The 44,147-nt window shown below is 48.7% G+C and carries 43 protein-coding genes and 2 tRNA genes; 24 read left to right on the top strand and 21 right to left on the bottom strand.

All coding sequences use genetic code 11. From position 1 onward, the window contains the following. The 11 genes from ACSHWX_RS14110 to ACSHWX_RS14160 form a co-directional block, all read left to right on the top strand. Positions 1 to 326: hypothetical protein (locus tag ACSHWX_RS14110; RefSeq protein WP_435668868.1), on the top strand; the 326-nt coding region annotated here is incomplete at its 5' end. Beyond that, the gene (locus ACSHWX_RS14115; RefSeq protein WP_435668869.1) at positions 326 to 448 is read left to right on the top strand and encodes a hypothetical protein; all 123 of its coding nucleotides are present in this window, start codon (positions 326 to 328) and stop codon (positions 446 to 448) included. The genes ACSHWX_RS14110 and ACSHWX_RS14115, both read left to right, overlap by 1 nt. Beyond that, on the top strand, positions 445 to 702 hold the full coding sequence (locus tag ACSHWX_RS14120) for a hypothetical protein (RefSeq protein ID WP_435668870.1): 258 nt from the start codon (positions 445 to 447) through the stop codon (positions 700 to 702). The genes ACSHWX_RS14115 and ACSHWX_RS14120 overlap by 4 nt, the downstream gene beginning before the upstream one ends. Before the next feature lie 197 nt (positions 703 to 899). Beyond that, positions 900 to 1,112 (top strand): hypothetical protein, encoded by a 213-nt coding sequence (locus ACSHWX_RS14125; protein WP_435668871.1) that lies wholly within the window; start codon positions 900 to 902, stop codon positions 1,110 to 1,112. Beyond that, positions 1,112 to 2,272, top strand: coding sequence for a hypothetical protein (locus ACSHWX_RS14130; RefSeq protein WP_435668872.1), 1,161 nt, complete (start codon positions 1,112 to 1,114; stop codon positions 2,270 to 2,272). The genes ACSHWX_RS14125 and ACSHWX_RS14130 overlap by 1 nt, the downstream gene beginning before the upstream one ends. 4 nt (positions 2,273 to 2,276) lie before the next feature. After that, positions 2,277 to 2,834: a hypothetical protein gene (locus ACSHWX_RS14135; protein WP_435668873.1), complete on the top strand. Its 558-nt coding sequence runs from the start codon at positions 2,277 to 2,279 to the stop codon at positions 2,832 to 2,834. After that, positions 2,831 to 3,271: a hypothetical protein gene (locus tag ACSHWX_RS14140; protein ID WP_435668874.1), complete on the top strand. Its 441-nt coding sequence runs from the start codon at positions 2,831 to 2,833 to the stop codon at positions 3,269 to 3,271. Before ACSHWX_RS14135 ends, ACSHWX_RS14140 begins: the two co-directional genes overlap by 4 nt. 28 nt (positions 3,272 to 3,299) lie before the next feature. Further along, positions 3,300 to 4,286, top strand: coding sequence for a DUF2303 family protein (locus ACSHWX_RS14145; RefSeq protein WP_435668875.1), 987 nt, complete (start codon positions 3,300 to 3,302; stop codon positions 4,284 to 4,286). A 69-nt stretch (positions 4,287 to 4,355) separates the two neighbouring features. Continuing rightward, positions 4,356 to 4,568 (top strand): hypothetical protein, encoded by a 213-nt coding sequence (locus ACSHWX_RS14150; RefSeq protein ID WP_435668876.1) that lies wholly within the window; start codon positions 4,356 to 4,358, stop codon positions 4,566 to 4,568. Continuing rightward, on the top strand, positions 4,561 to 4,788 hold the full coding sequence (locus ACSHWX_RS14155; RefSeq protein WP_435668877.1) for a hypothetical protein: 228 nt from the start codon (positions 4,561 to 4,563) through the stop codon (positions 4,786 to 4,788). The genes ACSHWX_RS14150 and ACSHWX_RS14155 overlap by 8 nt, the downstream gene beginning before the upstream one ends. After that, complete coding sequence (locus tag ACSHWX_RS14160; RefSeq protein ID WP_435668878.1) at positions 4,763 to 5,794, top strand: tyrosine-type recombinase/integrase; 1,032 nt, start codon at positions 4,763 to 4,765, stop codon at positions 5,792 to 5,794. The genes ACSHWX_RS14155 and ACSHWX_RS14160 overlap by 26 nt, the downstream gene beginning before the upstream one ends. Before the next feature lie 78 nt (positions 5,795 to 5,872). Here ACSHWX_RS14160 and ACSHWX_RS14165 read toward each other — a convergent pair. Together ACSHWX_RS14165 and ACSHWX_RS14170 are read right to left on the bottom strand one after the other, a co-directional pair. Further along, positions 5,873 to 5,963: transfer RNA gene (locus tag ACSHWX_RS14165), tRNA-Ser, on the bottom strand. A 162-nt stretch (positions 5,964 to 6,125) separates the two neighbouring features. Next, positions 6,126 to 6,857 (bottom strand): TerC family protein, encoded by a 732-nt coding sequence (locus tag ACSHWX_RS14170; RefSeq protein WP_435668879.1) that lies wholly within the window; start codon positions 6,855 to 6,857, stop codon positions 6,126 to 6,128. Positions 6,858 to 7,048: 191 nt separating this feature from the next. Here ACSHWX_RS14170 and ACSHWX_RS14175 point away from each other — a divergent pair, with 191 nt between their 5' ends. Beyond that, the gene (locus tag ACSHWX_RS14175; protein ID WP_435668880.1) at positions 7,049 to 8,194 is read left to right on the top strand and encodes an FAD-dependent monooxygenase; all 1,146 of its coding nucleotides are present in this window, start codon (positions 7,049 to 7,051) and stop codon (positions 8,192 to 8,194) included. Between the two features lie 47 nt (positions 8,195 to 8,241). On the opposite strand, the gene ACSHWX_RS14180 is transcribed toward ACSHWX_RS14175, so the two are convergent. The 3 genes from ACSHWX_RS14180 to ACSHWX_RS14190 form a co-directional block, all read right to left on the bottom strand. Next, entirely contained in the window at positions 8,242 to 8,889 is a 648-nt protein-coding gene (locus ACSHWX_RS14180; protein WP_435668881.1) for an invasion associated locus B family protein, read from the bottom strand. A gap of 163 nt (positions 8,890 to 9,052) precedes the next feature. After that, positions 9,053 to 12,484, bottom strand: a complete 3,432-nt coding sequence (gene mfd, locus ACSHWX_RS14185) for a transcription-repair coupling factor (protein WP_435668910.1) — start codon at positions 12,482 to 12,484, stop codon at positions 9,053 to 9,055. Between the two features lie 95 nt (positions 12,485 to 12,579). After that, on the bottom strand, positions 12,580 to 12,867 hold the full coding sequence (locus ACSHWX_RS14190; RefSeq protein WP_435668882.1) for a succinate dehydrogenase assembly factor 2: 288 nt from the start codon (positions 12,865 to 12,867) through the stop codon (positions 12,580 to 12,582). Positions 12,868 to 12,992: 125 nt separating this feature from the next. Between ACSHWX_RS14190 and recG the strand changes: the two genes are divergently transcribed. Next, complete coding sequence (gene recG, locus ACSHWX_RS14195) at positions 12,993 to 15,101, top strand: ATP-dependent DNA helicase RecG (protein WP_435668883.1); 2,109 nt, start codon at positions 12,993 to 12,995, stop codon at positions 15,099 to 15,101. On the opposite strand, the gene ACSHWX_RS14200 is transcribed toward recG, so the two are convergent. The 3 genes from ACSHWX_RS14200 to glmU form a co-directional block, all read right to left on the bottom strand. Beyond that, a complete protein-coding gene (locus tag ACSHWX_RS14200) occupies positions 15,102 to 15,821 on the bottom strand; it encodes a DUF502 domain-containing protein (RefSeq protein WP_435668884.1) in 720 nt (239 codons plus the stop codon). It lies immediately after the preceding gene. 100 nt (positions 15,822 to 15,921) lie between these two features. Further along, positions 15,922 to 17,748 (bottom strand): glutamine--fructose-6-phosphate transaminase (isomerizing), encoded by a 1,827-nt coding sequence (gene glmS, locus ACSHWX_RS14205; protein ID WP_435668885.1) that lies wholly within the window; start codon positions 17,746 to 17,748, stop codon positions 15,922 to 15,924. Positions 17,749 to 17,757: 9 nt separating this feature from the next. Next, on the bottom strand, positions 17,758 to 19,098 hold the full coding sequence (gene glmU, locus ACSHWX_RS14210; RefSeq protein ID WP_435668886.1) for a bifunctional UDP-N-acetylglucosamine diphosphorylase/glucosamine-1-phosphate N-acetyltransferase GlmU: 1,341 nt from the start codon (positions 19,096 to 19,098) through the stop codon (positions 17,758 to 17,760). 168 nt (positions 19,099 to 19,266) lie between these two features. Between glmU and ACSHWX_RS14215 the strand changes: the two genes are divergently transcribed. Together ACSHWX_RS14215 and ACSHWX_RS14220 are read left to right on the top strand one after the other, a co-directional pair. Beyond that, positions 19,267 to 20,100 (top strand): hypothetical protein, encoded by an 834-nt coding sequence (locus tag ACSHWX_RS14215; RefSeq protein ID WP_435668887.1) that lies wholly within the window; start codon positions 19,267 to 19,269, stop codon positions 20,098 to 20,100. A gap of 98 nt (positions 20,101 to 20,198) precedes the next feature. Next, positions 20,199 to 20,274 (top strand) — tRNA-Lys (locus ACSHWX_RS14220). 77 nt (positions 20,275 to 20,351) lie between these two features. On the opposite strand, the gene ACSHWX_RS14225 is transcribed toward ACSHWX_RS14220, so the two are convergent. Together ACSHWX_RS14225 and ACSHWX_RS14230 are read right to left on the bottom strand one after the other, a co-directional pair. Further along, a complete protein-coding gene (locus ACSHWX_RS14225; protein ID WP_435668888.1) occupies positions 20,352 to 20,855 on the bottom strand; it encodes a 5'-methylthioadenosine/S-adenosylhomocysteine nucleosidase in 504 nt (167 codons plus the stop codon). A 147-nt stretch (positions 20,856 to 21,002) separates the two neighbouring features. Next, positions 21,003 to 21,962, bottom strand: a complete 960-nt coding sequence (locus tag ACSHWX_RS14230; protein ID WP_435668889.1) for a pyridoxal-phosphate dependent enzyme — start codon at positions 21,960 to 21,962, stop codon at positions 21,003 to 21,005. Between the two features lie 134 nt (positions 21,963 to 22,096). Here ACSHWX_RS14230 and ACSHWX_RS14235 point away from each other — a divergent pair, with 134 nt between their 5' ends. Together ACSHWX_RS14235 and ACSHWX_RS14240 are read left to right on the top strand one after the other, a co-directional pair. Further along, positions 22,097 to 23,212 carry an aminotransferase class I/II-fold pyridoxal phosphate-dependent enzyme gene (locus tag ACSHWX_RS14235; RefSeq protein WP_435668890.1) on the top strand — a complete coding sequence of 372 codons (1,116 nt, stop codon included), beginning with the start codon at positions 22,097 to 22,099 and terminating at the stop codon, positions 23,210 to 23,212. Beyond that, positions 23,209 to 23,817 (top strand): helix-turn-helix transcriptional regulator, encoded by a 609-nt coding sequence (locus tag ACSHWX_RS14240; RefSeq protein WP_435668891.1) that lies wholly within the window; start codon positions 23,209 to 23,211, stop codon positions 23,815 to 23,817. Before ACSHWX_RS14235 ends, ACSHWX_RS14240 begins: the two co-directional genes overlap by 4 nt. A gap of 8 nt (positions 23,818 to 23,825) precedes the next feature. Here ACSHWX_RS14240 and ACSHWX_RS14245 read toward each other — a convergent pair whose 3' ends face one another. Both ACSHWX_RS14245 and ACSHWX_RS14250 read right to left on the bottom strand, forming a co-directional pair. Then, entirely contained in the window at positions 23,826 to 24,782 is a 957-nt protein-coding gene (locus ACSHWX_RS14245; RefSeq protein WP_435668892.1) for an ornithine cyclodeaminase family protein, read from the bottom strand. 109 nt (positions 24,783 to 24,891) lie between these two features. Further along, a complete protein-coding gene (locus tag ACSHWX_RS14250; RefSeq protein ID WP_435668893.1) occupies positions 24,892 to 25,776 on the bottom strand; it encodes a DMT family transporter in 885 nt (294 codons plus the stop codon). Between the two features lie 109 nt (positions 25,777 to 25,885). On the opposite strand from ACSHWX_RS14250, the gene ACSHWX_RS14255 reads away from it, so the two are divergent. Continuing rightward, positions 25,886 to 27,196, top strand: a complete 1,311-nt coding sequence (locus tag ACSHWX_RS14255; protein ID WP_435668894.1) for a di-heme oxidoredictase family protein — start codon at positions 25,886 to 25,888, stop codon at positions 27,194 to 27,196. Here the strand turns inward: ACSHWX_RS14255 and pgi are convergent. The 8 genes from pgi to gyrA all read right to left on the bottom strand — a co-directional run bounded on the left by pgi (position 27,193) and on the right by gyrA (position 36,225). Then, a complete protein-coding gene (gene pgi, locus ACSHWX_RS14260; RefSeq protein ID WP_435668895.1) occupies positions 27,193 to 28,830 on the bottom strand; it encodes a glucose-6-phosphate isomerase in 1,638 nt (545 codons plus the stop codon). The two genes, ACSHWX_RS14255 and pgi, sit on opposite strands and share 4 nt — an antisense overlap. A 7-nt stretch (positions 28,831 to 28,837) precedes the next feature. Continuing rightward, entirely contained in the window at positions 28,838 to 29,974 is a 1,137-nt protein-coding gene (tgt, locus tag ACSHWX_RS14265; protein ID WP_435668896.1) for a tRNA guanosine(34) transglycosylase Tgt, read from the bottom strand. Continuing rightward, positions 29,971 to 31,047 carry a tRNA preQ1(34) S-adenosylmethionine ribosyltransferase-isomerase QueA gene (queA, locus tag ACSHWX_RS14270; RefSeq protein ID WP_435668897.1) on the bottom strand — a complete coding sequence of 359 codons (1,077 nt, stop codon included), beginning with the start codon at positions 31,045 to 31,047 and terminating at the stop codon, positions 29,971 to 29,973. The genes tgt and queA overlap by 4 nt, the downstream gene beginning before the upstream one ends. Positions 31,048 to 31,082: 35 nt before the next feature. Then, positions 31,083 to 31,553, bottom strand: a complete 471-nt coding sequence (locus ACSHWX_RS14275; protein ID WP_435668898.1) for a peptidylprolyl isomerase — start codon at positions 31,551 to 31,553, stop codon at positions 31,083 to 31,085. A 93-nt stretch (positions 31,554 to 31,646) separates the two neighbouring features. Further along, entirely contained in the window at positions 31,647 to 32,297 is a 651-nt protein-coding gene (locus ACSHWX_RS14280) for a peptidylprolyl isomerase (protein WP_435668899.1), read from the bottom strand. Next, on the bottom strand, positions 32,294 to 32,785 hold the full coding sequence (gene coaD, locus ACSHWX_RS14285; protein ID WP_435668900.1) for a pantetheine-phosphate adenylyltransferase: 492 nt from the start codon (positions 32,783 to 32,785) through the stop codon (positions 32,294 to 32,296). Before coaD ends, ACSHWX_RS14280 begins: the two co-directional genes overlap by 4 nt. A 15-nt stretch (positions 32,786 to 32,800) precedes the next feature. Next, positions 32,801 to 33,421, bottom strand: coding sequence for a LysE family translocator (locus ACSHWX_RS14290; RefSeq protein ID WP_435668901.1), 621 nt, complete (start codon positions 33,419 to 33,421; stop codon positions 32,801 to 32,803). Positions 33,422 to 33,453: 32 nt separating this feature from the next. Further along, positions 33,454 to 36,225 carry a DNA gyrase subunit A gene (gene gyrA, locus ACSHWX_RS14295; protein ID WP_435668902.1) on the bottom strand — a complete coding sequence of 924 codons (2,772 nt, stop codon included), beginning with the start codon at positions 36,223 to 36,225 and terminating at the stop codon, positions 33,454 to 33,456. 293 nt (positions 36,226 to 36,518) lie between these two features. Here gyrA and ACSHWX_RS14300 point away from each other — a divergent pair, with 293 nt between their 5' ends. Then, a complete protein-coding gene (locus tag ACSHWX_RS14300) occupies positions 36,519 to 38,717 on the top strand; it encodes an efflux RND transporter permease subunit (RefSeq protein ID WP_435668903.1) in 2,199 nt (732 codons plus the stop codon). A gap of 5 nt (positions 38,718 to 38,722) precedes the next feature. After that, positions 38,723 to 39,259, top strand: a complete 537-nt coding sequence (locus tag ACSHWX_RS14305; RefSeq protein ID WP_435668904.1) for a hypothetical protein — start codon at positions 38,723 to 38,725, stop codon at positions 39,257 to 39,259. A 72-nt stretch (positions 39,260 to 39,331) separates the two neighbouring features. Here ACSHWX_RS14305 and ACSHWX_RS14310 read toward each other — a convergent pair whose 3' ends face one another. Next, a complete protein-coding gene (locus ACSHWX_RS14310; protein ID WP_435668905.1) occupies positions 39,332 to 39,823 on the bottom strand; it encodes a single-stranded DNA-binding protein in 492 nt (163 codons plus the stop codon). A 254-nt stretch (positions 39,824 to 40,077) separates the two neighbouring features. Between ACSHWX_RS14310 and uvrA the strand changes: the two genes are divergently transcribed. The 4 genes from uvrA to ACSHWX_RS14330 all read left to right on the top strand — a co-directional run bounded on the left by uvrA (position 40,078) and on the right by ACSHWX_RS14330 (position 43,896). Continuing rightward, positions 40,078 to 42,960: an excinuclease ABC subunit UvrA gene (gene uvrA / locus ACSHWX_RS14315; protein ID WP_435668906.1), complete on the top strand. Its 2,883-nt coding sequence runs from the start codon at positions 40,078 to 40,080 to the stop codon at positions 42,958 to 42,960. A 131-nt stretch (positions 42,961 to 43,091) separates the two neighbouring features. Next, positions 43,092 to 43,259: a hypothetical protein gene (locus tag ACSHWX_RS14320; protein ID WP_435668907.1), complete on the top strand. Its 168-nt coding sequence runs from the start codon at positions 43,092 to 43,094 to the stop codon at positions 43,257 to 43,259. Between the two features lie 123 nt (positions 43,260 to 43,382). Then, positions 43,383 to 43,532 (top strand): DUF1127 domain-containing protein, encoded by a 150-nt coding sequence (locus ACSHWX_RS14325; protein ID WP_435668908.1) that lies wholly within the window; start codon positions 43,383 to 43,385, stop codon positions 43,530 to 43,532. A gap of 214 nt (positions 43,533 to 43,746) precedes the next feature. Continuing rightward, on the top strand, positions 43,747 to 43,896 hold the full coding sequence (locus ACSHWX_RS14330; protein ID WP_435668909.1) for a DUF1127 domain-containing protein: 150 nt from the start codon (positions 43,747 to 43,749) through the stop codon (positions 43,894 to 43,896). The last annotated feature ends 251 nt before the right edge of the window (positions 43,897 to 44,147 follow it).

Genomic DNA, 44,147 nt, shown 5'->3' on the forward strand with positions numbered 1-44,147 from the left:
ATATGAAACCGAACCTTTTTCAATCATTCGACCCGTTCAAAAAGCCCTATCCCGGCATGGATATTGCCGATTTGGATATGGATCAATCTTGCCAAAACGAGATTGAAGAACGCGACCCGCCACACATTGCAGATAAGGACGTGATCGAAACAGGCCGCAAAGCAATTGCCCATTTCGAGCATCCGACTGAGTTGGGCGTGTACCAACAACTTGGCCAATCAGGCCTCACCAAAATCCAGATCGAACAAAATCTTGGCGCCATCCTCATGGCAGCAGGTCCGCGCTTCATGGGCATCTACCACGCCATGCGGTTGGAACTGAACTAATGCGCGGCGCTTTTTTTGGCGAGGTGGCATTGGGCACATTCACTGCGGCCGTTGTTGCGCTCGTCTATTTCACAACAACCAGCCCCACCTATTGGGCATTCATGAATTGGATATTCTCTTGAACATCGAACAAATCAAATTTGGCCACACGTACAAAGATAAGGTCACCGGCTTCAAAGGCTATTGCACCGCTAAAGCGCTCTACGCCACAGGTTGCAATCAGATCGCTCTACAGCCTGCGACCAAAAAGGGCTCATTTCAAGAAGCGCATTGGTTTGACATCGAGCGGGTTGAAAGTGCCAAAGGCAACCCCATCGATATCACCACTTCACCCACAGGTGGTGATCGCGGTGCAGACCAAGCGCCAATACGGTGATGTGATGCCAGAAAGAACACTAATTGTTGCATTGCCCGTTGGCCCACTCAATCTGCAAGTCAAGTGTGACCGTTGCGGAAGCAACGTGGTAATTAAGACTTTGTTCCCGCCCATTTCAAACGACTTTCCTGACGGCGTAATTCTAATGCGCGGTCACGCTTGTAAGGAATGCGCCTCAGAAAAAAAGGGCGAAGCAAATGAACATTGACCCCGTAGAAATCCAAACACACCGCTTGGCGCAACAAATCCAAATGCACCCAAAAGACCGGGCAACACGCGCCAAGTTCCACCAAATGCCAGCCGAGTATCGGGCAAAATACACCCTACCCCAATCCGCGTCCGGCCTTTCAACAACAGACAGCTTTGCCCAAATGGCCAAGCAAACCGCCAACGCAATGGGATGGAATTGATGACGTACTTTGAGGTCAGCACACGCCAACTGCGAAAGTGCCTAGAACTGCTCAATCGCAACGCCAACACTTGGGATGAAAGCAACGCGGTACAACTTGCGATGAAAAACAACCAGCTTGTGTTGTTCACAATTCAAAATGACGTGCAAACTTTCCATCATCTCGATTTAGTAAGCTCCAGTAGGGAATTTCCCACTATATGCATTGGGATCAATCAAATCTGGCGTTTCGTTCGGATGGTGAGGGATGAAACCGTTCGATTTAAACTCGATCAAAAGCATGACGACATACATATTGCTGTCAAAGACTACGCAAGGCTAAAAGCGGTTCACATCAAATCAGACAGCACACCGATGCTGAGAAATAAAGCGATAGTCACCAAACTATTTTCTGCATCCGAATATCGTAAGTTTTGCCAACAATTGTTGCCATTCACATCAACTGAATTGTTTCGGTACTATTTGCACGGGGTGCTGTGGGATTTGTCCGGATCGCCAGAGGCAAGTTTCGTCGCAACAGACGGTCATAGACTTGTTAAAATCGACCACAAAACGCAGGAAAAGTTGGAAGCAAACGTTAGTCCAATCATACCCCGTGAGCTTTTACATCAAGCACGATTGGCATGTGGAAATAATGACGTAACGCTTGAATTTGACGGTAAGCTGATAACGCTCACAACTGGCGATTGCAGCTACAGTGCAATGCCTATTGATGGCACGTACCCAACATACAAAAAGATCCTACCGACGAATGAAGAGCGGCCATTTTCGCTTCACATCAATCGCGCAGAACTTCTCAGAGCATCAGAACTTTGTCTCGGCTTACACTCGGCAACAGTTTCAATCTTTAGCTACCCGAATGGGAAAGTGGGTTGTGAAGTCCTTGAGTTTGACGACATTGGTCACGCGTACGGACAAAAGAAGTGCCAGCTTTTTCTTGAACTGACAGCCAAGTGGCCGGAATCGGCAACATTGGATTGCATCAAACTTAACCCACGATACTTGCACGAATTTGCAAGCACCCTCGAAGGGCAAACGGTCGAGCTACGTTTCTGCGAACAATCAGCTCCGCGTGACCGCCTTCCATCATCTGGTGGCTCGTTGCTCGTGCTTGATACAAACACGAATATCAGCCGCGTTTTAATGCCGAAGCGAGGGTGACGCCATGAACCACATCGTCACCACCGCAGCCGGGAAATCATTCGACTATGATGACCCAAAACTTGATGCCATCGACATCAACGCCATCATGTATCAGCTTTCAAACGAATGCCGATGGGCTGGCAATGTTCACAATTTCTATTCGGTGTTGCAGCATTCTTGTTTGGTTGCGCAGAACATCAACATTCCAGCACTGCGCATTTATGGCTTTGTGCATGATTTTGGCGAAGCGTTTGTTCGTGATTTGCCTACACCGTTTAAGCATTGGCTGCTGTTTGAAGGCGCAGACGTGGTGGCGCTCGAACGGCAAATCCTAAAGCTGGTCTATAAAAGACTTGGCATTGCGCAGCCCCAAGCACCCATCAGCAAAATGATTGATGAGGCTGACAAACGCGCCATGATCACTGAAATCCGCGACGTGGTGAAACAACCACCAAAACTTGCCGGACCCCAGCCAAAACCCTTCCCCCAAATCATCCGCCCCCAACCACCCATCATGGCTTTGGAAAAGGCGGTCCCCATTTTTCAGGCGTGCTTGAAGGCACATAAGGAGGCAATGTGACATCTTCACCAAAATCTGCAGCAACAAACGATAAACAGTTATCGCCGCCAACAGAGACACACGATCCATACAAAATGCGCTCGCTAGAGCAAATTCTGTCTCTCTTTGATGGCGGTGAGTTTCTTGGCGATTTACTTGCCGGTCATAGGCAACTTCAACACGACTTGTTGGATCATAGAGCCGAGCATGGCGCGAAAGATTGCAAGGGCACCATGACAATCAAAGTTGACTATGCACTTGGAAAATCCGGCGATGTGGCTATGGGCGCACGCGTTGAATTTAAGTCGCCCAAAAAGCCACCTGCCAATGCAGCCGCCTACATCAATGATGATGGCGAACTAACGCTCTACAGCCCACTACTCACGCGCATGCAACAGCCTGTTCGTGATGTGCCTAATCACGATCCAGAAACCGGCGAAATTCGCGACGCCGACTAACCCACATTTCACCCCGAAAGGAAAGACAATGGAACTAGAAACCAGTACAGCCGCAAACGTTGCCGAAACAATACGCGACGTGATGGAAAAGCACGGACACCATGATCAGATCGAGCAACCAAAGGCTTTTGATTTTACTAAAGCCCAACTCATTACACTTCCAGCACATCGTGATGTGAGGGAAGTAACGGGTAATTATCGATCCGCGCTTGAATACCTCAAGCCAGCAAGACGCAAAGGCACTGCTCATTTTTACGATCTGCAAAGTCTTATCGCTTGGTCAAATCGATTTAAAGGCGAAAGCTCAGCCCTTTTTGCATTGCCGAACATGAAGGCACCGACCCTCACTTGCGTGGCTGATTATCACCAAGAGGGCCCAATTGATCCAAGTGATCCAAAAGGCGACAAAACAGCCCGGCACTGCCACCACCGCGCCGTGTACGACTTTCCACTATCTGAGGAATGGAAAGCATGGATGGCGATTTCTGGCGAACTGCTAGAAAAAGATGACTTGGGCGATTTCATTGAAGCAAATGCTAAAGACATCATGGAACCAACACCCGCCGTTCTTGCTGGCATCGAAAAGGACAGCAACAAGCCCTGGGAAAACCGGCTAATTGAAACCGCCCGGCAAATTGAAGGACGCTATGGGCAACTTACCCAACTACTGGCCATGTCAAAACAGTTCCAAGTGTATGAAACAAGCGACTTAAAGGTCAGCACAAATCGCGACACCGGAGAACCTGAAATCCAGTTCTTAAATGAACACAAGGACGCAGAAGGCAAACCGCTCAACATTCCCAATCTGATCATCATCGCCATTCCAGTGTTCATGGGCGGTGCCCCCTATCGCATGCCGGTGCGGTTCCGCTATCGCAAAGTTGGCGGCTCAGTTCGCTTTATCTTGTCGATTTATAATCCTGAAAAGGCATTTGAAGCGGCATTCAAAGAAGCCATTGACGAAGCTACCACCGCAACGGAACTGCCTACATTTCTTGGTAAACCCGAAGCATAAACCGCAAATCATCAAGCACTTGTCCTGCGCCGATTATGGCGCAGGGTAGTTTCAACAAGAGGTGCCAGCATGATCCACTTTAAAATCCTGCAAAACTTCAAACAAATAGACATGGGTAAAGCCCCAGTAGCACCAAGGGTTAACGACATCATTGTCACGGACAACGGCACATACAAAGTTAAACAACGTGCATTTGATTTGCGTGGTGAAAATGGGTCTGGTTTTTGTGTGGAAGTTGACGTGTTGGCTCATACAGCAACATCTGGAGAAACACATGGGTAACACACCGAGCGTTTCAAAATCCAATATCGAAGCCGCTGTGGAGACGGCAATTAAATCAGCGAAGCAGTATGATGTTGCGATTAGTCAGGTCATCATCCGCCCAAAAGAAGTCCGCATATTGTTCGGAACCGCCCCCGTTGATGTGCTTTCAGATATAGGTCACACTGCGAACGAATGGGATGAGGTTTTGATAAATGGTCAAAAAACGCCTACCAACTAACGTCTCTGAGTTTAAAGATCGCCATGACAAATGGCGTATGCGCTTCCGCAAAAAGGGTTTTGCAACCTATTACTTTAAATCAAAGTACGGTACAAAAGCGTGGGAAAAGGAATATCAGGCCTGCAGAGATGGACAGACGCCCAGGACAAAAAAGACACATCGCGTCCCCGCTGGAAGTTTCGCAGCACTTGTTGCCCTATATTACCAATCACCAGAGTTTCGCGGCCTGCGCATAACCACACAAGCGACTTATCGCGGCACCCTCAGACGCTTCTTGGATGAGCATGGCACGAAGCGTGTCGATAGGATTCAACGCATCCATATCAAAGCTATTCTTGGCAAAATGGAAGCTAAGCCAAGTGCGGCCAATAATTTGCTGGACCGGTTGCGCCCACTTATGACCCTTGCGCTCGACATTGGCTGGATAACAGTTGATCCAACCCTACGCGTAAAGGGCTACAAAATCCGCTCAAGCGGCTTTCCACCCTGGTCTGAGGAAGAAGTCCAAAAGTTTGAACAATTCTATCCTGTCGGCACGAAACCGCGCCTCGCGCTCGATCTGTTGCTTTACACCGGACAACGAAGGGGTGATATTGTTCAAATGGGCAAGCAGCATATTAAAAATGGCGCTATTTGCATCAGACAACAAAAAACTGGGGCACCAGTGGAAGTGCCGATTTCACATCAGCTCGCACTAAGCATCGCCACACTAAAACACAATCATCTTACATTTCTGGTCACTGAATATGAGCAACCTTACTCCAGCAATGGCTTTGGAAATTGGTTTCGTAAAAAGGTGCGTGCGGCAGGTATTGAAGGGCGCTCAGCACACGGACTGCGCAAGGTCGCGTCAAGAAGATTGGCTGAAGCCGGTTCCACCAATTCAGAGATCAAATCCGTGACGGGACATCGAACCGATAAAGAAGTCCAGCGTTACACAGAATCTGCCAACAAATTAACGCTTGCAACGTCAGCGATAAACAAGACTTACGGGAACAAAAAGTGACCCAAAATTGGCTAACCTATGAAAAAGGTAGCCAATTTCATCAATAACACATTGGTTTTATTGAATGAATTTTCATCATGGCGGGTGGGGAGGGATTCGAACCCCCGGAACGCTTGCACGCTCGCCGGTTTTCAAGACCGGTGCATTCAACCAGCTCTGCCACCCACCCGCAATGATGGAGCGTGATCTAACGCAAGGGGCAGCAAGTTGCAAGAGGAATTGTCACAAAAATTTCAAATGCTTGCTTTGATTATCAAAATAGCGCCGGAATGCTTTAAATACGGGTTGAGTTGAGGGTATAACGCTCCCTGCCCTTCTATGCCTGTTCTGACTATTGCTCGACTTTTTTACCGTTCTTCTTCCGGAGCGAAATCAGGACATTGATCGATTCGACCCCGGTGGCGAATGCCATTGCGAAATAGATGTAGCCTTTGGGAATATGGAAGCCGATTCCATCAGCGACCAGTGACATGCCGATGAGCATCAAAAAGGCCAGTGCCAGCATTTTGGTTGTCGGATGTTCGGCGATAAATTTGGAAATGGGGATTGACCCGATATACATTACCACCATGGCGATTGTTACCGCAGCTACCATAACGGGGACATGTTGGGCCATACCGATTGCAGTGACGATGGAATCAACAGAAAATACAATATCAATGATGATAATTTGGCCGATGATGGCCATGAACGTGACACCCGCCTTGGATGTTTGATCCTTCGTGTGGGGGTCTTCGACCGCTTGGTGAATTTCATGGGTCGCTTTGTATAACAAGAACAACCCGCCTGCGATCAGAATGACATCGCGCCATGCAAAGTCGTGTCCGAAGGCACTAAATAGCGGCTGTGTAAGACCGATTATCCACGTCAGCACCAATAGCATCAAAATTCGAGCGACGAGCGCCAGAGCAAGCCCAATTTTGCGCGCCTTGTCAGCTTCCTTTTCAGGCAACCTGGAAACCAAAACGGAAATAAACACGATATTGTCTATGCCCAGAATAATTTCCATCGCTGTAAGCGTTGCCAAACTGGCCCAAATGGCCGGGTCCGAAATCCATCCCATGTCGCGAATCCCTCGTGTACTGCGATTTGATGTACAGCATAGTTCAATTCAACTTGATGTGAAGTCGATTTTGTTTGCTGAAAAACCTCTCTAATTGCCGGAAGATTTTTGGGGCGCGACATTACATCAATTGGAACTTTTTGATCTTTGGGGCATAGTTGTTCGACATGCGAAAAGAAAGTTTCACCTAAATGCAATTTGATATCGCAATTATTGGCGGCGGTTTAACCGGCGTCGCAGCAGCCAGATTGGCGGCAAAACGCGGATTTCGTGTTGTCCATTTTGCGCCCGAAATGGCAAAAGACCATCGCACCTCGGCGCTGATGATGCCCACGGTTGAGTTTATGGTTCAGTCTGGCCTTTTGCCGGTCGGCCATGACGTTGGCACACGATTGCGCAATATCAGGATTATTGACGCCACAAATCGTTTGGTCCGCGCGCCTGAGGCGCTGTTTAAAAGCGAAGAAATCGACTTGGACGCATTTGGCTATAATTATGCGAACGCGAAATTGTTGGATGCCTTTTCATCTCTCGAAGCAGAGTTAGAAACTATCCACCAAACCGTCAAAACAATAGAACAAAGTGAAAGCGGCTATCTGCTGACGTCAGCAAATGGCGAACAGCACCAAGCAACGCTTTTGGTTGGGGCAGACGGCAAAAAATCAAAGGTCCGCGAACAACTCGGTTTTCAATCAAAATATACGGCGTTTCGTCAATCCGCGCTTGTTGCTGACATAGAATTTGACCGGGTTGAAAGTGAAACATCCGTTGAGTTTCACTATCCGAATGGCCCGTTCACGCTGGTGCCTGCCGGCGGCAACAAGATCAACCTGGTGTGGCTGGATCGTCACGATGTACTGGAAGATGCTGCAAAACTCTCGCCAGAAGCATTTGCAACAAAAGTGGAAGAAATGTCTTTTAGATTATTCGGTCACGCAAAACCAATATCGAAAGCTTTTGTGTTTCCATTGAGCAATTTGACGGTGCCGGTAGTGGGCAAAGACGGGGCTATGTTAATTGGTGAGGCTGCGCACGCATTTCCGCCGATTGGCGCTCAGGGACTAAATCTGGGGTTACGCGATGTTGAAGATTTCCTTGAGGCAATTGCCAATCTTAAGACGGGCTTTAGTGCCCAACAGGCCATAGAAGCCTCTAACATTTATGCGAAGCAACGCAGCAGTGATTTACAACGCACTGGCGGCTTTGTTGACGGGTTGTTCAAATCACTATTATCAGATTTTTTACCCGCCCAGTGTCTACGTATGGGCGGATTGTGGGCACTCAAGAGCATAAAGCCATTGCGCAAATTCGCATTTGAAATTGGCATGGGCAAATAAAAAGGGCCGCAACTGCGACCCTTCTTAATTCATCAATGCGCTGAAAACTAGTTGTCGTTGCTTTCAGCAGGTGCTGCTTCGCTGCCTTGTTTTTCCTTACGGATTTTTTCGGCCGCGTCTTGCAACTGTTGTTCAAGTGCATTCTGGCCTGAAACTTGGCTTTGGAATTGCGCTGGCGTCATCGCCTTGTCGCCATCATAAACTGATGTGAAACCATTTAGATCAATTGATATTTTTAGATCTTTGTTCGCACGGTTTTTCGCAAGCAACGTTAATTTAGCACCACGTTTCAACGCAGCAACAAAAGCTTCGTTGACCACAAGCTGACCAGTACATTTGGTTGGATCGCACGTTACAAACGGCATTCTGATTGGTTTGGTATTATCAATCTGCCAAGTAAGGCCGAACGGCAAAAGTACCGCCAGCGGCATTTCTGCCTGAGCGAAATACCGGTTTTCTGCTGATGGATCATCACGCAAAGTGAATGCACCCATTTTTGTACTACCTGCATAAACAACCTGACGGACAATGCATGCCTTTTCGCCGGACGAAAGTGTGTCACAAACTTTAAGCCAATTATCTTCAGGATTACGTTCTGGCGTCGCAGCAGCTTCTTGAGCGAAGCTTGCGCCCGCAGAAAAAATCATTGCGCCAGCCAACGCGATTGTTGCAAACATGTTTTTGTTTTTAAGCATTGTTTTCCCTGATTGCATCGCAAAACTTGGCAAATTGCCAAATCAGTTGCGGTGAAAATTTGTCCCTTTTGACCCCTCAATTCGGGCAATAACATGACGGCTTCGTCAATCCAAGATTTTTTATCTCAAATGGTTGATGCATTTGAACAAACGCGAGTAGCCATCAAGCATCAGTTTGGGCGAGTTTTGCCAATTGAGATAAAATTCTAGCCGCCCCCATAAGCTTCTTATTTGCATCTGGCCAATTGCGAGAAAATACCAGCTTTTGGTCCGGGCGCACCTTAGCGCGTTCACCAGGATCTGCAATCATTTGAACAAGTGCATGTGGGTTGGGGAACACGCCATTCCTAAGCGTTATGACCGCACCTTTGGGGCCTGCATCAACCTTCTCGACATTTGCCGTACGGCAGAGTGATTTAACCAAAACAATTTTCAGCAAATGCTGAACTTCTTCGGGCAGCGGCCCAAATCGGTCAATCAGTTCGGCACCGAAAGCGTTTATTTCTTCAGATTCGGTCAAATCTCCCAACCGGCGATAAAGCTGCATACGTACTTGTAAATCAGGAACGTAAGCCTCCGGAATCATAACGGGCATACCGAGTGAGATTTGAGGCGACCATTGCCCGTCTTCTTCATCAAGGTTGCCGCCAGATTTCAATGTTGCGACCGCTTCTTCCAACATTGCTTGATAAAGCTCATACCCAACTTCTCGAATATGGCCTGATTGTTCTTCACCCAAAATGTTACCCGCACCACGTATGTCCAAATCGTGGCTGGCCAATTGGAACCCTGCTCCAAGGCTATCCAGTGATTGTAAAACGGTCAGGCGACGGGTGGCCATGTCGGTCAGCTTTTGATGGGTCGGGGTTGTGAATAACGCGTATGCGCGAACTTTTGAACGGCCAATCCGCCCTCGGATTTGGTGCAATTGCGAAAGTCCAAAATTATCCGCGCGATGAACAACAAGCGTGTTCGCTGTTGGAATATCCAACCCAGATTCGACAATAGTGGTGGCGATCAGCACGTCAAACTTGCCATCATAGAACGCGTTCATAATGTCATCGAGTTCGCCAGGTGCCATTTGTCCGTTTGCCACGACGAACGAAACTTCAGGCACTTGTTCTTGCAAGAACTGGACGATTCCGCCCTGATCTTTGATGCGTGGCACAACATAAAAGGACTGGCCGCCACGATACTTCTCCCGCAAAAGTGCTTCACGCACAACAAGCGGGTCAAATGGCAGCACGAAGCTGCGCACCGATAAGCGATCAACCGGCGCTGTGGCGAGCAGTGAAAGATCACGCACCCCGGTCAGCGCCATTTGCAGAGTTCTTGGGATTGGCGTCGCTGATAAGGTCAGCACATGCACATTTGCTTTCAGCTCTTTAAGCCGTTCTTTGTGCCCAACCCCGAAATGTTGTTCTTCGTCGACAACCAACAATCCCAAATCTTTGAATTTGATGGTTTTTGCCAAAAGCGCGTGAGTGCCGATAACAATATCGACATTGCCGCTGGTGAGGCCCTCTTTGGTTAGTTTTAGTTCTTTCGCTGTCACCAAGCGCGAGGCTTGGCGCACATTTACCGGCAGGTCAGCAAAGCGTTCTGAGAAGGTTTTGAAGTGCTGGCGTGCCAACAAAGTGGTGGGCACCACAATGGCGACCTGTTTGCCGGAAAGCGCAACCGCAAATGCAGCGCGAAGGGCAACTTCGGTTTTGCCAAACCCAACATCACCGCAAACCAGTCGGTCCATAACTTTGCCTGCTGCCAAGTCATCAAAGATCGCTTCAATCGCAGTGAGTTGATCTTCAGTCTCCTCATAAGGAAAGCGAGCGCAGAACTCCTCATAAAGTCCCATTTGAGGCTCAACAACTTCGCCTTTTGACATGGCCCTTGCGGCAGCAATTTGAATGAGCTGCTCGGCCATCTCTCGGATGCGCTGTTTAAGTTTGGCCTTCTTAGCTTGCCAAGCGACACCGCCAAGCTTGTCCAAAATGCCGTCGCCCGCGTCGGACCCATATCGAGATAAAAGCTCGATGTTTTCAACTGGAAGATAAAGCCGATCATTCTTGGCGTAAGCGATTTCCACACAGTCGTGAGGTGCGCCCATCACATCAATCGCCTTAAGGCCAACAAACCGACCAATACCGTGGTCGACATGCACAACCAAATCACCCGAGGCTAAGCCTGTAGCCTCCGTGAGTGCTTCGGCGCCTTTACGGCGGCGGGTGGATCGAATGATCCGCTCACCTAAAATGTCTTGTTCAGAGATAACAAGTAAGTCTTTGGTTTCGAACCCGCTTTCAAGCCCAAGAACGATAAGTCCAACTTCACCAAGATTGAGGTTCTTCACCTGCCCCCAGTGTTCGAGCAACCGGGTAGCTGTTATCTCATGATCTTTGAGCACTTGCGCCATTCGATCGCGAGTACCCTCGGTCCAGCAGGCGATTGTCACCAGCTTTTTGTTTTTTGCGCGGTCTTTGGCCGTTTCAATAACCGCTTCAAACAAGTTGATGTTTTCAGCCTGTCGTTCTTTTCTAAAGTTGGGCGCTAATTGTCCATCGCGGTTTTCATTAGACAAAAGGCCGTGGTCCAAAGTGGAAAATGGCGTAATTTGAACCACATCCGCACTTTGAGACAAGGCGAGTTCATCGCCCAGAAAATACAAGTGTTCGGCTGGAAGTGGTTTATAGACCGCCCCGGCTTCGCCTTCTTCGTAAGCTTCTTTACGGGCGGCATAATAGTCTTGAATTTGGGTCAACCGCTCTGCAATGGCTTGATTGACTTGTTCGTCTAAAACAAGCGGCGCACCATCCAAGAAGTCTGGCAGCCCGCCCATCTCGTTGTTATAGAAAAGCGGCAACCAATGTTCCATGCCAGCAAAGCGTTGGCCCGCGCTGATTGCAGCATAGAGTGGATCGTTCGCCGTGTTACCGCCAAAACTGGCAGTATATCCACGTCGGAATTGTGAAATGGTATCGTCCTGCAAGACGATTTCCCCCATCGGGACCATAGATGCTGATTTTTGTTGAGAGATTGTTCGCTGGGTTTCGGGATCAAATGTGCGGATGCTCTCCAGACTGGAGCCAAAGAAATCAAACCGCAATGGGTTGTCGAACCCGGCTGGAAATAGGTCGATTAAGCCACCACGAACCGCAAACTCGCCCGGTTCGCGAACGGTAGGCACACGCATGTATCCGTTTACATTTGCCCAGTTGGTGATCCGATCAGTCTCAACACTCTGTCCTGAAGTAACACTGAAAGAAAACTGATCAACAAATTGAGTTGAAACTGTTTTTTGAATAATGGCATTGACCGTCGTGATGACGATAGCACCCGTATTGCTGGGATCGCGCAGGGCCGCCAATGTTGTCATGCGTTCGGCTAGAACGCTCGCATTGGGGGAAACCCGGTCGTATGGCAAACAATCCCAAGCTGGAAATGTCAGCACTTTATGGGAAGGCATTAGCCGCTTGAGCAGCTCGGACATTTTTTGCATCCGACGCCCGTCGCGCGCCACAAAACACAAGGACACCCGGCGTTTTGGATTGGCTTCATCTTGAGCTTGAATTTGTTCAGCAAGTTCAACAGGCTGCATGCCGTCCGGCACACCCGTCACAAATTTGTTTGGTGTTAGTGCGTTTATGTCCAGCTTTTGGTCATGCACCAGCGTTTCATCGTCAATGGCAGGCATTACGTATTATCTACCCGTTCTTGCTGATGTTTTGTGATTGCACGCAATAGGTCAGGAAATGGTGCATCGTCGAGCGGTGTTTTGCCAATGATCCAATTGTACAAATCCGCATCGGTCTCGCTCATCAATGTTTCCAGATCATCAAGCTCACCGTCGTTCAAGCTGGAAACCACGTCATCAACATACCCACCAAGAATGATATCCATTTCTTGGGTGCCGCGATGATGGGCGCGATAGCAGATTTTTTTTAGTCGATCAGGTAGATTTTCACGTTTTGTACTAGTCACAGTTTGCCGCCGCGTGCAATTAAGAGGTAAGCGTCTTCATTACGCGTATTATCTTGGCTTGTCAGCCTTTCATGGCAATCAATTTAGGGATAAATTGCGCAAAATTATCGATTTGGGAAGTTTCATTGGCTCGTCCAGACATATTAAATCCGTTGTTTGCCTCTGTAAGCACAATCAAAGGTATTGGTCCGCAGTTAAGTAGCTTGATGGCGGGTTTTTTCGGTGCGCCAGAGAATCAGGATGCCATTTTACTCGACATTTTGATGCATATGCCTTCCGGCATCATCGATCGTCGCCAGCAACCCGGCGTGCAATTTGCGCAACCCGGGACGATTTCTACATTTCTGCTACATGTCGATAAGCATTTCCCGCCGCCACGTCACAACAATCGCATTCCCTATCGTATCGAAGCACATGATGAGAGCGGTGAGATCACAATCTCATATTTCGCCGGTCGCGCTTCTTGGCTGGAGAAAACGCTGCCGGTCGGCGAAAAAAGGTATGTTTCTGGTCTTGTTACATTTTATCAGGGCAACCCGCAGCTCAGTCATCCAGACTACATTGTCGAAGAGGACAAGTTTGATGATCTGCCGTTGGTTGAACCTGTCTATCCGCTAACGCACGGCCTGACGTCAAAAAAGCTGCAATTGGCGACCCAAGGGGCGTTGGAAAAATTACCACAAATTGGGGAGTGGATACCGCAGGCGCGATTGGACATTAACGGCTGGCCAAACTTCAACAGTGCGATGCACATGATGCACAGTCCCCAAAAGCCTCAGGATGCTTCCATTGAAGGCGCTGCACGGGCTCGACTTGCTTATGACGAGTATTTTGCCAGCCAACTCACCTTGCAGCTTGTACGTGCAACCATGACACGAGAAAGCGGTTTGGCGCGGCGGTTGAATGGCACAAAAACAAAACTCATCAACGACGCCCTGCCCTTTGAATTAACGGACGGCCAAAAAACCGCTGTAAACGAAATATACGAGGACTTGATGTCCCCGCGAAAAATGGCGCGTTTGGTGCAAGGAGATGTGGGATCAGGCAAGACCGTCGTTGCACTGCTTGCGATGGCCGCAATGGCCGAGGCCGGACATCAAAGCGCACTGATGGCACCGACAGAGATTTTGTCTACCCAACATTATGCAACCCTAGCACCCTTGGCTGAAAAAGCAGGACTACGAGTAGCCCTTTTGACTGGCAAAATACCAGCGGGGGAACGGCGCGAAATTCAGGCGCAAATTGAGGCGGGCGAAATCGATATTGTTGTGGGCACCCATGCCTTGTTCCAGTCTAGCGTGGTGTTTGCTTCGCTTGGGCTAACGGTCGTTGATGAGCAACACCGTTTTGGTGTTCATCAAAGGTTGGCGCTTTCCGACAAGGGCCGCAAAACCGAATTGCTGGTGATGACAGCAACGCCCATACCACGCACGCTGGTGCTAACTCATTTTGGCGATATGGATGTAAGTCTTTTGAAAGAAAAGCCTGCAGGACGTCAACCAATCGACACGGCCATTTTGCCAGCTGCAGAATATGATCGCGTGATTTCGCGCCTAAAAGCCAAGGTTGGTGAAGGCGCACAGGCATTTTGGGTTTGTCCACTTGTCGAAGAATCTGAAAACTTAGACGTGATTTCGGCAGAAGACCGCCACAAATCCCTGCAAAAAGTCTTTGGCGACCGTGTTGGCATGGTGCATGGGCGAATGAAAGCGCAGGAAAAACAAGAGGTAATGGAGAAGTTTCAGCGAAACGAACTCTCTATTCTGGTGGCGACGACCGTAATTGAAGTTGGTGTTGATGTACCAAACGCCACAATCATGATTATTGAGCACGCCGAGCGGTTCGGGCTTTCCCAGCTTCATCAATTGCGCGGGCGGGTTGGTCGTGGCGACAAACGTTCCGCTTGTTTGTTGCTTCACGGAGATAAGCTTTCAGAAATGGCGCAGGAGCGACTAAAGACCATTCGTTCAACCGAAGATGGATTTGAGATTGCAGAGCGCGATTTGGAATTGCGTGGACAAGGCGACTTATTGGGAACGCGGCAATCAGGTATGCCCGGTTTCAGAATTGCCATCCCGGATTTTCACAAAGACTTGCTGGAAGTTGCCCATGAAGATGCAATCGATTTGCTTGAACGCAACCCGGGCCTTCAAGGCGCTGATGGCGATGCGGCGCGAACACTATTGTATTTGTTCCGCAAGGACTTAGCCATTCCACTCATCCGTGCCGGATAGCTAACTTTTGCTAGACTTGATATTGGCTTCAGCAGCGAGTTCAGCGGTTTTCTTTTGATGGTTTGGTGAAACCAGTCCTGCAGAAATCACCAGTTTTGCGCCATCTTCAACGGACATATCCAAAATATGTACTTCGCTGCGCGGCAAAAATAACAAAAACCCTGACGTGGGATTTGGTGTTGTTGGCAAAAAGACGCTTGTTATATCGTCGCCAGCAACCCGTTCGGCGACTTCACCTTTTGCATCCGTTGAAATGAAAACCAGTGCCCATAGTCCTTGGCGAGGATATTCAATAAGGCCAACTTGCTTAAAGTTGGAATGGCTTTGGCTGACAACAGTTTCGAATATTTGTTTCAGCCCGCGATACAGCACCGACACGAACGGCATCCGGTGCAAAATGCTCTCACCGAACTGCACAAGTGTGCGTCCGACCAAGTTTGCTGTCAAAAAGCCCAATAGAATCAAAGAGACTGCTGCAATAACAAGCCCAAAGCCCGGAATATCAATCGGCAAGTAATTGTCAGGATTATATTGCGGCGGAATAAGTGGCTTTACGAAATCATCGACAAACCGAATGATCGACCATGTGATGTAGAGCGTAAGCCCCACTGGCGCCGCGATAACCAACCCGGTCAGAAAATAGTTCGTCAGGCGACGGCCTGCTGTCACCTGATTGGTTGGTTGTTCGTCATTTTGGTTTTGATCGGGTTTTTCGCTCATAGTCTGATCTATATAGATACGGCCCTTGAATGTGCAATGCCTGATTATGCGATTTACGCTCAGACATTGCAGTTATTCCATTAAAACAATTTCTATCGCTTTATTCAACGGTCACCGACTTGGCCAAGTTTCTTGGTTGATCCACATCTGTGCCCATGAAAACAGCAGTGTGATAGGCAAGTAATTGTACCGGAACTGTGGCCACAATGGGTTGCACAAGTTCATGGACGCTTGGCATCAAAATAACCTCGCTAATGTCCGTACCTGCATGTTTTGCACCTTCTTCATCGGTAATGAGGATGATGTTGCCACCACGCGCTGCGACTTCATGCATGTTTGACAATGTTTTTTCCAACAATGGGTCCGATGGCGCGACGACAACTACCGGTACCTTTTCGTCAATCAACGCGATGGGTCCGTGTTTGAGTTCACCAGCGGCATAGCCCTCAGCGTGGATATACGTGATCTCTTTGAACTTTAAGGCCCCCTCAAGGGCGACTGGATACAGCGCACCACGTCCCAAATAGAATACGTCTTTTGCCTTTGATAACGCCTTATCCAAGCTTGCAATTTTTGGCTCTGAGGCGATTGCGCGCGACATTGCACCTGGCAGCTTGGCGAGTGCATCAACAAGTTCCTGCTCGTCCTCAGCACTCAACACGCCGCGTTGACGACCCGCCGCGATGGCGAGCGTGGCCAAAACGGCTTGTTGTGAGGTTGTCGCTTTGGTCGATGCAACACAAATTTCTGGGCCACAAAGGGTTGGGAATACAATATCCGATTCGCGTGCAATGGTGCTTTCGGCAACATTCACGATGGACGCGATATGTTGGTCTTGCGATGCGCAATAACGCAGTGCTGCCAATGTGTCGGCAGTTTCGCCAGATTGAGAAACAAACAGCGCCAACCCGCCTTTTTCCAACGGCGGCTCGCGATATCTGAACTCAGACGCGATATCCACTTCGACAGGCAAACGCGCGTATTTTTCAAACCAATATTTTGCTATAAGCGCAGCATAATATGACCCGCCACAACTAGAGATCGTTATGCGAGATAGCTTTGCGAAATCAAATGGCAATGTCTGAGGTAGCTGAACTCGACCTTGGGCAAAATTCACATAGTGGGATAATGTGTGGGAAATCGTGTCTGGCTGCTCGTAAATTTCCTTGGACATGAAATGCCGGTGATTGCCTTTGCTCACCATTTCAGCGCCCGTGTTGGCAATTGTTATCGCACGTTGGACAGATGTCCCGTCATGGTCGAAAATTTGCACCCCTGTTCTTGTGACAGCGACCCAATCGCCCTCTTCCAAATAGGTAACGCGGTTGGTGAACGGGGCTAGAGCAATAGCATCTGACCCCAAGATCATTTCACCGTCGCCATGGCCAACAGCAAGCGGCGCACCTTGGCGCGCACCAATGATCAGGTTATCTTCACCCTTAAACATCATCGCTAGAGCAAACGCGCCATCTAATCGCTTAATCGTATTTGCCGCGGCGTCGAACGGCGCAAGGCCTTTGTCCAGTTCTCTTGTGACAAGCAGCACAACAATTTCTGTGTCCGTATCAGAAACAGGTTTATAGCCATCAATTTGCAGCTCATCACGAAGTTCTTTGAAGTTTTCGATGATGCCATTGTGGACAATTGCCACCTTGTCGGTCATGTGCGGGTGAGCATTTTCTGTCGTTGGCGCACCGTGTGTAGCCCAACGCGTATGGCCGATGCCGATATTGCCTGACAGTGGTGCTTTTTCAAGCTCAGCTTTTAGATTGGTCAGTTTGCCAGGCGCGCGTCTGCGATCAATTTCTCCACCAGCAAATGTGGCTACACCGGCGCTATCATAACCGCGATATTCAAGTCGTTTGAGCGCATCTACAACTCGGTCAGCAACAGGTTTATCGCTAACTATCCCTACAATTCCGCACATATAATTCCCTTAGCTCTCGTCTTTAGTCCAGCGGCGACGAATTTCTATCGCATAGCCAGCCTTGTTTGTCTGTCTGGAGCGGCCAATGGCCAAGGCATCTTTTTCTACATCGTGAGTAACAACACTTCCCGAAGCTACATATGCGCCATCAGCAATCGTAACAGGTGCCACAAGGGCACTGTTCGAACCGATGAAACTATTTGCTCCGATGGTTGTTTTATATTTGTTTTTTCCATCATAATTACAGGTAATGGTGCCTGCCCCTATATTGGTTCCAGCACCAACTTGTGCGTCCCCGATATAGGAAAGATGATTGATTTTAGCGCCTTCGCCAATATCCGACTTTTTCACTTCGACGAAATTGCCAGCTTTGCTTTTGGCTGCCATGTTTGTGCCAGGGCGTAAGCGAGCATATGGCCCAATCTGCGCGCCCTCACCAACCGTCGCACCTTCCAAATGGCTAAACGCATGGATGACTGCACCAGTTTTCACAACCACACCAGGTCCAAACACAACATTTTGTTCAACCAAAACGTCATTCTCAATAATCGTGTCATAGGCGAAAAATACTGTTTCCGGCGCAACTAGCGTTACGCCTTTCAACATGGCATTTTTACGCATGCGGGATTGGAAACATTGTTCGGCCTGTGCCAACTGCACACGATCATTCACGCCAAGCACCTCGTCTTCGGGGCTTTTGGAGGTTTTAACGGACCAGCCTTGCGCTCGGGCAATTGCTGCTGCGTCGGTCAAATAGAACTCGCTCTGTGCGTTCTGATTTTCGATTTTGTTGATCACCGCACGCAGACAGTCCGCTTTGAAACCCATTATGCCGGAATTGCAAAATCCAATTTTTTGTTGCTCAGCGGTGCAATCTTTATCTTCTACAATTTCAAGCAGCTCATCGCCTTGCATAATGAGACGACCATAGCCTTTGGGCGAAACGGGTTCATAGCCAACAACCACTAGGTCAGCACCTTTATCCAAAACCTGTTTGGCGTTTTCAATCGTTTCTGGCTGGATCATCGGGTTGTCAGCAAAAAGGACAAATACATATCCCTCAAAATTTTCCCAGTAAGGACGAGCTTGCTTGGCCGCATGCCCGGTGCCCAATTGTTCGGTTTGTGTGACCACACCGATATTGGCATCTACAGTATGCAGCAATTCTTCGATTTGTTGGTGTTTTGGCCCAACGACCACAGCAATTTTGTCCGCACCGGACGATTTGCAGGTTTTAACCGTGTGGCCAATCATTGGAAGGCCACCAATTTTATGAAGCACCTTGGGCGTTGAGGACTTCATTCGTTTGCCCTCGCCAGCGGCGAGCACGATTGTCAAAATTGCAGTCATTGACGGAATCCGCTCCAATTTAAGTGTTTATCAGCCTGTTATTGCAAGAATGTGTTGGCAAAATGGAAACATATAATGTCCGCATGAACCATTTTTTCAACTTATGCAATAATCATATGGACTACAGGACGATTCGCAGAACTGCTGATCGGATTATAGGAGACCAGCTTGGCCGTAGTTGAAATCAACCGTTTTGAACAAGAAGATGTCAAGATTTGGGGCTTTATCGCTGTGTGTTCGCTCACCACGATGATCGTATTGTCTAGCGTTGCCAGCTTTTTACCTTCCGGGTTTCTCAACGGCTTACGCGAAACACGCCAAAACTCTGGCACCATCAACCAGTTGCAATCTGAACTGACAGCTGTTCGACTGGAATTTGCGACCATGAGGCGCGAATCCCAAATCACCGGCACGCGAATTACATTGGGCGAAGAGTCTGGCACGAAATTCTCGCGCAGGGTTCGCGCATTGGAATCAAGCATTCCGATGCTGCTGGAGGCATTGCCAGCGGATGCAAATATTGACCGCTCTCTCATCACTGCCTCAATCAACGAAGCCAATGGCGAAGAAATCATTCATATGGCCGAGAACGTAAAAGTTTCTCGTTCCGACCTGTTTGATGGCCGCCCCTTGGTAGAAGAGGCACCGGCAACGTTTCAGCAACAAGCTCTACCTGAGCCTATTGATGATGAAATGGACGTTCCGGTTCAAGACACCCCTCCCAAGCTCCAGTTGAGTTCCACCGAATTTGGATTGCTTATCGGGCGGGACATAAACCCCGACAACGCATCTCTTGTTTGGGAGCAGTACAAAACAAAAATTGGAACATTGCTGCTTGGATTGACGCCCAGAGCATTGTCGCTGACCAGTGATTCTGAGAAAGCGCGGATAATTGCTGGCCCAATTTCAAATATGTCAGAAGCAATTTCTCTTTGTTTACAGATTTCTAAAGCCGGCATAAGCTGTGAAACAAGCGGTTTTGGTGGCATTGAACTCAACTGATAATCACCACTAAAAGAAAAATTACGAAAGTTGGATTTTTCTTATTGACTTAGCAGCCAATAAAACTATTGTCCGCGCTGTTCACGAATGAACATTATGTGCCCGTAGCTCAGCTGGTAGAGCATCCGACTTTTAATCGGACGGTCGTCAGTTCGAATCTGACCGGGCACACCATTCCTCTCAGTGCGCAATCCTCAGACTTCGCAAAGACTTAGGGCTTTTGCAGACTAGAAGGAATTGTACCGATCAAATCATTTTTCGAGATGTGAAATTGCTTTACGCAACGCCAATGCGAGGTTCGCGTCGACAATTGGCAATAGTTTTGTCCAATCATCATATTGCTTCATTTCTTCCGGCCCGTCGCTAATCCCGCGCAGCACCACCAGCGGAACGTCAAAAGTCTGGCATACCCGTTTCGCTGCATAGCTTTCCATATCGACCATATCCGCATTGATGGCATCAAAATGCTCAGTGAGGATTATGTTCGCGCCGGTAGAGAGTGAAGCAAACGGAATTGATGGGAATAGCGGTGAAAGCTCGACGTCAACTGGTTGATCTAGGAAAGGCGTTTGACCTTTCTCAAAGCCCAACGGGGATGCATCCATATCCCGGTAAGATACTGAAGTGGCCTGATAAACAGATCCCTGTTGCAACGTGTCTGACCCCGAAGATCCAAGTAAAATCACATAATCAGGCCTAGTGCTTATCTCGCTCAGGATCCTAGTACTATTTAATGCCGCTTCAACTGGTCCCACACCAACGATGGCTGGCTTGATGAGCTTTCTAGCTCAGCCAAATACTCAATCTCTGTCGCCATCAGAAACAACAGAACTTTCCCATTTCTAAGAGTAAGAACTTCAAAGCTATTTGATGGCGACTTAATTGAGGGCATAAGCTTTCCGCTAGATCAGTGGCAATATCTTGGCATCATCAAAATTTGCGCCGCAAAGCAACACGATGTTTGTTTGGTTTTTGTATTTGTCGGCATTCTGCACAAGTCCAGCCAGGGCCAACGCAGCCGCACCTTCAACGATTTGATGTTCCTTGCGCGCCAGCAACCGAAGGCAAGATGCAATTTCATCTTCGTCACACACTACAAGCTCATCAATTACGTTAGAGGCGATTGGCAAGGTTAGGCTACCCACATCCATAGCACCTGCAACACCGTCTGCTAGGGTGTCTTTATGTTCCACATCTATCACTTCACCGCGATTGATTGCTGCGTTTAAAGCTGCAGAGTTTTTGGCCGATACACCGACGACGTTTACTTCCGTTCCAAACGCCTTCAACACAGACCCAATGCCGCTGACAAGTCCGCCGCCACCCAATGAGATAAACACATTATCGACGTGGGGCACCTGCTCCAACATCTCAAGGCCAATCGTTCCTTGGCCAGCAAAGATATCTGTATCATTGTAGGGGGAAATATAGGTGAGCGTTGGATCGGCTTCAGCTGCTGCGCGCGCGATGACTTCGGAGTGCCCGGCATCATCGCCCTCAACAACAACTTCAACACCAAAGGATTTTATGCGTTCCAATTTCTGCTTGGACACATTTACCGGCAGATATACCGAAAGCTTGTGTCCCAAAATCGAAGCTGCATAAGACGAAGCAATGCCGTGGTTACCTGAGCTGGCTGTTACGACCCGCTGGTCAACATCAATGGTCGTTAGCTTGCTTAAAGCGCCGCGTAGCTTGAACGACCCGGTATGCTGAAAGTTTTCAGCCTTAAAATGAAGTTCGCAGCCCAGCTCATCCCCTAGTCCTTGCGACGGCAAACACGGTGTTTCATAAATATGGGGTGCAATCCGCTTTCTCGCCCGAACGGAATTTGCAGCTGAAATATAGCATTCATTGATCATTGGTTTTCCTTTTGGAGCATGCCGACTGGTCTTGTTTGTTTCCGTCAGCAAATCACAATAAATACATTCTGTCTATTTTAGACTTTTATTCCGAGGCAATTTTCGCTATAGGTTGAAAAACTCAGGAGTGAATTATGGATATCGTCGAATTTTCCATTGAGCGCATTCAATCGCTTTATGAAAACACTGTGGACTTTAACTTGTCAGACAGCGGTGTACATCCCTATTCGCTGCGTGAACTACTTTCGCCCGAACAGATTGATGCCTTGTTGGATGTTGGGTTGGGCTATGGCTGGACAAATGGCGGCGTGGAACTGCGCCAATCCATAGCCAATTTGTACAAAGACAAAAATGAAGACAACATCATTGTTACAAATGGCTCCGCTGAGGCAAACTTCATTTTGGTTATGGGTATGCTCGACCCCGGTGATGAATTGGTGGTTGTGGTTCCCAACTATCTGCAGATTTGGGGCTGGGCCAAGGCGCTGGGCGTTAAAGTGATCGAAGTGCCACTACGTGAGGATTTGGGCTGGCAGCCTGATATTGACGAATTGCGCAATGCAGTTACCTCTAATACGAAGATGATCACCTATTGCTCGCCGAACAATCCAACGGGAAGCGTTTTGCCGGTTGAAACCTTGAATGAGATCGTAACGATCGCACGCGAACACGATATCTATGTACACGCGGACGAAGTTTATAAAGGTTCTGAGTTAAACGGCATTGAAGGTCCCAGCATTGCTGACCTATACGAAAAAGGTATTTCAACGAACGGCCTTTCCAAAGCCATGGCCCTGCCCGGCCTTCGTGTTGGTTGGCTGAGCGGTCCAGCCGACGTCATCGCGCGCGCTTGGCACTGCAAAGACTACACATCCATTACCACGAGTTCCGTGAGTGAATTTGCCGCCAACATTGTGGTGCAACCAAAAAAACGCGAAGAGATATTAAAACGCAGCCGAGACATTTTGAACAAAAACGTCGCCCTTCTGGACAGTTGGGTCAAAGAACATAGCGACAATTATTCATGTCTTTTGCCACAAGCTGGCGGGATGGCATTTGTGCGCTACAATATGGATATTAACTCAACCAAGTTAGTCCACAATATGCGTACAGAACGCTCCATCATGTTGTTGCCAGGTGATTGCTATGGCATGGACGGATACATTCGGATCGGCGTGGGTGCTCCCATGTCGCATCTTGAAGCGGGCTTGAAACAACTAAGTGAGTTTACTCGCGGTTGGAACAAGTGAGTGCAGACCTAGACCTGCAAAATGCTACTGGTGTCGCAGACGCAATCGCGGCACTATTGGCCCCTCATGCGGAGGTGATCGTTCACGATCTGAGCAGCGAAACGGTTGTTTACATCGCCAACAATTTTTCACAGCGCGAAATTGGCGATCCGTCAAATCTCAATGAAATGGATTTTGACCCGGCTGAACGGGTCATCGGACCGTATGAAAAGCTAAACTGGGACGGTCGGCGCATTAAATCGATCAGCATCGTCATGCAAAATGCAAAGGGGCGTCCCGCCTCCCTTGTCTGCATCAATTTGGACCTGTCCCAATTCGATCAAGCTCGCCAAATGCTATCGACATTCATCGGCGTTGTGGGCGACGAACCCAAACCAGCCAACTTGTTCAACAATGATTGGCACGAGCAAATCAACGAATTTATCAGCGACTGGACGAGCAAACGGTCAGTTACGATTGATCGTTTGTCTCGCGAACAAAAGCGAGAATTGGTGTTGGCGTTGAATGAAAAAAACGCGTTCGCCGCAAAACATTCGGTTAATTATGTGGCTCGAATTATCGGACTAGGCCGCGCCACCGTATACAACTATCTTAAGGCAGAATGAGACGGGCATTAGATAATGCCTGCTGCCTCTAAAACCGTACGCGCTGCTGCTATATCTTGGCTGGCCAACCCTGTCAGATCGACAATGGATATTTGCTCAGCCGATCGTCGGCCTAGATTGGGCTCTGCCAAGACATTTCCCAATTCGATGCAATCAGTTTCTTTGATTAAGCCCTTAGAATGGGCATTTGAGAATTCGCCATGATCCAGACACTGGGTGATTTGGTCGGCGACCAAGATATCAGCGCGCGCAACAAGCTTTGGGTCCAACTCATATTTCCCCGGCGCATCAGCACCAGTTGCCGTGATATGGGTTCCAGCTTTCACCCAATCGCTCTCAACTAGAACCGCACGGCTAGGTGTTGTCGTCAAAATAACCTGCGCATCACCGCACGCCTGTTCAAGATTTTGCGTTGGCGTAACCAAAATATCCTGTGCTTTAAGTTTAGCACATAAATCAGCGGCTTTTTGCACATCACGCGCCCAGAGGGTAAATTCCAAATCGCGCCCTTTGAGAATTTTGTGATGTGCTATTATTTGCTGTTCTGCCTGAATGCCCGCGCCAATGACCAACACTTTGTGTGCATCTGCATTTGCTAAGGCCTTGGTGGCAATCGCAGCACCAATTGCGGTGCGCTGGTCAGTCAAATAGCCTTCGTCCTGCAATACGGCAACAACTTCCCCAGTTTGTGCTGAAAAGGCCACCATCATGCCATTGCTAGACGGCAGACCTTTGCTCGGATTGTCATAAAATCCGGTGGCGATCTTCACGAGAAAGATTTTGTCCGCGTGCAAATGTCCAAACTTAATATGGCAGTCTGCATTCTGGTTCTTGATCGGCAAATACCCAACAGGCGGTATTGTCGCCTCGCCTTTTGATACCGCGATATATGAATCTCGTATTGCATCTGCGAGTGCAAAAAATTTGCAGTGTTCAGCAATTTGTTCTTGGTTTAGAAGGTGCATTTATCTCGCCTATAGACTTTTTGTCTATTCTGTACATCATGTCCTAAATCGTCAAGTTGTTATGCTGACCATTCAACATTTGGCTGAGCATAATGACCCAATTCGATGGTTACCGAGGCATATGTCGCCGAAAGCTTTCGCGGAATGCCACCAACATGGCACCGCCCAAAATAAACGGCAGCGCAAAGTAAAAACTGGCTCCAGGCAGTTCGTTGAAAACCAACAAGCCAACACCGACTGCCCAAATCAATGAAAGATAATCAAATGGCGCAAGTTTGGATGCTTCAGCGTGTTTAAAACTGATCGTTACCGCGATATGGGCAAATCCGCCAAAAATGCCTGCACCAACCAAAATGGCGAATTCGGTAGGCGATGTCTGCACCCAGCCAAATGGCGCTGTTGCCAAGCCTGCGATAGTGCAAACTAGAGCGAAATAGAATGCGATCGCCCCAGCATTTTCTGTTTTTGTTAGATTGCGGATTTGGATGATGGCAAATGCGGTGAGTATTGCTGTCAAAATTCCCAACAAAACGCCAGTCGCATACCCTTCTGTTACTTCGCCCGTGAGTTGAGGCACGATGAGCACTAGAGTGCCCACTATTCCACATGCAATGCCCACCCATCTCACAATGGTCACATTCTCTTTTAGGAACACGCCTGCCAAAATTGCCACCAAAACCGGCGAGAGATAGGAAAGGATTGTCGCCTCAGCAACCGGCAGATAACTCAATGTTGCAAAGCTACAAAACATCGCCACGCATCCGGTTAGACAGCGCAGCAAATGACCCAATGGCTTCTTTGTATAAAGACCAGATGGGAATTCCCTTGTGACAACAAGAAAAGCAACCAAAGGCAACAACGCAAAAGCACTTCGATAAAACACGATTTGCCCGGTTGGCGCGCTTGAAGATGCGAGCTTAACGCACGCGATCATCCCTGCAAACAACAGGCCTGACACCACCCGTAGGACGATGGCTAAATTATCATTGGACATAAGATTCTCAAGGGTAAATGTAGGCGTGAAAATTCAGTCTATCAGCACGGCATCATAAAACAAGAATGAACATTGGCGCCTATGCTGCATTTTCTGTTAGCCTGAACAGATGGGAATTCGACTAAGCATTTTGGTTTTTGGCTCTTCGTTGTTTTTCACCTCAAACACTTTTGGTGAGCAATTGCTGCCGTTTGGTCCAACGGCATTTTCGTTGGCAAACAAGGACCTGAACTCCGCCGACCTAGCAAAATTCAACTATGGCCAAGGCTTGTTCCACCATCAATGGCAAACCCGTTCCCATGCTGATGGAACGCAAAGCGGATTGGGTCCACTTTTTAGCGCAAATGCTTGTGCGGCATGCCATGTTCGAGATGGACGTGGCAAAGTGCCCGAACCCGGTCATTATTCAACATCATATGTTATTGCTGCAGGCCGGCCTTCCACGTTCCACGGCACGACATCTGACCCGATTTATGGCGATCAAATTCAACAACAATCCGCAGGCGCTCCTCACGAGGGCGAAGTGGTTGTGCGATTTGAAGAAACAACGGAACAATTGGCTGATGGAACGACCGTCAATTTACGCGCGCCAATATTTACGCTGTCAAACCCACAATATGGTCCGTTGGGCAAACATACCAAACTTTCTGGACGCCTGCCCCAACAACTTGTTGGCCTCGGTTTTCTTGAAAACACCCCTGTTGATGAGTTGGCCGAAAACGCCGATCCAGACGATCTAAACAGTGATGGCATATCGGGACGCCTAAATTATCTGGCTGATGGTACCGTTGGGAGATTTGGCTGGAAAGCAACCGCCCCAACCATACTCGACCAAACCGCCAACGCGGCCAGCACCGACATGGGGATTTCCACCCCTCTGTTTCCAGCCTATGCAGGCGACTGCACGTCGGAACAAATAAAGTGCCTTGACGCAAGTTTGAAGCAGCCTGCGAATAAAAAGACTGAACTTGATATCAATGAAGCTCGAATGTTGGCCCATTACAGCGCCAACCTGCATGTGCCCGTGCAGCGGAACGTTCAGGAACCGGATGTTATTGCGGGGGAAGATTTGTTCGCCGCGTTAAACTGTAGCGGCTGCCATGTTCCAAATATTGCTGGTGCGCAAACATCAACCAAGGCTTTTACTGACTTGTTGCTTCACGACATGGGGGAAGGGCTAGCTGACCTGCGTTTTGGCGACCAAATTTTGGGACGAGAATGGCGTACACCGCCTTTGTGGGGGCTTGGCTATACCAAAGAGGTCAATGGCAATCAAAACTACCTACACGACGGCAGAGCGCGCAATCTGATTGAAGCAATTATGTGGCATGATGGCGAGGCAAATAAAAGTCGAGAACTGTTCCGCTCGTTATCCACTAACGAGCGGCAACAATTGCTCTCGTTCCTGAATTCACTCTAGTCTTTTTGACTTGCCAGAAAGCGTTGCACCAAACCATTGGTTGAGCTGTCATGTTGATCAGCGTTTTGTTCACCAGTAACTTTGGGCAGCAACGCGACGGCCAATTGCTTGCCGAGCTCAACGCCCCACTGGTCGTATGAATTCACATTCCAAATCGCGCCTTGAACGAAAACTTTGTGCTCATAAAGCGCAACCAAAGTGCCAAGCGTTTTTGGATCAAGCTTGTCATAAAGAATGGTGTTGGATGGGCGATTGCCAGAAAACACTTTGTGAGGCGCGAGCTCATCAATTTCCGCTTCGCTTTTGCCAGAGCCTTGCAGTTCGTCAATCACTTGGTCTCTGGTTTTACCCAACATCAAAGCTTCAGATTGCGCGAAACAATTCGCCGCCAGCTTCTCATGATGCATCGGCAATGTTTCATGGGCGTTGGCTGCAATCAAAAAATCAACGGGGATCACGTCAGTTCCCTGATGGATGAGTTGATAGAATGCGTGTTGGCCGTTCGTACCGGGTTCGCCCCAAACAATGGGCCCAGTACTGTATGAAACGTCTGTTCCGTCGCGTTGGACCGACTTGCCGTTGCTCTCCATATCTTGCTGCTGCAGGTAAGCCGCAAACCGGCCCATGCGCTGGTCATAAGGCAGAACAGCATGTGTTGAGAACCCAAATTGGTTTCGATACCACACGCCAAGCAGCGCCATAATGAACGGCATATTCTCTTCGATTGGCGCATTCAAAAAATGTTGGTCCATCTCAGCAGCGCCAGCCAAAAACTGATCAAAATTGTCAGCGCCAATGGCAAGCATAATCGGCAATCCGATAGCGCTCCACACGGAATAACGGCCGCCAACCCAATCCCAAAAGCCAAAGATTCTATCGCTTTTTATGCCGAATGCCGCGCAACCTTCAAGGTTGGTAGAAACGGCGACGAAATGATCCCCAACAGCTTCATCACCCAATGCATCAGCCAACCACTTACGAGCTGAATTGGCATTGGTCATGGTCTCATCTGTGGTGAACGTTTTTGAAGCAACAATGAACAATGTTGTTTCGGGGTCTAGCGGCGCAACAGCGTCCGCCAGGTCAGCACCATCCACATTGGAAACGAAATGTGGCTTAACCTCAGATATATAGGGAGAAAGTGCCCGGGCAACCATCGCTGGCCCAAGGTCAGATCCACCAATGCCAATATTCACAATATCGGTAACTTTTTTCCCGGTTGAACCGGTTATTTCTCCAGCTCGAACCTTTGTTGTGAAGGCCCGCATGGCTGCCAGCACTTCGCGGATGGGCGCGGAAATATTCTCACCATCGACTGATAGATCGTCGCTGCCTTGATGTCGCAAGGCCATATGCATTACGGCGCGGTTTTCAGTGCTGTTGATGTGTTCGCCAGCCCACATTTGATCGCGAAGCTGCTCCACATTGGATTTTCTGGCCAAACCAACCAACGCGCTGAGCACGTCCTCATCAATCCGGTTTTTGGAATAGTCTAAAAACAGCCCAGCCGCAGAAAGTGAAAACTTGTCGAAACGTTGCGGATCATTGCGGAACATGTCTCGCATATGTTTGTCTTTTACCCGATTATATTCAGGCGCTAAGTCAGCGAGATTTCCGGCAACATTTTTCGGCATATTTGCATTATCCTACGGGTTTAATGTCGCCTTTTTCCCATCCCGCACGGGTTTGGGCCACATAATCATCATATCGGTTCTCAGCAATGGCCGCACGCGCACCCTGCATCAGGGTTTGGTAATAGGCCAAATTGATCTGGCTTAAAAGCATCGCGCCCAACATTTCGTTCGCTTTGAGCAAATGATGCAAATAAGCGCGTTGAAAGCGGCGGCAATTTTCATTTGGAGATTCCTCATCGAGTGGACGAGAATCTTCTTTGTGCCGCGCGTTTTTGATGTTGATCACGCCATAGCGCGTATAGGCATGTCCGTGTCGACCTGCTCGCGTTGGATGCACGCAATCAAACATATCAATGCCGCGCTTTACAGCACCTAGCAAATCATCCGGCTTGCCTACACCCATCAAATATCGAGGCTTATCCGTAGGCAACGCCGGAGTTGTGTAATCCAAAACATCAAACATGGTTTGCTGTGGTTCACCAACAGCCAAGCCGCCAACGGCATAGCCGTGAAAACCTATATCAGTCAACGCCTTAGCGGATTGAAGGCGAAGCGCTTCAATATCACCACCTTGAACAATGCCAAACAGTGCATGACCGGGTTGTGTACCAAATGCGGTCTTTGAGCGCTCGGCCCAACGCACCGACATTTCCATCGCCCGTTTGATTTCTTCGGTTTCAGCTGGCAACGCAACACACTCATCAAGCTGCATTTGAATATCTGAACCCAACAGCGTTTGGATTTCGATTGAGCGCTCCGGCGTCAGTAAATGCTTTGATCCATCAATGTGGGATTGAAACGAAACGCCGTTTTCGTCGAGCTTGCGCAAATTGGCGAGCGACATAACCTGAAAACCACCGCTGTCGGTGAGGATCGGTTTTTGCCATTGCGCAAAATTATGCAGTCCGCCCAACTTAGCCATGCGTTCGGCACCTGGACGTAACATCAAGTGATATGTGTTGCCCAAAATGATATCAGCGCCCAACGCTTCAACTTGTTCGGGATACATACCTTTTACGGTCGCAGCAGTACCCACCGGCATAAAGGCTGGTGTTCGAATGTCGCCGCGTGGCGTTGAGATATTGCCAAGTCGGGCGCCATTGTCAGTGTTTTTGAGTTCAAAGCTAAATTCGTTTTTGTTCATCTTTGTTCCCGAAACAGAAGTGAGGCGTCGCCAAAGGAATAAAACCGATATTCATTTTCGATCGCGTGTGCGTAGGCTCGACGCATGTTTTCAAAACCAGAAAACGCACTAACCAGCATGAACAGAGTCGATTTTGGCAGGTGAAAGTTGGTCATCAAAATATCGACGGCGTTGAACTGATAACCGGGCGTAATGAAAATACTTGTTTCACCGCAAAACGGCTTCAGTTCGCCGGATGCTGATGCGGTCTCTAGAACCCGCATGCTGGTCGTACCAACAGCGACCAACCGCCCACCATTTGCGCGACACTTCTTGATTTTTTCAATGGTAATTTCGCTCAGTTCGCCCCACTCAGCATGCATTTGGTGGTCTTTTGTATCATCAACTTTGACGGGCAAGAACGTTCCCGCGCCGACGTGGAGCGTTACAAAATCAACTTCAACGCCCATCATTTTGATATTGGCCATCAGTTCATCGGTGAAATGAAGACCAGCGGTTGGGGCAGCTACCGCGCCGTCATGTTCAGCGTAAATCGTTTGGTAGTCTGTATCGTCTTGGCTGTCATGATCGCGTTTTGCACTAATATAGGGCGGCAACGGCATGGCACCGCGCGCCTTAATCGCTTCATCCAGTTCAGCACCGGACCGGTCAAAACGCAAAAGCACTTCGCCGCTTTCGCCCTTATTTTCACAAGTCGCGACCAGCGGGTCCATGTCCGGCTTTTCAAATATTAGCTCTTCGCCCAATTTGAGCTTTTTTGCCGGACGGGCGAAAGCGCGCCAAAGGTCTGGCTCGTCTCGTTTATGCAAATTGACAGTGACTTTTGCTATCGCATCGCCCCGAATGCGTTTGCCCACCAATTCGGCGGGCAACACGCGGGTATTGTTAGCAATCAAAATATCGCCAGGGCGTAAAAATGAAAGCAGATCCGTAACGACATGATCAGAAGGCGGTTTGCCATCGGACATGCTAACAGGGTCAATAACAAGCATACGCGCGCTGTCGCGCGGCACAGCGGGATGCAATGCCACGCGCTCTGCCGGCAGTTCAAAATCGAACTGATCAACGCGCATATTTAAAGCCTTGTTTAAAGCCTTGGAATTGCAACTTAGTCTGCTGCTACACGCATAGAGAGAATGCTGTCTGGGTCAACAACTGGCTCACCCTTTTTAAGCGCATCAACGGCGTCCATACCATCAATAACTTTTCCCCAAACTGTATATTGGTTGTCAAGGAAACCAGCATCGCCAAAGCAGATGAAGAATTGCGAATTAGCAGAGTCAGGGTCCGCTGTACGCGCCATTGAGCAAACGCCGCGTACGTGTGGTGTTTCACTAAATTCTTGTGGGAGGTCCGGCTTGTCTGAACCGCCTGTGCCGGTGCCCAATGGGCAACCAACTTGGGCCATAAACCCATCAATTACACGGTGAAATACAATACCGTCATAGAACTTTTCACGAGCAAGTTCCTTAATGCGCTCCACATGTTTTGGTGCAACATCTGGATACATTTCAATCACAACGCTGCCTTGTGAGGTTTCAAGCAACAATGTATTTTCGCGGTCTTTGATTTCAACCATAGTAATTCTCCTTTGTTGCCGCCTACTTATACGGCATCACTGCGCAACGCTAGCCCCTATGTGGCTTAGCGACACGGTTATTTTGATTTCGATTTATTGATCAGTAAGGACCCTAAATGTAATAATTTTGTCTGGGTCTTGCACCTGACCGCTTTGGCCAACGCCCTTTTTGATCTTGTGGATATTTTCCATGCCTTCTTTGACAAAGCCAAGAACTGTATATTGCCCATCAAGAAATCCAGCATCTTCAAACGTGATGAAGAATTGTGAATTTGCTGAGTCTGGGTTTTGGCTCCGCGCCATGCCGATGGTGCCGCACTGATAAGGTGTATTGGTGAATTCTGCCGCAAGGTCAGGCAAATCAGAACCGCCCATGCCCGTGCCGGTTGGATCACCAGTTTGGGCCATAAAGCCATCAATTACGCGGTGAAAAACAATGTTGTCGTAAAAACCGTCAGCCGCCAATGTCGTAAGCCGTTCAACGTGCTTTGGCGCAAGGTCTGGACGAAGCTCAAGCAATACGTTGCCTGTTTTTAGTTCCAACTGCATCTGCACAGTTTCAACACCGACTGGGGCGTTCGGTGTAACGCAGACAGCGGGTTCGGCAGTACTCTGCGCCACAGCTTCAGTTGTAATCCGACTTGCTGGTTGGAAATTGACAAACAGCATATATCCGACGACAGCCAGAAGGCCGACAATCAGAAAAGAAACAAAAAGATTATTCGATTTAGGAGCTTCGCTCATTTTTCCGCCAATAATTTGAGAACTGCAGGGGGTACGAATGCTGAAATGTCACCATTCATGTTTGCGATTTGCCGCACTAAAGTGGCAGAAATATGCCGCACATGCGGGCTAGAGGGTACAAATACCGTCTGCTGATCCGGTGCCATCTGCGCATTCATGCCCACCATTTGCATTTCGTAATTGTAATCTGTGGTATCCCGTAGTCCACGGATAATGATGTTAGCGCCAACATCACGCGCTGCTTGCACCATCAAATTATCGAACGTCACCAGCTCAAGTTCTGTATCCGTACGCGTCGCGATCCGGGCTGTGGTCTGCTGGAGCAATTCAAATCGCTCCTCGGGTGTTGTTAATGGTGATTTTGCGTGATGAACACCAACGCCGACAATTAGTTTGTCTACCAAACGACATGCCCGTTCGATGACGTCTAGATGACCATTGGTAATTGGATCAAACGAGCCTGGATAAAAGCCAATGCGTTTTGACATGAAGTTCTCCTCAGCTTAACTCTTTTGTTGCAGTGCTAACCAAGCACCGCCGATGATTAACAACGTGCCCGAAATCTTATTCACAATCGAGAGCCGTGTTTGGGTTAAAAACCGACGCGTGTTTCCTGCAGCGAGTGCGTAAATGCTATCGAAAAAGGTAAACACGCCCATTGTTATAAGCCCCAGCATCAAAACTTGAGGGGCTGCACTTGTGTTTGGATCAATGAACTGGGGCAAGAAAGCGCCTAAAAACAACAAAGCTTTTGGGTTGGACAATGTAACGAAAAAACCTTGTGCAACTGACTGCCGACTAGACTTAATCTGGGAATTTTCGTCGAACGACAATCCAGACCGATTGGTGATCATCTTGAAGCCAATCCAGAACAGATAAAGCGCGCCAGCCAATTTAACCCAGAAAAACGCCGAACTCATGAAGCCGATGACAGCTTCCAATCCGATAGCGACAATCACAACCATTATAAAAACGGCAAGTTGCGCACCCAACACGGTCCAAAGCCCGGCTGCGGGGCCTCTTGATAGTGAGTTGGCAACAATCAAAGTGACAGACGGTCCGGGCACAATGGCCAAGAAAAAACATGCCGTTACGAAAGCAAATATCGCCGATGGCTCAAACATTGTCAGCGTTTCCTCGTTACTCGGACTGTTTACTAGGCGTCATCACCAGTTTCGCCGCCATCTTTGTTCGCTGGAGTATCCTCGCCCTCGACGCCGATTTCGTCTTCTTCATCATCTGGCTCTGGCTCGGAAATGCGTTCAACCGAAACAACATGTTCGCCCTTAGCGGTGTTCAACACTGTCACGCCTTGGGTGGCACGCCCTGCAATTCGGATACCTTCAACGGGAACCCTGATCAATTTACCAGCATTGGTAACGAGCATAATTTGATCGTCATTTTCAACTGGGAATGATGCAGCAAGTTGGCCGTTTCTGTCGCTCATGGACATCGCTGAGATACCCTTCCCGCCACGACCGGTTTTGCGATATTCATATGCAGAAGATCGTTTACCGTAGCCATTTTCGGAAATAGCGAGGATGAATTGCTCTGCAGCACTCATCTGTGCATAGCGTTCCTGATCAATCTCGGCGGCATCCATTGCGTCATCATCATCAGATTCGCTCGAATCGCCCTCGATGAGGCGTCGTAATTTGAGATAAGCGATACGCTCTTCGGACGTTGCTTCAAAGTGGCCAAGTATAGACATGGCCATGACTTCATCGCCCTCGGCCAATCGAATACCGCGCACCCCGACAGAGTTCCTGCCTGCGAATACCCGCACTTCATCAACGCCGAAGCGCATGGCTTGGCCAAGTTTTGTCGTCAATAATACATTGTCTTCTGGAGAACATGTTTCCACGCCGACAATCCCGTCGCCATCGTCCAGTTTCATCGCAATTTTGCCGTTGCGGTTGACCTGTACAAAATCAGCCAATGAATTCCGGCGCACGGTGCCACGGGTCGTTGCAAACATAATGTCGAGATCTTGCCAGCTGGTTTCGTCTTCCGGCAGCGGCATAATAGACGTAATGCGCTCGCCTTCTTGCAATGGCAGAATATTGACCAATGCTTTGCCGCGCGAATTGGCATTGCCAATCGGCAAACGCCACACCTTGAGTTTGTATACAATGCCGCGTGAGGAGAAGAACAATACCGGCGTGTGCGTGTTGGCTACGAACAAGCGAGCGACGAAATCTTCGTCTCTCGTTGACATACCGGCACGGCCTTTGCCGCCACGTCGTTGCGCTCGGTAAGTCGAAAGCGGCACGCGCTTAATGTAACCGCCGTGGGATACGGTAACCACCATATCTTCACGGGCAATTAGATCTTCATCGTCCATATCGCCGACAGCATCCACAATCTGGGTGCGACGCGGCGTTCCAAACCGATCGCGCACATCGATCATTTCCGCGCGGATAATGTCGATTATGCGAGAACGAGAACGCAGAATGTCGAGATAGTCTTTAATCTCTTCGCCCAATTTGTTGAGCTCGTCGCCAATTTCATCGCGACCAAGTGCGGTCAGGCGTTGAAGGCGAAGTTCAAGAATGGCGCGCACTTGCTCTTCAGACAGGAAGTAGGTGCCATCGTCCGTCACCACGTGCCGCGGATCATCGATCAATTTAATCAGCGAATCCACGTCATGGGCAGGCCAAGCGCGTTCGAGCAGTCGCGCGCGCGCAGTAGCCGGATCAGGTGACGTGCGGATAATGCTGATAACTTCATCCACATTGGCCACGGCAATAACCAAACCAACCAAGATGTGGGCGCGGTCACGCGCTTTATTCAGCAAGAATTTAGTTCGACGGCTAACAACTTCCTCACGGAAATCAACAAATGCCTTCAAGATCTGGCGCAAGTTCAGCTGTTCAGGCTTGCCGCCATTTAGCGCAACAAAGTTACAACCGAACGATGTCTGCAATGGAGAGAATCGATAGAGCTGGTTCAGCACAACATCTGCAACCGCATCACGTTTCAATTCAACAACAACACGCATGCCGTTTCGGTCAGATTCGTCGCGAAGGTCTGAAATACCTTCAATCCGCTTATCACGAACAAGTTCAGCGATTTTTTCAATCATTGAGGCCTTGTTCACCTGGTATGGGATCTCCGTGATGATCAATGCTTCGCGGTCTTTACGAATCTCTTCAACGCTGGCAACGCCGCGCATCAAAACAGAACCACGCCCTGTTTCGTAAGCTGATCGAATACCCGCCTGCCCTAAAATCAAACCGGCGGTTGGAAAATCTGGACCCTTGACGATTTCCATCAATTCTTCTGTTGTGATTTGCGGATTGTCCATGATCGCGATTGCGCCGTCGATCACTTCAACCAAGTTGTGGCTTGGGATATTAGTGGCCATCCCCACCGCGATACCGCCGGAACCATTTACAAGAAGGTTCGGGAACCGTGCAGGCAGGATTGATGGTTCGCTTTCCGTGTTATCGTAATTGTCTTTATAATCAACGGTGTCGCGGTCAATGTCTTCAAGCAACATAGTCGCCACGCGTTCCATCCGAACTTCGGTATAACGCATCGCTGCAGGCATATCCCCGTCGATAGAACCAAAGTTACCTTGCCCGTCAATTAATGGCAGTCGCATGGAAAATTCTTGCGCCATGCGCACCATGGCATGATAAATCGCGGTATCACCATGCGGGTGATACTTACCAATTACATCACCAACCACACGTGCAGATTTACGATACTGCTTGTTCCACTCATAGCCATTTTCATGCATCGAATATAAAATTCGTCGGTGAACTGGCTTTAATCCATCGCGGACATCAGGCAGCGCACGACTAACAATTACGCTCATCGCGTAATCGAGATAGGAACGTCGCATTTCGTCCGTAATCGAGATTAGGGAAATGTCTGAACCTGGCTGATCTGAGCCAGTTTTATCGTCTGGTGTATCGCTCACGGTGATTTGTTCTTAGCTTTTGTTCGTTCATGTTGTTTGTTTTTAATTGATTCCACGCGCTGTGGCCAATCAGAACCGCGTTTTCTTAACAGACTCGCGCATTATTCGGCAATGAAAGACGATTATGAACCGAATCTTGGCAATTCAAAGCTAATTGTTGTGTGGATAGCTGGACTTGGTGCTTTTTTTACGCCTAGTTACTGTAAAAAACGATGCCAGGTTGGATGGCGTGTGTTGGGTAGGGGAAAAAATTGTCGATTGGGTTTGGTCTTGAACGTCTAGGTACGTTCACAATGCGGTATCCCAAATTGGTTGCCGCTGTGCTTGTTGCTTTCACGGCACTTTGTTTGTTGCAAGTACCCAAAGTGTCGATTGATGGCGATCTATTGCGCCTCTACCGCAACTCAGGGGTCCATTACGACACCTATGTTGAAGTGGGCAACAAGTTTGGCACGTTTGAAAATGACGCCTATCTGTTGGTAACATCTGATCAACTGACCGATCCAGCGGTGATCGAAACGTTACGTGAATTTGCACTCGAATTAGAGCTGAATAGCTTTGCCCGTGGCACGCTCTCGCCATTTTCGCTGCGCAAACCAACCGCCACAGACGGACTAACCCGACCCGCAGTTCCGGAAAACATGAGTTCCAATGAGGAAGTCGCGGCGGCATTGGCTGATCTTCGTCAAAACGATCCGATGATGCGCAATCTCATCATGGAGAACATGAACGGGCTTGTCATGCTGATGTTCCCCGATTCAGAGATATTGAAGGCTCGCGGCGAAGCTACAATGATCAGTGAATTGCGTGAACTCATGTCTTTTTATAAGGACGAGCGATTTACAATCGAACTCACCGGTCCACCTTTGTGGAAAGCTGAATTGCTAAATGCCAGCCGATCAGACCAAATAAAGTTTACGCTGTCCGGGATAATACTTGGGTTCTTGACCGCCTTTTTGGCATTTAGAACATTTTGGGGCGCTGTCCTTGCCACCCTCACTCCTTTTATATCTGTTGTTTGGGTTGTGGGCACCGTCACCATGCTGTTTGGCTCGTTTACGTTCCTCACCAACATTTTAACGGCCCTAGTATTGGTGATCGCTTTCGCGGAAAGCATGTTCTTTTGCTTTCACTGGCTCAGGCTATCGCGCGAGGGTATGGAACATGAAGAGGCCATTCGCGAAACGATTTTGCGCGTCAGCCCTGCATGTGCGCTAACCTCGATTACAACCGTAATTGCATTTCTATCGCTGGCGATCACACCGAGCCAAGGCGTATTTGAGTTTGCCATTACTGGCGCGCTCGCCATTCCACTGGCCTTCCTAGCGTTGGTTACTTTTTTGCCATTGGCGTTACGAACCGCGATCAAGCTCGGCTATCGGCCCAAACAAGCGCCCAGCGTGGCTTTAACGGCGGTCATTCCGCCCCTGACCAACCTTACACAAAAATTTGGCAAGGTAATCGCAGTCGTTTCGATAATCGGCTTTCTGGCGATGCTCTACCCACATACCCAACTGAAGCCGAACTTTTCCTTTCAGCAATTCTTGCCCAAAGGATCTGAGGCGATGGCCACCTCTGCAACAATTGATGCGGGAGTTGGCGGCGTCGCTCCGCTCTATATTACATTTCCATTGTATGACGCTGATCCAAATGTTTCTGACGAAGACTTCAAGCGTATGGAAACCGTTCACGATGTCATGCAAAGTGTGTTTGGTACCGGCAAAGTAATTTCAGCCGCCAGCTTCACCCATTACAACGAGTCTGGATTTACCCGTCAGCAAATTTTTGACGCAGTCGGTCCGTTCATGAAACGCAGGTTCATAACCGATAGCGGCGATACGGCCATGTCAACGTCTTTTGTGCCGACAAACCTGTCGTCTAAAGACGTTCGTGAACTGGTTGAAAGGACGTCTGAAGAGCTTAACGCAGCGGGCATCACTGATGCTCAGATTACCGGCTTTCGAGTACTTTCTGCATATGAGAGCGTCAACATGATCAAGCGCTTGCAAGATGGGCTGTCTTTGGCGGTGATCTTTTCGATTTTCATTATCGGGATCGCCTTCAGGTCTTGGCGAATTGCGCTTATTTGCATTATTCCCAATTTTGCGCCCATTTTAGGCACCGAGCTTTACCTTTGGGTATCAGGTGCTGGGTTACAACTTACCACTGTGATTTCTTTGACCATAGCATTTGGCATTGCAGTAGATGATACGATTCACTTCATGAATCATTATGTGCGCGCAAGGCAGCAGGGGTTGGATCACAATACGGCGGTGAAACGCACATTGGAGCGGGTTGGACCGGCATTAATTGCCACAACATTGATCCTTTGTGTGGGAACAACCGTAATAATATTCTCTGTGTTGCCTCAAGTTGCCCTATTTGGGGCGCTTTGTGTGCTCACTTTGGTTCTTGCATTGCTCGGCGATTTGATCGTTTTGCCAGCGTTGCTAATCGCCGGGGGGCGATTTATGAAAAATTTCAAAGGATGACCTTGATGAAGATATCAAAATTTGCCGCGATGGTTGGCGTGGGATTGATCGCTGTGACATCCATGGTTGGCACGACCATGCCGGCGCACGCCGCGAAGGCAGATGTTGAATTGTTGCAGTCCTATGTTGGGGATTGGCGAGGTCGCGGACAAGCTACACTTGCTTCGACGGGCGAAGATGAAACTGTTTTGTGCAAGATGTCATTTTCAGATTCAGGCGCGGGCAAAATCGGCTTGGACGGACGTTGCTCCCTCGCAGGCTCTACGCTTTCCATGCGCGGAACGGTTGCTTTTGTTGAAGCAAAGCGACATTTTGAGGCCGTAATGTCCTCAAACACCAGCTTTAAAGGTGTTGCAGTAGGTCGTCGGTCCGGCAAAAATCTCTCGTTCGCGCTCAAAAATGTGAAGTCAGAATCAGACGCTGCTTTTGATATCGCGGTTTCCTTGAAATTGAATAATGGTAAAATCAACGTCCGGTTTGATATTTTACACAAAGAGAGCGGTGGAAAATCCGTCGCGAAGATCCCGTTCAAAAAGAACTAATCAAGCAAAACACCTCATAAAAAAGCCGCCTCAGTCTTGGGCGGCTTTTTTATATCTAATAATCGTCTGGCTTTAGAACGGGATGTCGTCGTCCATGCCGCCGCCATCAAATGCTGGAGCACTGGCCTGAGGTCGGTTTCCACCGCCACCTGCATCATTCGAGCGCGAACCGCCGCCGCCGCCATAGTTGCTGGCGCCGTCATTGTTATCACTACGGCCGCCAAGCATCGTCAGCGTCGAGTTAAACCCTTGCAGAACAATTTCCGTTGAATAGCGGTCGTTTCCATCCTGATCTTGCCATTTGCGCGTTTGCAACTGACCTTCGATATAGACGGTAGAACCCTTTTTGAGATACTGCTCCGCAACACGGCATAGACCTTCAGAGAAGATCACTACGCGATGCCACTCAGTCTTTTCACGCCGTTCGCCACTACTTTTGTCGCGCCAGCTCTCTGAAGTCGCAATACGTAAATTCACGATTGGACGTCCATCTTGCGTGTTGCGAACCTCTGGATCTGCACCCAGATTGCCGACTATAATTACTTTATTTACGCTTCCTGCCATCGCATCGTTCCCTTCACTGCCGACTACAGCCAACTAATTTTAATACAAATAAGTCTACTGCATTGCTTTGTACGTAGTTTCTTATGTACACATGATCGTCCAATCTTGAAGAATTGATTGGCGGTCATCCACAAGCCACTTGACGCAAGCATCCATGTTCTATTTATGTTCTTATGAAACAGAGTGTGAGTCAACATTGCAATAGTTGCGTTCACAATTGAATTTGAAAATTCTATCGAGGCGAAATTACCAATATGTCGAATTCCTCGTCCCTAAATCGCGATATCGTTATTCGCGGGGCAAAAGAACATAATTTGAAGTCTGTAGACATCACCCTGCCCCGCGATAAGTTGATCGTGATGACAGGTCTATCTGGCTCCGGGAAATCCTCACTCGCATTTGATACAATTTATGCCGAAGGTCAGCGTCGATACGTTGAAAGTCTCTCGGCTTATGCGCGTCAATTTTTGGAGATGATGCAAAAGCCGGATGTTGAGCAGATAGACGGTCTATCACCTGCCATTTCGATTGAACAAAAAACGACATCTCGCAATCCACGCTCTACAGTTGGCACTGTCACCGAGATTTACGACTATTTGCGCCTGATGTTTGCCCGGGTTGGCATTCCTTACTCGCCTGCAACTGGTCTGCCGATTGAAAGCCAAACTGTCAGCCAGATGGTTGATAAAGTTTTGGCGCTTGAAGAAGGTACGCGGCTTTATTTGCTCGCCCCAATCGTTCGTGGTCGTAAAGGTGAATACAAGAAAGAACTCGCCGGATTGATGAAACGCGGTTTTCAGCGCGTTAAAATCGATGGCGAATTCTATGAGATTGCCGACGCACCTACGTTGGACAAAAAATTCAAACACGATATCGAAGTTGTTGTTGACCGATTGGTCGTTGGACCGGACTTGCAATCTCGCTTGGCCGAGAGTTTTGAAACCGCATTGCAATTGGCCGAAGGTTTAGCGATTGCAGAGTTGGTGGCCAGCGAAGGCGAAAACGAACGGCTGGTTTTTTCAGAAAAATTCGCATGCCCAGTTTCCGGTTTTACGATTGAAGAAATCGAGCCCCGCCTTTTCTCGTTCAACAATCCCTTTGGCGCTTGCCCAACCTGCGCCGGGCTGGGGACAGAATCGAAAATGTCCGCCGATTTGGTGGTGCCTGATACATCTAAAAGCCTTAAAGGCGGCGCGATTTATCCATGGTCCAAAACCTCAGCGCCCTACTACATCCAAACGTTAGACGCTGTAACAAAGGCATATGGTGGGTCGCTGGATATCCCGTGGTCTGAGCTATCAGAAGAAGTTCAAGATGCTGTACTTCACGGCACCAAGGGTAAAAAAATCCTCTTTGTCTATGAGGATGGACTTCGCTCCTACAAAACAGAAAAAGCATTTGAAGGTGTTATTGGCAATCTTGAACGGCGCTACCGGGAAACCGAATCCGCTGGCATGCGCGAAGAGATTGAAAAATACATGTCTAAGGCACCATGCGAGGTTTGTGACGGTAATCGCCTTAAACCAGAAGCATTGGCCGTCAAAATTGACGGATTGCATATTGGGCATGTGTCTGAAAAATCGATCCGCGAAGCCTATGAGTGGTTTGAGGATCTGGGCGCACGTTTAAATCCAACACAGTTGGAAATTGGCGAGCGGATCATGAAGGAAATTCGCGACCGTTTGAATTTCTTGGTCGATGTCGGTCTTGATTATCTTTCATTGTCCCGCAATTCGGGAACCCTTTCCGGTGGTGAAAGTCAGCGTATTCGATTGGCCTCCCAGATCGGTTCGGGGCTAACGGGTGTACTTTATGTTCTTGATGAGCCATCAATTGGTCTTCACCAACGCGACAATGCAAGATTGCTAGAAACCCTTCGCCGGCTCCGTGATTTGGGCAACACCGTCATTGTGGTTGAACATGACGAAGATGCCATTTTAACGGCGGATTATGTGGTTGATATTGGCCCTGGTGCTGGCATCAATGGCGGTGAAATTGTTGCGCAAGGCAAACCAGAAGACGTCATCAACAATAAGAACAGCCTCACCGGAAAGTATTTATCCGGCGAGTTGGGTGTCAAAATTCCAGCTGAACGTCGGCCTTTGTCCGATACGCGCCGCATCAGCATTACCGGGGCGACTGGCAACAACCTCAAAAACGTTTCGGTGGATATTCCACTGGGCACATTCGTTGCGGTTACTGGCGTTTCTGGTGGCGGCAAATCAACTTTGTTGCTGGATACAATGTATACGGCAATTGCGCGTAAGCTAAATGGTGCTCGTGTCACCCCCGCACCGCACGACCAGCTATTAGGCTTAGAGTTTTTGGACAAAGTGATCGATATTGACCAGAGCCCGATTGGACGCACGCCACGTTCTAACCCAGCCACATATACCGGTGCATTTACTCCCATTCGCGAGTGGTTTGCTGGACTGCCTGAATCCAAAGCCCGTGGCTATATGCCTGGCCGTTTTTCGTTCAACGTAAAAGGCGGGCGTTGCGAGGCTTGCCAAGGCGATGGCGTCAACAAGATTGAAATGCACTTTTTGCCAGATGTTTATGTGACCTGCGAAACGTGTAAGGGCAAACGCTACAACCGCGAAACGCTCGAAGTTATGTTCAAGGAAAAGTCAATTTCTGACGTTCTTAATATGACTGTAGACGAAGCGGTGGTGTTCTTTTCTGCGGTCCCCTCAATTCGCGACAAGATGAAGACCTTGCAACGCGTTGGGCTGGGATATGTAAAAGTTGGTCAACCGGCGACAACCTTGTCCGGTGGCGAAGCTCAACGGGTGAAGCTGTCCAAGGAATTGTCAAAGCGGGCCACTGGGCGCACGCTTTATGTCCTTGATGAGCCGACGACCGGGCTTCATTTTCACGACGTTGCAAAACTTCTAGAAGTGCTTCATGAGCTTGTTGATCAAGGCAATACAGTTATTGTGATTGAGCATAATTTGGAAGTGATTAAGACCGCCGACTGGATTATCGATTTAGGCCCCGAAGGTGGCGATGGCGGCGGTGAAATCGTTGCTGAAGGACCGCCGGAAGAAATCATGAAGGCACCAAGGTCTCACACCGGTAAGTTCTTGAAGGATCTCCTTGAACGACGCCCCGGTCAACAAGCCGCAGCCGAGTAGTAAAAATCGGATTCAAATAGCTTTAATGCGTGACCAATGTTGGTCACGCATAGCTGTCATGCCGTCTTGTCATTGGTCGAGCGTTCCATCGTACCCTAAGCTTGCTTCAGACCATTCGAATGGAGCCGATAATGCCCAAGAAACCGCTTAACTCATTTTTCGACCTTTTGAACATTCGCCAGCATTTGCGCGAAATCGATCCGAACATTCACGATGATGCTGGATCGCTTGGCATTTATGCGCGCGAGTTTCGACTGCCGCACACGCAAGACAACGCTCAGATCGGGCGCAAACGCTAACATATACAAGCTCTGCGCTTTTTGCATGGGTGATGCGCGATAATAGTCACTACTCAAAAGGCTGCTCGCGCCCTATATCAGGGTCATCAAACATCAACCAACGTATTCGACAGGAGATTGATTATGGCTTTGGGAAACACACTACGTCGCTGGAATTCTTACCGTAAAACTGTTCGTGCGTTGAGCGCACTTGACGAACGCGGTCTGAATGATCTTGGCATCAACCGTGGCGATATCGTTGCTGTTGCTCGCTCGCAAGCGTCACGCGTATAATTAGAATTCACTGACATTCCGTCAGTTCCGACACGTAAACACCCGCACTTCTTTGTTGAAGTCGCGGGTGTTTTGTTATTCAAATCAGTTAGTTAAATTTTAACCATGCAGTTTGCACATGGACGGTGTGCAAAATCTCCATCTACTCATCATCCGCGATCGTGACTAGATTGATATCAACAAATGAACAACGCCATTCTTTAGGAGATGAACAATGGGTCTTGGAAACACACTACGTCGCTGGAATTCTTACCGCAAAACTGTTCGTGCGTTGGGCGCACTTGACGAACGCGGTCTGAACGATCTTGGCATCAACCGTGGCGATATCGTTGCTGTTGCTCGCTCACAAGCGTCACGCGTCTAACAAAACACTCTGACATTCTGTCAGTTCGACACGTAAACACCCGCACTTCTTTATTGAAGCCGCGGGTGTTTTGCTATGTGATTCATATAGTTAACGACCAGCCATGCGCTTTATGCATGGTCGAATTGCAAAAACTCTATCTACTCAAAACCAGACCGAGCCACTAGATTGATATCAACAAATGAACAACGCCATTCTTTAGGAGATGAACAATGGATCTAGGTAAAACAATTCGTCGCTGGGCTTCATAC

It is taken from the genome of Maritalea sp., assembly GCF_051251695.1.
Classification (GTDB): Bacteria; Pseudomonadota; Alphaproteobacteria; order Rhizobiales; family Devosiaceae; genus Maritalea.

Coding starts and splice junctions, on each gene's coding strand:
- ACSHWX_RS14180 (WP_435668881.1), bottom strand. CDS start 8,889: ATGCTTAAAAACAAAAACATGTTTGCAACAATCGCGTTGGCTGGCGCA.
- ACSHWX_RS14250 (WP_435668893.1), bottom strand. CDS start 25,776: ATGTCCAATGATAATTTAGCCATCGTCCTACGGGTGGTGTCAGGCCTG.
- ACSHWX_RS14230 (WP_435668889.1), bottom strand. CDS start 21,962: ATGATCAATGAATGCTATATTTCAGCTGCAAATTCCGTTCGGGCGAGA.
- tgt (WP_435668896.1), bottom strand. CDS start 29,974: ATGAACAAAAACGAATTTAGCTTTGAACTCAAAAACACTGACAATGGC.
- ACSHWX_RS14145 (WP_435668875.1), top strand. CDS start 3,300: ATGGAACTAGAAACCAGTACAGCCGCAAACGTTGCCGAAACAATACGC.
- mfd (WP_435668910.1), bottom strand. CDS start 12,484: ATGCAGCCTGTTGAACTTGCTGAACAAATTCAAGCTCAAGATGAAGCC.
- ACSHWX_RS14175 (WP_435668880.1), top strand. CDS start 7,049: ATGCAATTTGATATCGCAATTATTGGCGGCGGTTTAACCGGCGTCGCA.
- ACSHWX_RS14320 (WP_435668907.1), top strand. CDS start 43,092: ATGCCCAAGAAACCGCTTAACTCATTTTTCGACCTTTTGAACATTCGC.
- ACSHWX_RS14290 (WP_435668901.1), bottom strand. CDS start 33,421: ATGTTTGAGCCATCGGCGATATTTGCTTTCGTAACGGCATGTTTTTTC.
- ACSHWX_RS14115 (WP_435668869.1), top strand. CDS start 326: ATGCGCGGCGCTTTTTTTGGCGAGGTGGCATTGGGCACATTCACTGCG.
- ACSHWX_RS14280 (WP_435668899.1), bottom strand. CDS start 32,297: ATGAGCGAAGCTCCTAAATCGAATAATCTTTTTGTTTCTTTTCTGATT.
- ACSHWX_RS14160 (WP_435668878.1), top strand. CDS start 4,763: ATGGTCAAAAAACGCCTACCAACTAACGTCTCTGAGTTTAAAGATCGC.
- ACSHWX_RS14275 (WP_435668898.1), bottom strand. CDS start 31,553: ATGGTTGAAATCAAAGACCGCGAAAATACATTGTTGCTTGAAACCTCA.
- ACSHWX_RS14150 (WP_435668876.1), top strand. CDS start 4,356: ATGATCCACTTTAAAATCCTGCAAAACTTCAAACAAATAGACATGGGT.
- ACSHWX_RS14170 (WP_435668879.1), bottom strand. CDS start 6,857: ATGGGATGGATTTCGGACCCGGCCATTTGGGCCAGTTTGGCAACGCTT.
- ACSHWX_RS14330 (WP_435668909.1), top strand. CDS start 43,747: ATGGGTCTTGGAAACACACTACGTCGCTGGAATTCTTACCGCAAAACT.
- ACSHWX_RS14155 (WP_435668877.1), top strand. CDS start 4,561: ATGGGTAACACACCGAGCGTTTCAAAATCCAATATCGAAGCCGCTGTG.
- ACSHWX_RS14300 (WP_435668903.1), top strand. CDS start 36,519: ATGCGGTATCCCAAATTGGTTGCCGCTGTGCTTGTTGCTTTCACGGCA.
- ACSHWX_RS14325 (WP_435668908.1), top strand. CDS start 43,383: ATGGCTTTGGGAAACACACTACGTCGCTGGAATTCTTACCGTAAAACT.
- pgi (WP_435668895.1), bottom strand. CDS start 28,830: ATGCCGAAAAATGTTGCCGGAAATCTCGCTGACTTAGCGCCTGAATAT.
- ACSHWX_RS14130 (WP_435668872.1), top strand. CDS start 1,112: ATGACGTACTTTGAGGTCAGCACACGCCAACTGCGAAAGTGCCTAGAA.
- ACSHWX_RS14310 (WP_435668905.1), bottom strand. CDS start 39,823: ATGGCAGGAAGCGTAAATAAAGTAATTATAGTCGGCAATCTGGGTGCA.
- ACSHWX_RS14305 (WP_435668904.1), top strand. CDS start 38,723: ATGAAGATATCAAAATTTGCCGCGATGGTTGGCGTGGGATTGATCGCT.
- ACSHWX_RS14245 (WP_435668892.1), bottom strand. CDS start 24,782: ATGCACCTTCTAAACCAAGAACAAATTGCTGAACACTGCAAATTTTTT.
- ACSHWX_RS14125 (WP_435668871.1), top strand. CDS start 900: ATGAACATTGACCCCGTAGAAATCCAAACACACCGCTTGGCGCAACAA.
- ACSHWX_RS14135 (WP_435668873.1), top strand. CDS start 2,277: ATGAACCACATCGTCACCACCGCAGCCGGGAAATCATTCGACTATGAT.
- ACSHWX_RS14235 (WP_435668890.1), top strand. CDS start 22,097: ATGGATATCGTCGAATTTTCCATTGAGCGCATTCAATCGCTTTATGAA.
- ACSHWX_RS14255 (WP_435668894.1), top strand. CDS start 25,886: ATGGGAATTCGACTAAGCATTTTGGTTTTTGGCTCTTCGTTGTTTTTC.
- glmS (WP_435668885.1), bottom strand. CDS start 17,748: ATGTGCGGAATTGTAGGGATAGTTAGCGATAAACCTGTTGCTGACCGA.
- queA (WP_435668897.1), bottom strand. CDS start 31,047: ATGCGCGTTGATCAGTTCGATTTTGAACTGCCGGCAGAGCGCGTGGCA.
- uvrA (WP_435668906.1), top strand. CDS start 40,078: ATGTCGAATTCCTCGTCCCTAAATCGCGATATCGTTATTCGCGGGGCA.
- glmU (WP_435668886.1), bottom strand. CDS start 19,098: ATGACTGCAATTTTGACAATCGTGCTCGCCGCTGGCGAGGGCAAACGA.
- coaD (WP_435668900.1), bottom strand. CDS start 32,785: ATGTCAAAACGCATTGGCTTTTATCCAGGCTCGTTTGATCCAATTACC.
- ACSHWX_RS14200 (WP_435668884.1), bottom strand. CDS start 15,821: ATGAGCGAAAAACCCGATCAAAACCAAAATGACGAACAACCAACCAAT.